Below are 57671 nucleotides of genomic sequence, written 5' to 3'. Positions count from 1 at the left end.
ACAAACGCTATGCGATGAAAGCCGCACTAGCCAATTCTGTCAATACAGTGGCCGTAAAAGTGATGGAAGATGGCGGCATTGAAAATGTAATCGATTTGGCGCATAGGATGGGCATAGCATCGGAAATACCTCAGGTACCTTCTATCGCTTTGGGCACTGCAGGTTTATCGATTATGGAATTGGCAAAGGCTTACACTAGTTTCTTAAATAAGGGAAGACCCTCCACTCCATTTTTTATTAAAAGAATTGAAAACAGTAATGGGGATGTCTTGGCTGAATTTGACCCTGAAGTAGCAGAAGAAGCAGTCTTTTCGGAGAAAACAAGGTTGGCCGTGTTGGAAATGATGAAGGGCGTAGTAGATGAAGGAACTGCCACGCGTTTACGCTGGAAGTATGGTTTAAAAAATGACATTGCTGGAAAAACAGGAACTACACAAGACAATAAAGACGGCTGGTTCGTTGGCATTACCCCTCGTCTAATTACAATTTCATGGGTTGGTGCTGATGATTACCGAGTAGGTTTTAAAACAACAGCTATGGGACAAGGTGCTAATTCTGCGCTTCCAATTTTCGGATTATTACAGCAAAAAATGATCGCTCAGGGTGGTTTTGAGCGCTATACAGATGCACAATTCCCTCCTCCATCCATTGCCATTCAAAATATGATGGGTTGTGCCACTGAAAAGAAAACGGGTGTACTCAATCGCGTATTCGTGGACAACAGTAAACCAAAGGTCACGGAGTTTAATTATACTCCTGAAACGGCCGAACCAAAAAAGAAAGAAGGCATACTTAAGAAGATTGGAAACATCTTTAAACGCAAAGACAAGAAAAAGAAGAAGAAAAGAGGTAGCTAAAGTTGATTTCAGTCTAGTTCCACCTCTTCTTCTACAAAATCGAAGCCCAAAGTCTCAAGCTCAGCTAAAATTGGGTTATAGAATTCTGGCGTAATTGGAATTTGCACACCACGAGCTTCTATCTTTCCTTCCATTAAAAGTTTTGTAGCTATTCCAAGTGGCAGGCCTACGGTTTTAGACATAGCGGTATCAATAGCATTTTCGCCATTGGCAACCATAGCCGATCTTATTCTTTTTGTCTTTCCGTTCTCTTCATAATCGAATAAATGCCACATCACAATTTGATCTTTCTGATCGGGACCAATTGTCCATTTTTTCTTTAAAATGTGCTCTAAAATTTGTGCAGGCGTGCCTTTCATTAAACCGACGGACTCCTCATCGAAAATACCTAGCCAATTCAATTTGTGCATTTCGGCACCGTCCTTATCTAAACCTAAATAATGGGCGAGTTTTAGTTCAACAGAATCATCAGGATTGAAAGATAAAAAAGAGTTAATAAACTGACGATGCGTCATTTCGGCTACTGATTCCATTTCATATGAATCATCAGTGGCGCCTAGCTGTACAAAGATATCCCATGCCTTACAAAAACCAGGTCTTCTTAATGTGCCTCTATAAAGTGTCTTGATACCCTCAAGTTCATACACTTCCAAATACTTCAAAGAATCTCTATTGGCATACCCTTCAAAGTAGCCATGTCCTGGTATGTGGATCATCTCAATTCGTCTGAAAAGTTTCGGGTATGGAATATATTTAAAACGTCCTTCCTGGATGAATTTAACGGTGCCTTGACCTGCCAAAACAACATTTCTTGGATTCCAAGTAAAGCCATACGCCCAAGGGTTATCATCTTTCGGATCCGGAGCTAGAAGTCCGCCGGTAAATGATTCAAATGCTCTTAGCTCCTGCCCCTTTTCATTCCTGACAAAGTCGATTACTTTTTTAGCGGACATATGATCTATTCCCGGATCGAGTCCACATTCATTTAAAAATAAAAGACCTTGTTTTTCAGCTTGCTCGCTCAGTGCTTTCATATCTTCAGAAACATAGGAAGCCGTAATAAGGTGTTTATCAAACTTCAAACATGTTTCAGCCACTGTCGGATGAAACCTAGCCGGCAGCATAGAAATCACCACATCATTTTGAGCAATTAGCGCCTCTTTCTCATCGTCTTTGTTAATATTGAAAGCAATGGCCTTCCCATTGGGGTGATTATTAACTTTTTCTTCAGCCAGTTGAAGTGCATAATCGGCTACGCTCACCGTCCAGCCCTTAGTAGCCGCCGTTTCGAGTAAATAAGAAATGAGTGAAGTTGCGGAACGACCAGCTCCTAAAACGAGGATGTTATTCATACTAAAAAAATCTTTGAACCCGAATTAGGGGAAAACTCATTTAAGTTCAAATGAATACTTCGAAATGCTTTTCGACAACCTTGCTTACGAAACATTCGTATCTTCCTATCCGCTTGAAATTAAGCTATGCCAAAAGAAATCAAGAAAGAACTTTCACTATACGTTTATCAAAAAAACGAACTGAGTACCGAAGTACAATCCCTTCTTCAAAATGCCCATGCTGCTGCTGAGAACGCCAGAGCACCTTATTCAGAATTTAAAGTTGGTGCCGCTTTAATGCTAGAAGATGGAACGGTTGTATTGGGCAATAACCAGGAAAATGCCGCCTATCCGTCGGGGCTTTGCGCCGAACGTGTAGCTTTTTTCTCTGCTAAAGCGAATAACCCGAAAGCAAGGGTGCTGAAAGTGGCTATTGTTGCGTTGAAAATGGACGCTGATGAAAACAACATTCCTGCACCTTGTGGCAGTTGTAGGCAGGTAATGAGTGAGTACGAAGTGGAGCAAGAAAGCGACATAGCAGTATACCTTACTGGCGGAAAAGGCAAAGTACTCATGTCAAAATCAATTGATAACTTATTACCTTTCAAGTTCTCTGTGGAGCAACTTTCTTAATTAATGGAAAACAGAATTACAATTCCTTTTCAAGCACGTTATGAAATATTAGGCATCCCTAGTTCAGCAATTGACCAAATATGGTTTGTATGTCATGGGCATGGACAGCTCGCTAAATATTTCATTCGGAAATTTGAAGAGATCGATAACGGTAAGACTTTAATTGTGGCTCCAGAGGGATTATTCAAGTATTACTTACAAGGTTTTACCGGAAGGGTTGGTGCTACTTGGATGACAAAAGAAGATCGCCTGAATGATATTGAGAATTACTTGACCTATTTATCCGCGGTAATGAATGAAGTAAAATCGAAGGTCAAAAAAGATGTCCAAGTAACCTTGCTTGGTTTTTCTCAAGGTGGTGCTACTATTTCGCGTTTTGCGACACAAACAGATGTTCATTTCGATCGATTAGTACTTTGGGCTGGTATATTCCCACCTGACTTACCTCCTTTAGAAAGCAACCGAAAACTTCGTGACAAGGAGTGCTTGCTTGTTTATGGAACGGATGATGAATATTTGACCGAAGCACGGATTGCTGAACAAAAAAGTATTGCTACAGAAATTAAAATCGTGCCCGAGACCTTGACTTTCAAAGGCGGACACGAACTCAATAAGCGTTTGCTTCAGGAAATCAACGAGAGACCTTATCGCCAGAACTGACTATCTCTGGCAAATTTTGTCACCACTTTTGATGGTACTATGGATACTGGGCCTGCATAAATCCCTCCATTGTCGCCAATATCTTCTACGCGAACGGCAATGGTATTTTTACCGGGTTTAAGCAAGTTAATTGGTATGTCGTAAAGTCGTAATTCACTAAAACTTCTCGATCTTCCAATTCTTCTACCGTCATTGGTTTCACCAATTTTGACTCCATTGATGAAGATTTCGTCAAAGTCATCGATATAGCCACCGACTAGCGTGAATTCTTTAATCTTTCCTCCTTCAGGAATATCAAACTCCTTACGGTACCAAGCAAAACCTCGGTAATCACGAATGCCTATTGTTTTCCAGTTAGAAGGAACAATAATGTCCTGCCAGTTAGTATCATCATAATTCTCCTCAGCGTATTCTTCTCTATCTCTCGTTCTGATTTTCCATACACCCTCAAGCGAATACATTTCATCATAAGCAGCATCGGCCACTAATAAACCAACTTCTCCGCTATAGATACCGCCTTCTCCGCCTTTATCGAAAACTCTTACGGCTATTGTGTTTTTTCCATTTCTATCAATGAGTTTGGTGGGAATTCTATATTCTCTTTTGGCGTTCCATGCAGTGGAATAATTAGGCGGGAAACTCCCTGAAAAACCAATTTTGACACCATTGAAGAAAACCTCATCTACATCATCGATATAGCCAAGTCTTAAATAGTGCGTTCCTTCGTCTTCAAATTCGTCGCCATCAATCTTGGTTCGGTACCAAGCGAATCCGTCATAGCCATTGAAGCCTTCGCGTTCCCATCTTCTTGGTACATAAATTTCTTCCCACCCAGAATCGTCATAGTCTTTCTCCGAGTACTCCGACTTATCTCCAATGAAAAATTTCCAATCCCCTCTTAGATTGTATACTCGATCGAGATCCTGACCTGAAACTCCGATAATGACGAGTAATAATAACGATGTGAAAATACTTTTATACATGCTTTGCGTTTCTAAAACCCAACCACTCATTAGAGTGGCTGAGCTGTTAATAGTTTAGTTGTGTTAGTTTTAACCGTTGGGCTGTTGTTGTTTCTTATTCAAACATACGAGGCATATAAAAAGCGAATGTCATATGCCCGTAAAGAGATGTCATGAAATGTCACAATCGACAAAAAACACCTTCATTTAGCCCTAATTGCATTGTATTTGTACTTTTTTAGTTTAAAATAAATTTATACCCTACCCCATGAACAGTCAAAATATGCTTGGGTTCATTAGGGTTTTCTTCTATTCTTTGTCGCAACCTTAAGATAAAGTTGTCAACCGTTCTGGTCGTCGGTTGGCTTTCATAACCCCAAACCTTATTTAATAAGTCATAACGACTCACTACTTCATTTTTGTGTTCCAAGAGGTATTGTAATATTTCATACTCCTTATGAGACATTCTTATATCGCCATCGGCATTCGAAGCAGTAAACTGTGAAAAGTCAATCGTCAGGTTACCAATAGTCACTGGTCCCGAAACATCATTCGATTCTGCGGGTTTGAACCTTCTCAGAATTGCTTTTACACGAGCAATTAACTCCCTTAAACTGAATGGTTTCGTTAGATAATCATCTGCACCTAGTTCCAACCCTAAAACCTTATCAATTTCTTCACTCTTAGCCGTCAGGAATATAATTGGTGTTAAAACCCCTTGTTTACGGATGGCTTTGCAAACATCGAACCCAGACATCTTGGGCATCATTACATCTAATATGATTAAGTCATACAAGCCGTTCTGAGCTTTTTCCAAGCCTTCCTGACCGTCAATAGCTACTTCTACTTCGTAAGACTCAAACTCTAGATTATCCTTTAAACCTAAGCGCATTGCCGGCTCATCCTCTACTATTAGAATTCTAGGCATTTTCGTTTTTATGTAATGGAAAAAATAATTTAAAAGTACTGCCCTTGCCAACTGTACTGGTTACTTCAACCTTGCCTTGATGGGCATCCATGATATGCTGTACAATCGTTAATCCCAAACCGGACCCTTTTGTGTCATGCACATCGCCAGTCGGAACACGATAGAATTTCTCGAACAGTTTATCCAATTGATTCTTCGGTATACCCATGCCATGATCCGTTACTGAAACAAAGGCCATGTCGTTTTTCAGTCCGGAGGCAATTACTAAGTCCTTTTCGTCCTGGCTGTATTTCATGCCATTATCTAAAAGGTTTACCAAGACTTCAATTAAGGCTTCATGGTCGGCCTCCACGTGAAGCGATTCGCTGTGAAGATTGATGGCATGTTTAAAGCCATTATTCTCTAAATGATAGGAATAAGTATTGAACACCTCTTCTATCACTTTATTCAAGTCAACAACTCTTTTGTCGTAAGTTCTTTTGCTAGCCTCTATTTTAGAAAAACTCAGAATGCGATTTACCATATTGGTGAGGCGACTGACTTCCTTAGTAATAATACCGTAGTATTCTTTCTTTTTCTCCTCGGTTCTTACACGATCCATCAGCAAGGTTTCAGCAAACATGTTAATTAACGCGAGTGGCGTTCTTATTTCATGAGAAACGTTCGAAACAAAATCGGCTTTCTTTTGAGCCAATTTCATTTCTTGTTGAATACTTCTGAAGACGAGAATAATTCCAATGATCATCACAACCATCAGTAAGCCGAGCGCAATCATACTCTGTGTTTTCCGTCGATCCACCGCTTCTCGTACAGTACCCCCTGCCCTATCAATACCGATTTCGTACTTCGGTAGCAAATCGATCGGTTCGCTTTCATAACTGCCGAATATATTTTCAACGGTGGAGTAAACGATGTAGCCATCGGATATTCTACGGCAAGTTAGAATAAAATCATCCCGAGCTATTTCTTGAAATTTCGGTACCAAATACTGCTCTATCATGAGCACAGCATCGAAGAAATAGATACCAAACTTGGCAGATTCACCTGAACCCAAAACAAAGAAGAAGAAATCGAGCTCTTTGCCTTTATTAAAAAACTGCTTATCGCTTTTTTCAATTTTCATGAAATCACCAGCTTCTTTATACTGTAGAAGTCGGTCGAAAACACTTTCATTCTGTGAGTAAATGCTATCCGCTACTTGTTTGAGCCCTCTCCCTTCATATTGACTCAAAGTGTAAAGCTGATCGCTTGCATCTGTAGCATCTTTCAAATATAGTCCCCAGAAAAAGTTATAAATACTCAACTCATTAAGCCATTCTTCGTCGGTTACAACGCCTAAATCCCGATCCATCATGGTGGTAATATCTGAGACTTTATCTTGCACACTTTGGTTTATGGAAAAGAGTACAGATTCCAATTGACGCTGATAAATCTTTTCTAATTCGCGTTCGTCGGCTGTGAGAGAGTTTAATTCGAAAACGCCATAAACTATGACCGGAATGATCAGAATGAATAGAATGGCGATAAGAGGTTTGTTTGCGCGTTTTTTCAACCTAAATCTTATTAGAATATGCTCGAAAATACAAAAAGGATGGCCCTACAATTAATTCTGTGACAATCTTTTACAAGCGATGGATTTTTAAAGAGTAATTCCTATCTTTGCAGGCCGAAAAACAAATACATTAAAAATGTTAAACAATTACGAGACAGTATTCATTTTAAATCCCGTTTTGTCTGATGAGCAGATGAAGGATGCTGTCGGCAACTACGAGAAACTCCTGAAAGACAACGGAGCGGAAATCGTGAATTTAGAAAGATGGGGACTTAAGAAGTTGGCTTACCCAATTCAGCACAAGTCTACAGGTTTCTATAATTTGATTGAATTCAAAGCCGACCCAGCAACAATTGCAACCCTTGAGATCGAATTCAAAAGGGATGAAAAAATTATGCGATTCTTAACCATAGCTTTAGATAAGCACGCGGTTGAGTACAACACCAGAAGAAAAGGTGGCGCTTTTAACAAGAAAAAGAAAGAGGAGGCAGCAGCATGACTTTAGTAAACGAACCAATCAATAGAGAGCAGCAAAGAAAAAAATATTGCCGCTTTAAGAAGAACGGAATCAAATACGTAGACTACAAGAACCCAGATTTCTTGATGGCCTTTATTAATGAGCAAGGTAAGATACTTCCAAGAAGACTTACTGGAACTAGCTTGAAATACCAGAAAAAGGTAACACAAGCAGTGAAAAGAGCAAGACACATTGCTTTATTGCCATACGTAGCTGACGGATTGAAGTAAACCCTAAACTGAAAAGACAATGGAAGTTATATTAAAGACTGATATTAAAGGTTTGGGCTACAAAAACGATACAGTTGATGTAAAACCAGGCTATGGTAGAAATTACCTTATTCCTCAAGGATTTGCTATTCTAGCGAGCAGTTCTAACAAGAAAATGATCGCAGAGAATATTAAGCAAGCCGCTCACAAAGCAGATAAAATCAAAGGCGATGCGCAAGCAATTGCTGATGCAATTGGCGATGCAGCACTTGAAATCAAAGCGAAAGCTGGCGATAGCGGTAAAATCTTTGGCGCTGTGACTACTTTACAAATCTCTGATGCTTTAAAAGCGAGAGGTGTTGAAGTAGACAGAAAGAAAATCTCTTTCAAAGGTGATGTGAAGATGTTAGGCGAATACGAGCTTGAGATTGATCTACACAAAGAAGTAAAGAAAGATTTGAAATTTAGCGTGATCGCTGAATAAGCAATAAATATTCAAACAGAAAGCCTGTTCATGCAAATGGACAGGCTTTTTTTATGCTACATTCTAAACAGCACCCCCTTCGTTCGTCGTCCTGAGCAAAGCGAAGGATCTGAACTAACTGATTCCATTAATAACGAGTGATTTCCTTACCTTATAGATGCGTTCCTCACTCTAGTTAGGGTAAGTTGGTATTTAAGGGTTCAATTAGCAAAACCAATGAGTGTTAAGATTAAAAAAGAGAAGTTGTACCTTCTAGTAATTGTACTGTTTCTGATTGGGTACCCATTATGGAAAATTTTTTTGAAGACTCAAAAGAAAGATTATACCATAGGGAGAATTACTGGATACTTTACTCCAGTTAGGTTAGGCACGTCTGCTGTATTTTTATATTCGGTTAACGATATGGAATACGAGGGATCACTTAGCTTAAAACGATTTGAATCCAAACCAGAAGTTGGCATGATGTACATTGTAGAGTACGCAGAAAAGTACAACGGTAAGCATGGTGAGATTCGGCCTGACCTAAGAATAATAGAAACCGTAGATGAAGCACCTAAAAATGGGTGGGATGAAATACCTGATAACATTGAATTTTACCCCTAATAGAGAATAATGTCCCAAAGTATCTGATTTACTTTTTTCGATCGCTAAGTAATTGATAATCAATAAATATTTATAAAAGCCTTTTCTCTAAGTTTCGGGAATAAGGCTTTTTCTACCATAAAAACACACTCAAATGAAGACAAGAATAACTTTCCTAACAGTTTTATTCGTATATTTTTTTGCCAAAAACCAAGCCATGCCCAATCTCTATTTACTCCTTCTGGTACCGTAGGAGTATCTTCATCAGGAGCTTTTAATTCGATTCTTCAGTCAATTCAAGGCGCTAATTTTGAAGTAATGCCAAATGTAGTTGATCGTTTTGGCGGTCACGATGTGCATACATATACAACGGAAGAGCTAATAGAACAAAATCCTGAACTCTTTCAATATTTTGTAGATCAAGGAATTTTGAATGACGATGGTAGTTTAAAAGAAGATAAAAAGGACAATGAGAATTAAGAAGTATATATCAAAACGGGAATTGAGGCAATATTTTTCATTGTCATTGATATTGGTTTTGATCTTAAGTCTAACAAACTCATGCTTCAAATCAAGTACTTACTTGACATCAGAAGAAACAGACTGGAATCCTTATAAGGAAAGGCAAGTCTTAGTCTTTAAGTCTTCGAAAGATGAGATAGATTCTATTTACATTAAAGAGATTGGACTTGTCTTTCCTGATGGTATAGGAGTACCAGACTATTATCAAAGTCAAAGGGTTTCAGCTAAACATACTAATCCAAAAAATAGTCTTCAGCACAGGGAAACCTATATATTCAAAATATCGGCAGAGGCAAAGAAGCTTGGAAAGCCTAGTCATATTGACTTTGATGTTAGACTAAAAAACACTTGGTTTTTTAAAGAGAAATATGACCTTGAATGGCTTGAAAATCAACCTGAAAGAACAGTAATCCTGCCTTATGGAGAGTTTTCAGATGTTATTGAAATCAATGATAAAGGTAGAGATGATCCGGATATAGAAATTGACGTCAAGACTATTTATTGGAGTAAGAGCAAAGGGTATTTGATGTTAATAAAGTATGATGGTACAGTTTGGGAATTGACTGATATAATAGGGTAGTTCAATCAATTGTTAGGTATAGCATACACAAAACATATTAAGCTAAATAAGCCCTCTCCCGAAGTTTCGGGAAGAGGGCTTTTTGTTGCTGGTAAGAGAGTAAGAGTGCTTAAATTGATGCTAGAAACTATTGAGCTATGAAAGAGTAAATTATGTCAGGTTTACCAGAATATGGATCTACGTTTTTTTGGATATATATATATGCAACTATGTAGGTGGGATTATTAGATGGCAATTTGTAAATGATAAAGAGGAAATGTCTTTTGAAGATTTTCTGAAGGATAAACAACAAAAGAAACGGAATCTCATTCTTGGTAACTTTGTACTCATGCCACTCCTTCTGATACCAACTATTTTGACCTACTTAAAGTATAATTGAATGGAGTATTGAATCAATTAGCTGATATAGAATACACAAAACATATCATATTAAAAGCCCTCTTCGGAGGTTTTTTTGTTGAAAATCAAAGGAGTTAATTAGGGTTGAGTTTCTATATTGACTTTGTTGTTGAATACCTTGAAAGAAATAGAGGTTAAAGGAACTGATAATGGAGAGGACAATTAGTAATGGAAAAGAGATTTTTTAAATACTTATTGATAATTCTGGTTTTAAACGTTTTGTTGACTTTTATCATTTTGGTCAATGGATTTAATGATGGTAATTCTGAGCTAGATGATTCCGTTAATAACTTATTAATGATTGTACTTAAGTATATTCTAGGGTTTCCGTTTGGACTACTTTTCTCGGTAGGTTTTGACTACGGAATATTTATTTTGGTCCCATTTAACGCAGCAAGTCAATTTTATGGCTTTATTTATTTGAAAAGACTATTGACAAAACTCAATAAGAAAGGGCATGACACAGACTTAATACTATAAACGTAAACCAAGTTCAGATCTCGAGAACTCTGAACAAACTCAAAAGTTAATGTAGTTTTTAATAAATTAAGATCTTATATCAATCAATCTTAAAATAATCAATGGAGTCGAAGGTCAACTTAGACAAGCAATTAAAGCTTATTGAATTATTAATTACCACAGCAACAGGTTGGTCTGCAAAGCAGAATTGGAAAGAAGGCTTAAAGTTTGAACGGATGGCAGATGGCGGTATGGGTAGTTTAAGATTGACCCCAAAAGGCATAGCGTCAAAAGAAAGAAAATTTGGCAAAAGAATTGAGATTAATTTGAGTTTTTATTCCAAAATAGTATTGCCATTTAGCTTTGTTTTTATAGTTGCTTGTACAGCTACACCTTTCCCAAAAGATATTAAGCGAAATGGTTTAATGAGTGGGGCCTGTATTTATACCCATTCTAAAGAGCCTTGTGAAGAGGTGAATATAGAAATCCGAATTCACCGAAAACTTTTTATAGAATCACAAGTGGATTTAAAAGGAGGATTTAGGTTAGAGAAATTACCGAGGACTGAATTAATAGCTACTTTTTCAAAAGAAGGATATTTGGATAAAAATATCACATTAGACTACTCTGTTTTAGATACTGTTGATCTTCAAATCACAATGGATCTTATAGGAATCGAAATTTACCTCCTCCAATCCTGTGGCATTCTTGAATTGGCTAAAAAGGACAAATAACTAATTTTGCCAACTATGAGCAATAAATTGGGAATGAGAAGAATTCTAGAATATACATGGCCCTCGATATTGTTGCTAGTATTGGTTGCACTCTGTGGTCCAGTTTTTGGCTTAAATGATCCAAAGGTTTGGTTGTCCATAGTCCTCATTGGCAATACCATACCCGTTACTTTCTTGATAGTTGATTATTTAGTCAATGATTGGGATAAGGAGCTTAAATTTACCGTAAATGGTGGGCTAGTATATGTCAAGGGTAATGAAAAGATATCGATATCTAGCAAGGATATAGACTTTGTAATTAGAAAGCATAGTTATTTACCTAAACTTCTCATTGTTGAGTTCTATTACTTTCAAATAAAATTAAAGAGCAACCAGATTATTCAGGTTTCCTGTTTGTCTTTGTCCCATTTAGAGCTAGACAGAGTAGAAATGAGAAGCGAATGGGTGTTATTACCGTTAACAAGTTTATAATTTAACTCCTTTTCCAAGTAATGCATCAAAGTATCTGATTTGCTTTTTATGAGATGTAACTAATTGATAATCAATATGATGATTTTTAGATTAAATGATGAATTGGATTAGTTATTTAAATTATGTGATATATCAGTTTTACTCACAGAGAGATGCTGACCCTGGTATATACTCTTTTTGTATATCAACTTTGCTTTTAGCAACAAATATTACGTCGTTATTTTTCTTGATAGATCAGTTTTATTCTGTTTTGTCAAGAACCAACAATTCAAGCGTTTTGATCCTATTCATTTTTGTTGGCCTGCTCAACTATTTATTGGTCTACATGGGGAATAAACATGAAGATACTTTTGCACTTTATCGTAGTTATAAAGATTTCAGCTATAATGGATTTTGGGTTTATGTATCAGTTTCAATTGTCATGCTTGTAATAACTACGTATCTGGCCAATCAAAAATATACTGTTTAGAGGATGGCAGTCCAATCAATTATCAGGTAACATTCTCCGCCTAATCCTCACTTGCAGTGAGTACTGGACTTATACTACACTTGAAGTGTAGGTTCTAATTCACTAAATTATTGTAATTAAGAGAAGTACAAGGTTAATAACCTAAACCCGGTCTATTTTATAACTTACAGAGTTATCAGTTGGATGGATTTATATACTGGTTTAGGTCAAGGAGAGAAAGCTCAAAAAGATTTGGCTCATGCAAAAGAACTTGGTATTGATGATTTTTGACAAATTATGGATGGAATAAGCATTGAAATTGTAGTATGCTCAATTGGAGCTTTTGTTAGGTACCTGATTTTTTATCCTATACATAAAAAGCCTTTTGTGAATTATATAGATTATGACACTGCCGAAAGCAAAAAAAGGAATAAAACGTTTAATTGGGTTGCAGGCTCACTTATGATTGTTTCCTTGTTGTTTATGATAAGGCTAATTGTATGGGCATGGGGAGGCAATGAGTAACTGGATAGTTCGATAAATTATCAGGTTTAGAACCCACAAAACATATTAAGCTAAATAAGCCCTCTCCGGAAGTTTCGGGAAGAGGTTTTTTGGTGCTTTAGGATACCTACCATCCTTTTGGGATAAACATTAATGCACTCTCTAGTACAGCACCACTAAGTAAGCCTAAAAAGTTGAGATGAGACTTTTTAAAAAAATAGAGTAACAACTGATAAACAAAATAATGTGACTCATAGAAAGAATTGGAGAGGATTTTTCGACGTCTGTTGGAAGGGGTTTAGGACTTAAACGTTCTATTTTTGGTAACCGGGAATCTTTTATGAAAAAAAATTACTTGAGAGATAACTAAGAATGAACGCTCTGGAATTAATGATACTTCTCTTACTGGCTATTTCGCTTTGGTATAAAATGATATATCATTGGAAGTACTATAAACTTGTTAACCCTCAAATACAATACGAAGATGTTTCAGACTACTTTACTGAAATAGTTAGAGGTGATTATTCAAGCAGTTACGTTATATGTCAAATATTAAAATTTATTTTTCCCTTTTTTAAGAAAGAACTTTTGGATATCGATGAAAAGAACTATTTGATCTATAGAAAGCGCATAAATTTAATATTAACTATCTGGTGGTTGGTGGCTATCATTTGGGCATCTTACTCTTTGCTTTAGGGTACTCCGGTAATTCCATCAATTATCAGGTATAGCATACACAAAACATATTAAGATAGAGAAGCCTTCGAGAGAAGGTTTTTTTGTTGGTAAATTGACACATTGGAAGCAAAGATTTAAATCCCAGATTTTAATAGGCAAAAGGACTTGTATTTAACTGGGAAGGAAGAGTGATGGAAAACATAATACTAGAGCAAAAGCGAATTTGTAGAAGATATGGAGTAGAATTTATGGCAAGTCCTGATAACATGAAAGTTGGGATAGCTTTAAATGTAAAGGAAGGTGAAATACCAATAAATGCTATGAGAGACCCTCAAGAAGCGGATACAACAGGTTGGTATATTTGGTCAGGAGACCTTTCTGATGATCCTGATTTTTTCAAACCTTTAGACATTGTTCATTTAAGAGAATGGTGTCCATGGATTGAAAAATACTTGGGTTTGGCTTCTGGAATGAGGTTTTTAGTAACACCAGATTACGAGGATGTTTGGCAGGATTTGACTCTATTGGACATTTAGTAATGTATCACGTATCTGATGAATTGTAAACACTGTTCCAAATCATGTAATAGATGTGGTAAGCATAAGAACGGCAGTCAAAAATACCGTTGTAAAAACTGCTAAAAGTAACACCCAAGAAGATTGCTAATGGATTTTTATAAATTTTTAATAGGAATGGGGCTAATCCTATTGTCTTCACTCTTGACTATTTATCAGAATAAAAATGGTGTTTTTAGAAAGAAAGAAAAGTATACACAGAATGATGTAAGACTGTTTTTTGCCATAGGGATTGGAGTGCTTTTTGGTATCTACTATTTGGTAATTGCTTTTTGATAGTGATTTTGAATATGGATAGTTCGATCAATTATCAAGTATAGAATACTGAATATAAAAAGCCCTCTCCCGAAGTTTCTGGAGGAGGTTTTTTTGTTGCTTAAAACATACACGAAACTTTTCGTCATCCTGAGCGAAACGAAGGATTTCAATGGCTTGGCGCTCTCAAGAACCCTCCTCCTCAGACTATTTCGCTCCTCCTCGCTTGACATTATAGACACATTGAACTTACATTAGAGAATGGTCAATCAACCGTTTGCATAACAATTCAACATGCAAGGCTTGAATAGACCACCAATTTTGCCTTATTTCCCAGTAAATCAGAAGCTTAATTCAACCGATTTAACCCAAAAAACAAGCTAAAACCCCCTCCAATACCATACAACCATGAAATCCGGACAAAGAAGAGTTGTAATAGAAAACGTAAGCCCTGAAATCAACAGTGGATTACATGCTGCTAAAAGAACAATTGGACAAAAATTTGAAGTATCGGCCGATATTCTCGCCGATGGTCATGATGTGCTCAGCGCCCATATCAAATACAAATTTGGCAAAGCTAAAACATGGCAATATGCGCCAATGCATCTCGCTGAAAATGATGAATTCGTTGGTGAGTTTATAGCCCAAAAACAAGGCACTTACACCTACACTGTAGAAGCATGGGTGGACTACCCTTTGACTTGGCAGCACAATATTGAGCGCAAAATCGCCGACAAACAGCATGTTAATGTAGAGCTTTTAGATGGTGTGCAATACCTCGAGACTGTCGCTAAGAAAAGCCCAGCGGACAAAGAGTATGCATCTAGCCTGATCGAAGCTTTTAAAGATGAAAAGGCTTACAACTTTGCCATCGACGAGGCACAATCTAAAAAGCTTCACGATCTCTTTCTTGCTAACCCCACCAAAGAATTCGCCACTACTTACGACAAAGAGCTAACCTTATCTGTGGATAGGAAGAAAGCACTCTTTAGTTCTTGGTACGAGTTCTTCCCAAGGTCGACCGCTAAGAAAGATGGTGAACACGGTACTTTCAAAGATTGCCTAGAAGTTTTGCCTTACGTTTCAAAAATGGGCTTTGATGTGATCTACTTCCCTCCGATTCATCCGATAGGAACAGCACACAGAAAAGGCAAAAACAATACAACTACCCCGCTTCCAGATGATGTTGGTGTGCCATGGGCCATTGGCAACAAGGAAGGCGGACATAAAGACATCCTTCCTGAATTAGGTTCGCTCGCCGACTTTAAAAAAGTGGTGAAAGCCGCGGCCGATGAAGGCATTGAAATCGCATTAGATTTTGCCCTTCAATGTTCACCAGATCACCCTTATGTGAAAGAGAATCCATCTTGGTTCAAATGGCGACCAGATGGAACCGTTCAGTATGCAGAAAACCCACCTAAAAAATACCAAGACATCTACCCTATTTACTTCGAATCGGAAGATTGGGAGAACATGTGGAACGAATTCGTTTCTATTGTCTTGTACTGGAATGAGTTGGGCATTAAAATATTTAGAGTTGATAACCCGCATACCAAACCATTTGGTTTCTGGGAATTCCTGATCGCTGAAGTCAAAAAGGTCGATCCGGATGTACTTTTCTTGGCTGAAGCTTTTACTAAGCCGAAAACCATGCAACGATTGGCTAAAATCGGTTTCTCACAAGGCTATACTTATTACACGTGGCGAAACAATAAAGCCGAGCTCATTGAATACATGACCGAGCTTACTAAGAGCCCGATGAAAGACTATTTCAGACCGAACTTCTGGCCAAACACGCCAGATATTAACCCATGGATTCTGCAAGGAGGCAATGAAAACCTTTATGTAGTTCGCCACATGATGGCAGCCACTCTGTCTTCAAACTACGGCATGTACGGACCGGTTTACGAGCAAGTTGACAATGCAGCCTACATCGGTAAAGAAGAATATTTAAACTCTGAAAAGTACGAGGTCAGATTATGGGATTGGACAAAGACCAATAAACTCACTCAGCTGATCACTAGAATTAATCAAATTAGAAAAGAGCAACCAGCTTTTCAGTTTACCAACAACATTGATTTCTGCTCTATAGATAACGATCAAGTATTGGCTTACTTCAAACAAAGCGAAGATGGCAAAAACAATATTCTTTGTGTCGTAAACTTGGACCCTTACAACAAACAAGGCGGCTGGGTAGAAATACCACGTCATAAAATGGGCGTTTCAGGAGACACCCCTATGCGAATGACAGACCTTGTTACTGGTAATAGCTACATCTGGAACCAAGATTGGAACTATGTAGAACTAGACCCATATCAAGTGCCATATCATATTTTCTCTATTCACTATTAAGATAACATTGCCTATGTCGTCGAAAGCAAATCAAAAAGCAATGCCATGGAATGAGCTCTTCACAGATGAAGCCTATCGTTCTGAGTTATGCGACAAGATTTTACCCGAATATATGATGACGACGCGCTGGTATGCTGCCAAAACGCAGCAGGCCAAGAGTTATCGTATAGAGCAGTATATGCCTTTTTTAATGGAAGATGGTGAAACAGCTTTCCTCATAACCATTGAAATCAACTTTCAGGCAGGGTTTACAGAATACTATCTGATGACGCTTTTCTTTGTAGAAGACGTTACGGAGATAGACGAAAAAGGTAGAATTCACCAGACGAATATCGGGGGTAAAAAAGGATGGATTATCGATGCCTTGTATTCCGAAATGTTCAGGAAAGCCCTCTACGAGCAAATTATATTGCAAAAGACAATTTCCGATGGAAATACCAAGCTTGTTTTCGAAAGAGGAAAAGTATTAAGGTCGAGACCAGACTATGAGTCATCTCAAGTGATGAATTTCGACCAGAGTAATACCTCAATTGAATACAATGGCAAGTTCTTCTTTAAAATGTACCGAAGGCTTTTTCAAGACGCCAACCCTGATCTTGAACTCACAAAATTCTTATCGGACGAGAGTGAATTCAAAAACAGCCCTGCCTATGGTGGAAGCGTCAGCTGGATAAAAAATCAATACGCTACTCTATCTCTTGGTATCATGCAGGAGAAAGTAGAAAATAAAGGTGAAGCGTGGAATCATACGTTAGATATGATGAAAGGCTATTTCGAAAGAATTGAAGCCACAGACATTGAAATATCAGACATCCAATCGGTAAAAAGCTTTGACTTTAAATCGCCGGAAGAATTAAAATCAGATTTCAGGCTACTCATTAGCGATGATGTGCTTAGTAAAGTGGAGCAAATTGCCCTGAGAATTGCCGAAATGCATGTATCACTTTTCAGCAATAAAGTAGATACCAAATTCAACCCAATCGCTTTTAATGGTGACTACACCGTTTGGCTCAAGAATAGAATTATCTATCAGCTCAATGCAAGGTTTATCCTTGTAGACGAAAACGTCGATAAACTCGATGGTCTAGCGAAGGAATATGCGCAAGAGTTTGTAGAGCAAAGAGAAGAAATAACCAACAGGTTCCTCGACTTCCAAGAAGTAGAACTGAACAGTAGTCGAATCAGAATTCATGGTGACTTACACCTAGGTCAGATTTTAATGACCGAATCAGATGACTTCTACGTGATTGATTACGAAGGCGAACCAGAAAGTACCATTAGAGATAGAAAAGTAAAGCAAACCCCTTTGAAAGATGTAGCAGGAATGCTTAGGTCGTTCCACTACGCTGTCTATGCCACAATTTTCAGCTCAAAAAACAATTTTAAATTATCTCAAGAACAACTGTTCGAAGCAGGAGAAAAATACTACCAGGCCATTTCAGCTGTATTTTTAAATAAATACGTTCAAACCGCCATGTCAAACAATTTAGACATTGGCTATGAATCTGAAATACGCTATCTGCTTAAATATCACTTACTGGAAAAGGCAGTATACGAAATCGGATACGAACTAAAAGCCAGACCAGATTGGGTAATTATTCCGCTTACAGGAATACGACAAATTTTAGAAGACTAACTATGGAACAGCATCAATTTATCACTGCGCATTCTTTATTGACCGACTTTGATGGAGAGCTATTCAAATCAGGAAAGCATTTCAAACTCCATGAAAAATTAGGTTCAAAACTAATTGAAGTAGACGGCAAAAAAGGAACGCAATTTTCAGTTTGGGCACCCAATGCTGAAAAGGTTCAAGTTATTGGTGATTTCAATTACTGGAATGGCGAAGGACACGAATTATATCCTCGTTGGGATGGTTCCGGCATTTGGGAAGGCTTTATAGAAGGTATCGAAAAAGGTACGGTCTATAAGTATAAGATACACTCCAATAACTTTGGCCAAATTCTGGAAAAAGGAGACCCCTTTGCTATGTATTGGGAAGTTCCACCTAAGACAGCTTCCATAGTTTGGGAAACAGACTATAAGTGGAAAGACAGTAAATGGATGAAGTCTAGAAAAGAGAAAAATGGACTTAACCAACCTTACTCCGTCTATGAAGTACACTTAGGCTCTTGGAAAAGAGATAAAGACGGCAACTCATTGTCTTACAAGCAGCTAAGCAAAGAGTTAGTCGCTTACACGAAAGACATGGGATATACCCATATAGAATTCATGCCCGTCATGGAGCATCCATTCTTCGGGTCGTGGGGATATCAATGTACAGGCTATTTCGCCCCTTCCTCTCGCTTTGGAACGCCGGATGAATTTATGTCCATGATTGACGCTTTTCATAAAGCCGAAATTGGCGTGATCTTAGACTGGGTACCATCTCATTTTCCAAGTGACGCACATGGGCTCTTTAACTTTGATGGTACGCACTTATTCGAACATGCCGATCCCAGGCAAGGATATCACCCAGATTGGAGTTCTTACATCTTCAACTATGGTAGAAACGAGGTGAGAGCCTTCCTTATCAGTAGTGCCATGTATTGGCTCGAAACCTTCCACACCGATGGTTTGCGCGTAGATGCCGTTGCTTCTATGCTGTACTTAGACTACTCCAGAAAAGAAGGAGAATGGGTACCTAATGAACATGGCGGTCGTGAGAACCTCGAAGCAGTTAGCTTCTTAAAAGAATTAAACGAAACAGTTTATGGACAGCTAGAAGGTGTTCAGACTATTGCTGAAGAATCGACGTCGTGGCCATCAGTTTCAAGACCTACCTATGTTGGTGGACTTGGTTTTGGCATGAAATGGATGATGGGTTGGATGAACGATACCCTTGAATATTTCAAAAAGGACTCGTATTACCGTCAATACCATCAAAACAATATTACGTTCAGTTTAAACTATGCCTTTACCGAAAACTTTATGCTACCACTTTCACATGATGAGGTGGTACATGGAAAAGGTCCATTATTAGACAGAATGCCTGGCGATGAATGGCAGCGATTTGCCAACCTTCGGCTTTTATACGCTTATATGTATACGCACCCGGGTACCAAATTAGTATTTATGGGTGGTGAAATAGGCCAAACTACCGAATGGCAGCATGATTATTCTATCCCTTGGGATTTATTAGATCATGCACCACATAAAGGCATGCAAGCCTTAACAAGAAAGCTCAACAACCTCCTGAAAGACGAAAAAGCGCTATATGAAAACAGTTTTAGTGCTGAGGGGTTTGAGTGGATTGAACTCAACGACAACCAAAATTCCGCACTGAGTTATATACGAAAAGGTAAAAACACAGAAGACAACCTTGTAGTGGTATGTAACTTCACACCGGTTGTGCGCGAAAGCTATCGTATAGGAATAGATGGTGGAGATTGGGAAGAAATTTTCAATTCAGACGACAAAGAATTTTGGGGAAGTGGCGTTCAAAATGAAGGAGTAATAAAATCTGAAGACACACCGCAACATGGCAGAGTCAAATCACTCGACCTCAAACTTCCGCCCTTGGGAGTTGTTATGTTAAAACAAAAGGCAAAACCAGCCAAAACAACAAAGAAGAAAAAGTAGAGTCAGCATAAATGGATAGATACTTATGTATACATGGGCACTTTTATCAGCCCCCGAGAGAGAATGCCTGGTTAGAAAAGATAGAAATTCAACCAAGTGCCTTCCCTTATCACGATTGGAATGAACGAATCACAAGAGAAAGTTATTACCCAAATGCCTTTTCACGTGTATTGAATGACGATGGAAAGATCATTGACATTGTAAATAACTATTCTAAAATCAGCTTCAACTTTGGGCCGACCGTGCTTTCATGGATGGAGCAGCATGCACCAACTACCTATCAAGCAATACTTGATTCTGATAAAGAAAGCATGCTCAATTTCGATGGGCATGGATCTGCCGTGGCGCAGGTATACAATCACTTGATAATGCCTTTGGCAAATCGGAAGGATAAAGAAACCCAAATCATTTGGGGTATTGAAGACTTTAAAAAGCGTTTTGGCAGAATGCCGGAAGGCATGTGGCTGGGAGAAGCGGCAGTAGATACAGAAACACTTGAAATCATGGCCGACCATGGTATTAAGTATTCTCTGCTCGCACCAAGACAAGCAGCACGCTTTAGAAAAAAAGGAGCAAAAGACTGGGTTGAAGGGATTGACTCGAACAAGCACTACAACTACACTTTACCCAATGGTAAAACGATAGCGCTTTTCTTTTATGACGGACAGCGATCACAGAATGTAGCCTTTAAAGGTATACTTCAGGACGGAAAGCGTTTTGCTGAAGACTTAATGGAAGGATTTCGACAGGAATCTGACAGGCAATTCGTACACATTGCTACTGATGGCGAAAGTTATGGTCACCATCATAAAAATGGCGACATGGCATTGGCCTACTGTCTCCGGTATATAGAAGAGAACAACCTCACTAAAATCACCAACTACGGACAGTATTTAGCACTATTCGAGCCCGAACACGAAGTACAGATACATGAAAACAGCTCTTGGAGTTGCGTTCACGGGGTAGAAAGATGGCGAAGCAATTGTGGTTGTCATACTGGAGGTGAAGGACATTGGCATCAAAAGTGGCGCGAACCACTAAGAACCGCCCTAGACAATGCACGCGATCGCATGATCAACATCTACGAAGAAGGTCTCGCCCAATACTCAGATGATCCTTGGGGAATGCGCAACGACTACATTCGCATAGTCCTCGATCGATCCAAAGCCAACCTGAATCGGTTTCTTAAGAAGCACATCAAAAAGCAATTAAGCGACGATGAGAGAACTCATATCATGAGAATGCTCGAAATGCAGCGAAATGCCATGCTGATGTATACGAGTTGTGGCTGGTTCTTCAATGATATTTCTGGAATCGAAACGCTACAAATTCTTCAGTACGCTTGCCGTGCTATTCAATTAGCTGAAAGTGAATCCGATCATCGTTTTGAAAAAGATTTTATAGAAGACCTCGATAAAGCCGAGAGTAATGTAAAGGAAGAAGGCACTGGTAAGGATATCTATTTGAAACATATTCTACCCTATCAACTTTCTCTCACACAAGTGGGAATGCATTATGCCGTCGCATCACTCTTTGCTGATAACCCACAAAGCCTTACCGTATTAAACTATGACTGTAAGAGTCTTTTCTTCGAACGAAAAAGCGCGGGTTTACAAAAACTAGCCTATGGAACCACGGTAGTAAACTCAAAAGTGACCACCTCTAAGAAGGAGTTCAGTTTTGTGGTGCTCTATCTAGGGCAGCATCATATTATAGGTGGAACTTCTAAACGTTTAACAACGAAAGAATTCAGTCCTATCTCAAATGCGTTGACCGATGCATTTGAAAAGAGTAATGCAGCCCTTGTTGTTGACATTATCAAGGAAAAGTTTAGAGCACATACCTTTTCGTTCTTTGGCATGTTCAAGGATGAGCAAATGAAGCTGGTGAACCAATACCTTGCTGTAAGCGAAGATTTGGCTTATGATTCTTACCGTAAAATCTATGACAGGAATTATGGTATTCTGAATGTAATGAAAGGGCAAAAACTACAAATACCGCCAACCTTAAAGCAAAACATCGACGATGTGATCAATATCGAGTTCAAAGATTTGTTTACCAATGGACATTTCGCCATTGCACGAATGGAAGAACTCGTTGAAGAAACTATTAAGTGGGATGTAAATCTCAATGCCGAATTAATTAGCGCCAAGCTAAATGATCGGTTAGATGATATGTTCGATCAATTCTTAAAGGATTTGACCAATTACGGTCTATTGGAGGAAATGCTAAGTACAATCAAGCTATATAAGCGAGTAGACTTAAGCCCTTTATTAGTCAACCTACAAAACAATGTCTTTGAATTGAGCAAGTCGTTAATAACTAGGAATGGCAGTCCTACAGATGCCAATCAAGTTGTAGTTGAATTATTAGAACAAGTCGCTCAGGAAATCAACATTGACTTAAGCTTTATCAAGAACAATGCAGTGAGCGTTTAATGTGCTTACTCATTTTTAAACTGAAGACTTAGCTACACATTCGTTCAAATGTGTACCAATACCAATCAAGAGGTGTACGAATATCGTACACCTTTTTTCGTTCAAAAATGTACAGTCAATTTTATCTTATTGATTTACAGTTACTTACGATTTGTGGCACAGGCATTGCAAATTAATTGGCAGGTCAGTTAATAATTAAAAAATAAAATCATGAATAGCCCAATAGTCAAAAACAACAGAAGCCCAAAAGTCAAAAACGTAAGTGCACTAATCGCTGTATTACTTGCAGCTGTTACTTTATTCCAAGCTGGTAACTTAAAGTCTAACGACTTAAGTAATACTAAAATGTCAATCCTTGAAGCTGAGCTTATTGCTGAAGTAGAGCAGTTCTACGCTGAAGAGGAGCTTGCTCTTGAAGAAGAAATTTACTTAGAAATGGAAGAAGAAGTTGAAGAGGTAAACATCTTCGATAACGAAAACAACCTTATCGCAACAGGTAACCCTTCTGATGATAACGAATTAAGAAAGCTAGTTAACAAAGCAGATTACTTAAGTGAATTTGCTAACAAAAAATACTACAGACTTTCTAAATAAGAAAACAACTATCTAGTCAATAGTTATTAGGGTTAAATCTTGGTTTAAAAGCCGGTCGCTAGATCGGCTTTTTTTATGCCTTATAAAAAGGAAAAGCGGCCATCAATCGACAACCGCTTTAAGCTCTCAATGAGAACTACCTATGGATCTTTATAGCCTTAAAGTGCTACTACAGAGTTATCTTCGAAAGAGAAGTTATTAGGAACGTACTTATCAGCTTCCCAATCATTTTCCCAAACTTTACCGTCGATTAAATATCTGAATTGATATTCTTTTCCAGTTTCAAGCTTCACTGTTGCCTTAAATGCTCCAGATTTTAATTTCTTCATTTCAGTAGCACTTTCATTCCAGTTATTGAAATCTCCTACTAAAGTTACCTGACTTGCTTCAGGAGCAGTCTCCGCTCCAAGTTGGAATGTTACATTCGCTTGAGGCTTAGTCTTTAAAAATTGTTTCTTAATGCTCATTGCTATAAAATTTACACTTCAAAGGTTTCAAGATATCCTCGCCACAACAAAAAATATCTCGAAAAAAAAGTGAAACGTTTGCACTAGCAAATCAAGTTAACCACCTCTATTTCAGCTCATTCTAAATAACAACCGTTTGTTTTCTACTTAAACAAACGTAATCGTTTCCATAAACCGAAGCATTCCAATACTGATAGACTAAAAACTAATATCGCAAGCCAAAAAGTTGCTCTATCTTTAGGTATGTTTCGGACAGTAATTGAAGATATAAAGCATCCTATTTCACTTACCCATCAAGACAAAATCATCACCTTGGGTTCTTGTTTTGCTAATGAAATTGGCCTCAAGCTCGCAGACAACAAATTCAATGTCTCTGCCAACCCATTTGGGACAGTTTTTAATCCACTTTCCTTATTTGAACTTATCGAAGGGTCAATTAGGCCTCTTGAGGGGCTTTCTGATGCCTATTTAAAGAGAGATGGCGTCTATTACAATTACAAATTTCATTCGTCCATCAACCACAAGTCAAAAGCCAAACTCGTTTCTAGTATAGAAGCTAAGTTTAGAGAAGTTGAAAAAGACTTAAAACAAGCAAAAGTGTTGTTCCTCACTTTCGGTACAGCGTGGATTCATGAAATTGCCAAACGAAAACTGCTAGTGGCCAACTGTCATAAGATGCCCAAGAAGGAATTCGAAAAACGCTTAATAGATGTTCAAGAGATTATTTCAGCTTTTTTCGCCATGAAGGAGCATTTGGAAGCCATTAACCCGGAGCTACAAATAGTACTCACAGTAAGCCCAATCCGACATACCAAAGAAACCTTGGCACTAAACAGTGTGAGTAAATCTGTACTGAGGCTAGCATGCCATTACTTATCAGATATGGCTCCTGATGTTTACTACTTCCCTTCTTATGAGATGATGATGGATGACCTCAGAGATTATCGGTTCTATGAAAAAGACATGATTCATGTAAACGAGCAAGGCGTAGACTATTTGTGGGAAACTTTCTCGAATACGTACTTTTCAAATAGCACAAAAGAACTCCTAAAAGAATGGCAAGGGCTATCTCGTGCCTTAGCACACACACCATTTAACCTTGAAAGCTGGAAACACCAACAATTTTTGAAAAACACCCTTCAAAAGCTTCAAAAAATACAGCGCAAATTACCTGTTGCTAAAGAAATAGCTTACGTTAAATCACAACTTACAATCAATGACTGATCATCGATTTACGAATAGGCTTTCGGAAGCAAGTTCCCCTTACCTTTTACAGCATGCCCATAATCCAGTTAATTGGTATCCATGGTCAGAAGAAGCACTAGCATTAGCCAAAGCGCAAGACAAACCGATAATTGTCAGTGTCGGTTATTCAGCATGTCACTGGTGCCATGTAATGGAAAGAGAAAGCTTCGAAAATGAAGACATCGCTGCCATCATGAATGAGCATTTTATATGCATAAAAGTAGACCGTGAAGAACGCCCCGATGTTGACCAAGTCTATATGGATGCGGTACATGCTATGGGGCTTCAAGGTGGATGGCCTTTAAACGTATTCCTACTCCCAGATCAGCGTCCTTTTTACGGAGGGACCTATTTTCCGGCGCAGGGTTGGGTTAAACTATGTAACCAAATCGGAGGTGTATTTAAAAACCAACGGACCGAATTAGAAAAGTCAGCCGAAGGTTTTATGCAGACTTTAGGCAAAAGTGAAGTAGAAAAATATGGGCTAACGGTGCAAGAGAATGGCTTTTCAAAAGATAAGCTACGTGATATGGCTTCGAAGTTTGCCGAAAACTTTGATCTAAATAAAGGAGGAAACAATCGCGCACCAAAATTTCCAATGCCAGTAATTTATAGTTTCCTACTTAGAGAAGGTTCTATTAACAACAATCAAGCATCGCTTAACCATGTAGAACGAACCTTGAACAATATGGCTTGGGGTGGCTTGTACGACCAAGTCGGCGGTGGCTTTACCAGGTACTCTACCGATATGGACTGGTTTGTACCTCACTTTGAAAAAATGCTTTACGACAATGGCCAACTCGTTAGTTTGTATTCTGAGGCATATCAGAAATTCAAAACGCCATTGTATAAGGATATCGTCTATCAAACCATTGATTGGTTGGAGCGCGAAATGACCAGTCCAGAAAATGGGTTTTATTCAGCCTTAGATGCCGATAGTGAAGGAGAAGAAGGGAAGTTTTATGTTTGGACACTAGAAGAAATAGAGGAAATTCTTGGTGCAGACGCTGCCGTCTTGATTGACTATTATAACATCACTGGTGGTAATTGGGAGCAAAACAAAAACATTCCTTTTAGATCGGGAGAAGACCAATTAATTGCCGAAAAGCACGATATCAATATCGAAGAACTCCAAGACATTGTAGTGTCAGCCAATCACAAACTGCTTCAAGCGAGAGCATCTCGAATTCGCCCCGGCTTGGACGATAAGATATTGACTGGTTGGAATGGCCTCATGCTAAAAGGACTCTGTCAAGCCTTCGGCGTTTTTAAAGAAGACAAATTCTTAGAAATGGCCCTGAAAAATGCGCAGTTCCTTGTTGAAAACATACATTCTGATGGTAAACTTAAAAGGAACTTTAAAAACGGCGTAGCGAGTATAGATGCTTATCTAGAAGATTATACGGCAACAATTGAAGCATTTATCGCATTATACGAAGTTACTTTCGACGAGATTTGGCTCCAATATGCTAGAAGCCTTACTGAAACCACCTTAGAAAACTTTTTCGACAAGGAAGAAGATCTTTTCTTTTTTACATCCGATCAATCTGAAAAGCTTATCGCCAGAAAAAAGGAAATCTTCGACAACGTTATACCCTCATCAAATGCTAGCATGGCACATAACCTGCATAAACTAGGCATTCTTCTTGAAGAACAGTCTTATGCTGATATTTCGCTTCGGATGATTCAACGTATAGACAGAATTGTGAATATGGCGCCTCAAGACTTGGCCTATTGGGCATCTTTGTATAGCAATTTGACCTACCCTACTGCCGAAATTGCCATGGTAAGTAGCAATCCGCAGGTTGCTATGCATGCTTTAAACCAAAACTTTATTCCAAATAAGGTTATCGTCGCTAAGAAGCCTAATATGATGTCTAATTTGGCGCTTTTGCAAAACAGGGATCAGATCAACGACCAGACAACATTTTACTTATGCTATAATAAAGCCTGTCAGCTACCGGTGAATTCTGTAGATGAAGTGCAAGCACAAATTAAAAGTTGACCTAAGAGCATAAAAAGAATTATTTCAATCACTAAATTCCAACTTATTCCTGCCAAGAGATTCTAACTCATTGAGTGAATTACAATTAAATATCGATGCACCTGAAAGTGGAGCGGTTTACTTTGCCGATATCGCATTGCCGATTCCCATACCACAGTTATTCACTTATCGTGTGCCAACAGAATTTTTAGAGTTAATGCAGCCTGGAATTAGGGTGATTGTTCAATTTGGAAGACAAAAAGTAGTCACAGGAGTAGTTGACAACATCCATCAAAAAGCGCCAGAAGTTTATGTAGCCAAACCCATTCTAGATGTAATGGATGGCGAGCCAATCCTAAGTCCAGAACAGACTAAACTGATGAAATGGATGGCGGGCTATTATATGTGCACCTATGGAGAAGTCCTAAATGCCGCTTTACCTTCTGGGTTAAAATTAAGTAGTGAATCGAAAATTCAGCTTCATCCTGAAAAAGATTGGAACGACACGCACTATCCCTTGGATGACAGGGAACTGCTGCTCCTTAACACGCTGGACAAAAACGAAGCGCTCACTTATCGGGAAGCGGCTGATGCTATTGGACTCAAAAGCGCCTACAAATACATAAAATCTTTAGTTCAGAAAGAACTTATCATCATTTACGAAGAGGTAAAAGAACGATATAAGCCTAAAAAAGTAAAAAGAGTTAGACTTAGTTCAGCATATGCTCAAGCTGAGGAGTTATTAGAAGGCCTCTTTCAACAATTAGAAAAGAAACCAAAGCAAAGCAATATTCTACTCAGGTATTTACAAGAAATACCGGTTTACCAAGAACCAGAGAAGAATAAAAATGGCCTAGAAAAAAGCATCTTCACAAATGAAGGGTTTTCCATTTCTTCATTAAATACACTAATCAAAAACGGCGTTTTTGAAGTATATGAAGAAATAGTTTCTCGGTTTGGTGCATCTTCCGTTCAAACATTGAAAGAGATAAACCTAACTTCTATTCAAGAAACTGCAAGGAATGAAGTTTTGGATCATTTTAGCGACAAATCTACCGTGCTCCTTCACGGAATTACGGGAAGTGGCAAAACAGAGGTCTATATTAACCTAATTCAAGAGGGGCTAGAGGCTGGAAATCAAATTCTTTATTTGCTTCCAGAGATTGCGCTCACTGCACAAATTGTGAACCGATTGAGTTTAGTCTTTGGAGATCGAATGGGTGTTTATCATTCTAAATTCTCAGATAACGAGCGCGTTGAAGTTTGGCAGGGACTTCTCAGCGGACGCTTTGATTTTATCGTGGGAGTTCGAAGTGCCATTTTCCTTCCTTTTTCAAGGCTCGGTCTTATCATTGTAGATGAAAGTCATGAAAGTTCTTACAAGCAATTCGATCCTGCTCCACGCTATCACGCCAGAGATGTTGCCATATATTTATCGCACATTCACCAAGGTAAAACGCTTCTTGGTTCAGCTACTCCATCGCTAGAATCTTATACTAATGCTTTGCAAGGAAAGTATGGCTTAGTTGAGCTTAATAAGAGGTTTCACGAGGCTAAACTTCCGGAAATAGCCATTGCGGACATTAGGTCTGAAAAGAAAAGAAAAACCGCTGTAGGTGAATTCACTTCTACATTAATTGATGCATTAAAAGATGTACTAGCCAAAAAAGAACAGGCAATCATCTTCCAAAACAGACGTGGATTCTCAAATTACATTACTTGCGAAGATTGTGGCTATATACCTGACTGTCCGCGATGTGCGGTGAGTTTGACGTACCATCAGTACAAAAATCAGTTGAACTGCCACTATTGTGGTCATAAGGAGGCCGTCCCTCTTGTTTGCCCAGCTTGTGGCGGAAGCAGAATTCATACGGTGGGTATCGGTACGGAAAAGATTGAAGAAGAACTAAAATTGATTCTTCCCGAGGCTAGAATTCAACGGATGGATTTGGAGACCACAAGGGCTAAGAATGCGTACCAGAACATTATCCATGACTTTGAACAGGGAAGCATAGATATTTTAGTCGGCACGCAAATGGTAAGTAAAGGACTCGATTTTGACCGAGTCAGTTTAGTCGGGGTTTTTGACATAGATCGCATGATTCACTTTCCAGATTTTAGATCGCTGGAACGAGCCTTTCAATTAACGACTCAGGTAAGTGGTAGAGCTGGACGTAGAGATGTAGAGGGCAAAGTAATTATTCAAACTAGAGACCCTGAACAAGGCATATTAAAACTTATTCAGAACAACGATTTTCTGAGGTTTTATCAAGGAGAAATGTTTGAGCGTGAGCAATACAACTACCCTCCTTTTACTAGAATGATCCACCTATTGGTAAGAAGTAGAGATAAGAAACTCACTAACGAAACAGCACGATATTTAGCCAATATTTTAGTGGAAGATTTGGGTAGCAAACGAGTTCTTGGTCCTCAGGAGCCTTTAATTAATAAGATTAGAGACAAATACTTGATGGATGTTTACTTGAAGGTTGAAAAGAAGTACAAGATTGAGGCTGTCAAAGATGTTATCAGAAAAGCGCAGCTCGAGCTACTGAAAAAGAAAGAGTTCGGTCCTGCAGAGGTTATAATTAACGTTGACCCCTACTAGTCTTTAGGCTCATTTTCAGAGTCCCCTTGCCCTTCGATTTCCTCTTCAGGCTTGGTTTTAGTCTCCTTTTCCGACTGTTTTTCCGCTTCGTCGCTCATTCTGGAAACAAAGTAGGAAACTTCCTCAGCCGACTGGTTATTCTTTTCCAAAGCTTCAGCAATCACTTCCTCTGGTTCTAGTTCAGGCTCAGTTTCGCTAAATCGAATAAGTCCCCAAGTCATAATGATACTCGTGGTTAAGATGGTTATTAATATGATATCGGAGTTAAATGTGTCAGATTCTAAATGGGCAGGTATCGAAAAGAACAATAGAACCGTTATCAACCCTCTAGGCGTAATAAAGAGCTCTGGAAGAATGGACTTCTTCAAGAAAAATGCTTTTAACAACAAGAACCTTGAAATGTAGAAAACAGCAACGATTATTAAACTCACTCCTACTATTTCTAGATTTAAGAGCGCCCGGAAATCGATGGTTGTACCAAATACCACAAAGAAAAAAGTTCTCACTACAAAGGCTGATTCCCTTGTGACTAAATGAAGATCTTTGAGTATGCCGCTGATCATTTTCGAATCGATCCAAGACTTAATTTTTCCAAAGAAAAAGAGGTTGGTATTATTCAGCAATAGTCCGAATACAAGAATAATGACCAGCGATGAAAGGTGTAATTGCTTACCAATGGCATAGAGCAGGATTAATACCGCGATCAGCATAAAGAGCTTTACATCCCCTACTAAACGCTGAAAAAGCAACACTAAGGCATAGCTTATGGCAATTGAAATAACAATTGTGATAACTATATTTCCAATGATACTATAGACAACCGTTCCTGTATTCTCAGTACCCACATTTTCAATAAGGAAATAGAAAAACATAATCCCCAGAATATCCGAGAAAGTACTTTCGTATATCATAAACTCCTTCTTGTCCTCGAACAAGCCATTTACACTTGGTATAACAATGGCGCTACTCATAATGGATAGCGGTATAGCATAAACCAGAGATATGATCGGGTCTTCATGAAATACTTGATTAATTATAAATGAAATGGAAAAGGCGCAGACCATTAATGATAACAAAGCCACCACGAACGACTTCCATATGATGGGCCATTTCTCCTTAGAAAGCTCCAAATCAATAGCAGCTTCCAATACAATCATGATTAGACCAACAATTCCTAACACCTCCAAAGTGCTAAAAATCAAAGCATCTTGACTGTATTCATAAAAGTCCATCACCAACTTAATTCCAACCCCAAGTAAGATCAATAGAATAACACTAGGCACCTTGGTTCGCTTAGAAACAAAGTTGAAAATGTGCGAAAAGATGATCACACAAGATAATGCTATTATCAAGTTGTAAGCGTTCATAGTCAAGTATAGAGAAAAGTCTTTATTAAAACTCATACTTATTTAAAATAAGTATCTGAACCAAAGAAAGCCGCCCATCAAAACCCTTCTTATTACATCAGTAGAATACTTCCAGTTTCTGATAGCCTTTACTAACTTTTATTCTTTAAAACACAGTAAAGATGAAATCCAGATATAGCCTAATCTTTCTATTAGCCCTCCTTTTGGGCTGTCAACTTGAACAAGAAGACACAACTTCAGAGCTTATGTCAACCGTACTGAAAGCGGAAAAATACTTGCAAAACGGAATAGTCGAAGAAACATCAAGCAAAATATCGTGGAAAGTAATGCCCGATAGCACATCTAATTACCCAGATCACTCCCTTTATTCGGGTAATCCCGGGGTCATATTGTTCTATTTAGAGCTCTATAACACCACCAACAACACCGAGTATTTGAGAACTGCTCAAAAAGGAGCTGACGCCATTTTAACACACCTAAATAGCACCACTCCGAATGACGGTACTGTTGGCCTTTATACAGGTGTGGCCGGTATTGGTTATACCTTGGCAGAAGTTTATTCAGTAACCAAAGAAGAGAAATATAAAAATGCGGTAATCAAATCAATCGATCTTTTGGCGGAATCAGCGACCAAAACACCTCGCGGAATTCAATGGGGAATGACAACCGATATAGTTTATGGAGCGGCAGGTATCGGTTTATACCTGAATGAAATGTCAGATCAATTCAAGTTACCTAAAGCAGACAGCCTTTCCATTTTAATTGCAAATCAACTGCTAGCACAAACTACAGTTTCAGATGATGGGATGCGTTGGAAAATGAGTCCGGAAGACGACTACCATATGGACAATTTCTCACATGGCACGGCAGGAGTCGCCTATTATCTGGCGAAAATGTATCAGAGAACACAGTCCGAAGACTACTACAAAGCCGCTATAGCAGCAGGAAATTGGTTAGCTAAGGCTACAAATGAAGAAGGCTTAGTCGCTCATCATTATCCAGGTGGAGAAGACCTATATTATCTCAGTTGGTGTCATGGCCCATCAGGCACCAGTCGCTTATACTACACACTTTATGAAATAACCGGAGAAAACCGATGGATTGCGCTCATGGATAGCGGCGCAGAAGGAATAATGGCCTTAAACATTGATAAACAACAAACGCCAGGTTTTTGGAACAACGTAGGCAAATGCTGTGGAAATAGCGGGGTCGCTGAGCATTTCCTTTGGCTTTATGAAATTACGGGAAACGACGATTACCTATTCTTTGCTAAGAAAATGACAAAGGACATTCTTTGGCGTGCAAACGAAAATGAAGGTGTTTTGAAGTGGATTCATGCGGAAAACAGGCGAAGTCCTGATGAAATTGCAGCACAAACTGGCCTTATGCAGGGAACTGCCGGAATTGGACTTTGGCTATTACAACTAAACGCATTCGAAGAAGGAAAACCAGCATTAATTCAGTTACCTGATAAACCAGAAGCCAAACGAATTAACTCCAATACGAACTGATTACATTTAAGCGGTTATTTCTTGCGTATTGTGATTTTATGGTACATCAATTAATAGTACCTTTGCCAAACTTTTCTACCTCCTAAGAGTAGAAGAACAATACAAAACAATACCGCATAAATGTGTAACAAAAACCATAAAACATCGGAAGAGTCAATTCAAGAAATGGGCGATGCCCACATTATGACTTCAATCGCTACGCCACTGCGTCCTGATGCTTTCGATATTTCTGATGACGAGAAGATTAAACAAATTCAAGGTCATTTTGAAAAGATCATGCACACCTTGGGCTTAGACCTTACTGATGACAGTTTAAAAGGAACCCCAAAACGTGTGGCAAAACTTTATGTTAACGATCTATTCAAAGGGTTAAACGAAAAAAACAAACCCTCCATGTCGACTTTCGAAAACAAGTATCAGTACTCTGAAATGCTTGTTGAAAAAGACATTACGCTCTACTCAAATTGCGAACATCACTTCTTACCCATAGTCGGAAAAGCTCACGTGGCCTATATTCCTACTGATAAAGTGATTGGACTTTCTAAGATCAATAGAATTGTAGATTACTTCTCAAGAAGACCTCAAGTGCAAGAAAGACTAGCCCTTCAAATATTGAACGAGCTAAAAAATGTTCTTGATACCGAAGATGTAGCGGTTTACATCGATGCTGAGCATATGTGTGTGAGTTCTCGAGGAGCATCCGATCAATCTTCTTCCACAGTTACTGTAGAGTACAGTGGCAAATTCAGAGAAGAGCAAACAAGAAATGAATTCATAGCCTATTTCAACAATAAACTCAAATGAGTCTGTATAAGCAGTACCCCCTAAAGGTTCAGAATACACTTTCTAAACAAAAAGAGCTTTTTACCCCTCTTTCAGAAGGTAAAGTGGGCATGTATGTATGTGGGCCAACTGTTTATAGCGATGTGCACTTAGGAAATGTAAGAACATTCCTATCCTTTGATATAGTATTTAGATACCTAAGCTTTTTAGGCTATAAAGTAAGATATGTAAGAAACATTACTGACGTTGGTCACCTAGTAGGTGATGCCGATGAAGGTGAAGATAAAATCGCGAAAAAGGCTAGGCTAGATCAGTTAGAGCCGATGGAAGTTGTACAGAAATATACCAATGGCTTTCATGATGTCATGCAGCTTTTCAATATTCTCCCTCCTTCAATTGAACCAACTGCCACAGGACATATTGTTGAGCAAATCACTTTCATCGAACAAATCATCGCCAATGGTTATGGCTATGAAGTGGATGGCTCAGTATATTTCGATGTTAAAAAATATAATCAAGATCACCCCTATGGTGAACTTTCCGGGAGAAACGTAGAAGAAATGATTTCTAATACGCGTGAGCTTGCCGGTCAAGAACAAAAAAGAAATTCATTAGACTTTGCCCTTTGGAAAAAAGCCGAGGGCGGTCATTTAATGAAATGGCCTTCCCCTTGGGGAGAAGGATTCCCAGGTTGGCATTTAGAATGTTCTGCCATGAGCACGAAATACCTCGGGCAAGACTTTGATATTCACGGTGGTGGAATGGATTTAAAATTCCCACATCATGAGGCCGAAATTGCTCAAAACAAAGGCTGTAATAACCATGGCGGTGCGAAATATTGGATTCATGGTAACATGTTGACCGTTAATGGCCGTAAAATGGCCAAAAGCGAAGGCAATGGCTTTACCCCTGAAGAACTTCTGACGGGCAATCATAAGCTATTAGAAAGAGGGTATAGTGCTATGACAGTACGTTTCTTTATGCTGATGAGTCATTATGCCAGCACTTTAGACTTTTCGAACGAAGCGCTTCAGGCCGCTGAAAAGGGATATAAAAGATTGATGGCCAGTGTTAGCTTAATTGAAAAGCTTGCAGCACCCGGAACAGGAACTATTGACAAGGCAAAAAGTGACGCTTTAAAAGAAAGTGTGGAGAAAGCGCTGATCGACTTGAGCGATGACTTCAATACTGCCAAAGCAATTGCATCCTTGTTCGATGTAAGTTCTAAAATCAACACATTTTACCAGAACCCTAAAGAACTAGCCCAAATTGATAAAACTACGTTCGATGCGGCCATAGCACTCTTTCAAGCAATAATTTCGGAAGTATTAGGGCTTAAAAACGAAAATGACGACGCACAAGATGGTCAAGTACTGAAAGGAGTTATTGATGTTCTAATTGAATTAAGAAAGCAAGCTAAGTTCACAAAGAATTATGCCCTTTCAGATAAAATTCGGGATGATTTAAAAGCCGTTGGCGTTCAAATTAAAGATGAAAAAGGAGGAGAAATGTCCTTCACAATAGATTAATTATATGATCCTATCTGGAAAAGAAATTAAGCGTGAAATGGGTAAAGGCATCAATATTGAGCCTTACAACGAATCACAACTTAATCCGAATAGCTACAATTTAAAGCTTCATCATGAGCTCATGGTTTATTCGAATCCGGTGTTGGATATGAAGACGCCTAACCCGGTAGAACCTTTAACCATTCCAGAGGAAGGCCTCTTACTTGAAACTGGTAAATTATACCTAGGAAGAACTGTCGAAAAGACTGAAACTTCAAAGTTTGTACCTATGCTCGAAGGAAGGTCCTCCATCGGTAGATTAGGCTTATTCATTCACGTAACCGCAGGTTTTGGTGATGTAGGTTTTAATGGCTTCTGGACGTTAGAAATTTTCTGTGTGCAGCCGATTAGAATTTACGCTGGCGTTGATATATGCCAGATATTTTACCATACCATTGAAGGCGATTTTGATACCTACAAAAATGGAAAGTATCAAAACAACGAAGGCATTCAAGCCAGCATGCTTTATAAAGACTTTAAATGAAACAGGTCTTAAAGACCATATTCATTTTTCCCATTCGCGTATACCAATACGCCATTTCACCTTTACTTGGGGCAAACTGTCGCTTTAATCCCACTTGTTCCGCATACACTGTAGAAGCTATACAAGAATGGGGGCCTCTAAAAGGCATATGGTTAGGAATCAAAAGATTCAGCAAATGCCACCCCTGGGGAGGCCATGGATACGATCCAGTACCAAAAAAAGATCAGCCAGAATAACGTTTTCAAATGCGCAATATACTATTAACACTCTTTCTTTTGTTGTTCTGCTCTAATTTGAACGCCCAAAAGAGGGTTTGTATCACTATTGATGATTTACCAGTCGTTAGCTATGGCATGGATTCCAAAGAAGCCCTGCTAGAGGTCACTGAAAAACTGATTAATAATTTTCAAAAGCACAATATCCCTGCTATTGGCTATGTTAATGAGAACAAGCTATATACTAAAGGTGAACTGAATGACTTTAGCGTTTCGCTACTAGAAAAATGGCTTGCAAGTGGCTATGAATTGGGTAATCATACTTTTTCGCATATGGACTACCATGCCAATTCATTCGCTACCTTCTCTGAAGACTTCTTAAAAGGTGAAAAGGTGATTAAACCTTTGGCATTAAAATACAATAGTAGTGTTAAGTACTTCAGGCACCCTTTTCTGAGATCTGGCGAAACAAAGGAGAAATCTGAAGAACTAGAAGCTTTTTTAAAGGAAAAAAACTATCTGGCGGCACCAGTTACACTTGATAGTGATGATTACCTTTTTGCACAGGCATATGCCAAAGCATACAAAAAGAAAGATGAAGGCCTGATGAAGAAAATCGGAGAAGCCTATATTGATCACACGGAAAAGAAACTCAAGTTCTATGAGAAAATGTCTGAAGGACTTTTCAAAAGAGACATAGCACAAATCTATCTGATGCATGCCAGCTTATTAAATGCCGATTATAGTGACGAATTGTATGAAATGTTTGAAAAGAACGGCTACAGCTTTATTTCTCAAACGGAAGCTTTGGCAGACAAAGCATACCAGGAACCAATAACAAAGTTTGGTAAATGGGGGATTTCTTGGCTATACCGCTGGGCGATGACAAAAGGAAGGCAAGACCTAATGAAAAACGAAGTTGAACTTCCAGGCATTCTCAAATAATTATTTGTACGGAGGCATCTCTTTTAACCGAATAACATAACTTCCATCCGCACTTACTACACACACTTCGATATGAAACGCATTCTAATACTATTTTCCGTAATTATTATTTCTCACACAGTTCATGCGCAAGACTGGCTCGATGGTTTCGTCATTACTAAAAATGCAGATACCTTAAAAGGGAACATCAAATACCAAACAAGCGATATACAATTCCAGAAAGTCTACTTTTTACAAAATGGAGAGCGAAAAGAATATTCACCAAGCGAAATTTTAGGCTATGGGATATACGGCATTAAATCTTACTCATCTCAAGCCGTAGAAAATGAGTTTGTCGAAGTTATTGCGATTGGAAATGTTAGCTTATTTAGAAAAAGAAAAACGCTTCTAATCCAAAATGAAATTGGAGAAACTTACCCTTTGGTTTCCAAAACTAAAACTGTTGTAAAAGATGGCGAAACTTACATTTCAGAAGGGAAGAAATGGAAAAGTGTTGTCTATGGAATGTTATCTTCTTGTGATATTAAGCCTCAAGATTTAAAGGACTTAAATTTTAACACCAAGAACGTCCTGAGCTTAGTCACAAGGTACAATAGCTGTAAAAACGGATCTACTAGCACCTATCAAAACAACGGATTAAAGACTATATTATTTGATTTTGGCATTCATTTAGGGGTTCGAAATGGCGAATTAAATGTATCTAGTGCAAATGGTGTGGACAGACCAATAGACACGAACCACAAATCGAACAATACTATCCTTGGAGGGTTTGTCAATGTAAGATTTCCAAATCTATCGGAAAAAATATCACTTCAGGTAGGTCTTAATTATCAGCAAATAAGTCTTACTGGTAATACAATTTTTGATAACTCAGAAAACCCTTTCCGAACCAATCTAGTGGTTGACGAATATGAGATTAAAAGTGATTTTACAGCAATAGGAATTCCTGTATCATTCAAAGGTTTACTAGTTGATGGTCCACTTTCAGTGTTTGTTCAAGCAGGAATGCTATTCAATCAGATCTCAAGTCCTTCAAGTTCGTTGACAAGAGAGCGAAGAATTAATAATGGAACCCCAACCATTAGTCAAGAAGAGGGCTTTTTTGACTTCAAAAATAGCTCTTCTCATGCCTGGGGAAGATTCGGGATATCGAAAAGTATCAATGGAAAGTTTAAAATTGGTTTATCCTTTGACGTCATCTTTGCCAATGATCAATTTTTAGGAAATGAAGACAAATTCTCACCATTTAATCAAACGGGGTTCTCTCTTCTACTTAGCTATTAAATTCCTCTAGAAACTTATTAGAAATCCCACTCTTCGTTAATACGGGCAATGGTATGATGTGCTGTCAAATCGTATTGACAAGGTACAACAGCCACATAATTGTGGTCTACTGCCCACACGTCTGAATCTTCACCTTTGTCATTATTGACAAAATTGCCTGCCAACCAGAAATACGGTCGGCCGTAGGGGTCTTTGCGTTGATCAAACTCCTCTTCCCAATGCGCATTGGCTTGTCTACAGATCTTAATTCCTTTGATTTTTTCATTTTGTTTGGGTGGAAAATTCACATTCAAAGCAATCCCCTTCCCTAGACCATTCTTTAAGACCTGTTGAGATACATGTTTGATGTATTCCTTTGTATGCGAAAAGTCAGCATCTTGAGCAAAATCTGATAAAGAAAATCCAATGGCCGGAAAACCTTCGATAGCCCCTTCAATGGCCGCCGACATGGTGCCTGAATACAGTACACTTACCGCTAGGTTACTACCATGATTAACACCACTAACAACCAAATCTGGTGTACGGTCTTTTAATACATGGTGCTTTGCTAGCTTAACACAATCAGCTGGCGTTCCGGAACATTTGTAAGAAGTGACGCCAAGATCGTCGAACAACCTTGTTTTATAAAGCCTCAAAGGTTCGCCAATAGTAATGGCATGCCCCATTCCTGATTGTGGGCTATCTGGTGCCACTACAACCACTTCACCGAGCTCGGCCATTACTTCTACAAGAACTCGAATACCATTAGAAGTAATACCATCATCATTTGAAACAAGAATTAGGGGCTTTGACATAGTGCTTATATTGAGTTCCCTAAGATCGAAACAATAATGTTCACTACTAGAACTGTTGAAGAAAATTTAAAAGAAAAATGCTACTAAATTAAGATCCCTGTAGCTGATTATAGTAGCGGACAATTTCAATTATATCCTCCACTTGGTCCACTTTTAGTTTTTTGGACTTTATATACTTACGAATCTCGTTTTGATTCTTATTGAATGCATTGATAACATCCTTTTTGGAAGAACCTAACAAATCCATCCTACCATTACTACTATCAACGATGTAGAATTTGTAGTCTAAATATCGAACCTGAACACTCCTTCCTCCAATTGGACTGAATCTCCTTGTGCCCCACCGATAATAAGGATTGTCTATTGTCCTTGTTGACAATGCGATGAATTCACGCGCGACTAAACTCGTTCTAGCATCTAGCAACACCTCGAAAAGTTTTGGCCTTCTGTATCCAGTTTCTGTGACAAATGGAATAGAAAAAAACACCCTTTTCAATTCAATGTCTGCCTGAAATATATCGAATTGCCTAATCTGACTAGCACTATAGGTCAATGTCTTCTGATCAACAATTACTTGAATTAAGTCTGCTGCTAAATCGTACTTTATGTTGCCATTTAACCTATTTCCATCGACCAGAGTAACACTCCCTTCATGCCAAATTTCACTAGGAAACTGAAACTGGTTTCTTTGCGCATGACTTGAATAAAGGCATGTCATCAACAGTAAACTGGCAATTAATATCCTCATGGTAATTATCTAACGATATCTCTCTGGATTGTTTTAAAGATAGCATCAATAATACTTAAAAAGTAGGGAGAACGACCAAATTCCTCTGTATTGGTGGTACTTGAGTGGTGACGTTAATCTAGAGTATTATAATACTCTACTAAACTTACCATACCCCAGGTTTCTTTCACATTAAGCTTTTTGCTTTTTATAAAAGTCCTCAACTTCTTATGGTGACCGTGGAAAGATCTGACTACTCCTTTTACGCCATTCCCCACTTTTCTTAGCTCACCATCTTGACCAGCCAAAAAGTAGTCATAACCATAATTTCTACCTGCACGTCTAATACGAGATAACCCATCAACACTTTGAGGATCCTTAATTGTCCAATTCGAAAGTATTTCTTCTTCTCTAGCCAACAAACTTGTGCCATTTGAATAGAAAATCTCGAATAGTTTAGGGCGCTTGTAGTTTCCCCTTTCGGCAAAAGGAATTGTTACAAAATATCTTTTGCCCTTGATACTTTCTTGAAAAAAAACAAACTGCTTGATTTGGTTGGCTACAAATGTTCTAATAGCACCATCCAAATCGAAGTGAACAGCATCGGCTGCCAAGTCATATTTAATCTTCCCATTGATTGCTTTTCCATCATTCAAGACTATTTCACCCTCATGCCAGAGTTGACTCGGGTGTCCGTATAATTTCTGAGAACCTTTGGGAATAGATCGTTCCAACATTTGTTCTACTACATCCGTCGAAAGTTGTGCATTTACCTCCAGAAACGAGGCTGTGAAGAAGAGAACAATAGCTAACCTTTTCATGCCGTTTGATTTTAAGTTAGAACTAATAATGAACAAGAAGGTTCACTCAATCAAACGATTACTAGTCAAATAGTTACAATAAAATTAATTTAAAGCCAATTTCTGGGAAGAAGTGCTATTTATCTCTTTTGAGTGGTACGTATTCAGTTATCTCTAAACCGTAGCCAATTATACCAACACGTTTTTGTGGATTGTTAGAGATTAGCTTCAATTTCGAAACCCCTAAATCTCTTAAGATTTGTGCCCCAACGCCATAATCCTTTTCATCCATCTTAACACCAAACTTTCTATTCAAAGGCTGATCAGTAACCCCAACCTGTTCTAGGGTTTTCATTTCGTGTAAAAGACGTTGACCTCGTGCATTTTGATTCATGTATAGAACCACTCCTTTGCCTTCTTCTTCAATCATTTGCATGGCATACTTTATAGGGTTGCCAGCATCGAATTTAAAACCGAAAATATCACCTAATGTACTCGAAGAGTGAACGCGTACTAATATCGGCTCGCCAGGTTCCCATGTTCCTTTTACAACTGCTAAGTGAACTTCGCCCGTATTGATCTGCTTGTATGATTGTAAATGAAAATCACCATAATCTGTCGGCAAATCTATTCCTAGATTCTTTTCAACTAAACTCTCATGCTCTAGTCTATAAGAGATCAGATCTTCTATAGAAACAAGTTTCAAGTTAAAGCGCTCGGCTACCAATTTTAAGTCCGGAAGCCTAGCCATCGTTCCATCCTCATTCATAATCTCTACGAGTACTCCACCCGTTTTTAGGCCCGCAAGTCTCGCAAAATCTACAGCAGCTTCAGTATGACCTGTTCTTCTTAAAACACCACCTCTTTTTGCTCTCAAGGGGAAAATATGACCTGGTTTGCCCAACTCTTCTGGACGTGTAGCCGGATCGATCAAGGCCTGAATCGTTTTTGATCTATCGGAAGCTGAAATACCTGTAGTACAACCATGACCAATTAAATCTACCGAAACTGTAAAAGGTGTTTCGTAAGCAGCAGAATTGTTTCTCACCATTAATTCTAGACCAAGATCATTACATCGATCTTCCATGATAGAAGCACAAATAAGCCCTCGACCATGAGTAGCCATGAAGTTGATTATTTCAGGTGTCACTTTTTCAGCAGCACAAATGAAATCACCTTCATTCTCTCTATTCTCGTCGTCTACTACTATAATTACTTCACCATTTTTAATGGCTTCGATAGCATCTTCTATTGAATCTAACTGAATATTTTCGGACATATCTGGGATTTTGCGTTGCAAAGGTAACAAGTAAATGAGTGTCTCAAAACTAGCGCGGAATTACCGTTCCTAACTCTGAATCTACCTCCATTAGCAGGGTTTTTAAATGCATATACATTTTGATCAATTCCTCTTGCTCTTGTTCACTGGTGGGTTTTTTAAGTGATTCGTCGGTTTGACTTATCAGCTTCTCTAATTTCTTCTTTTTTAGGCGGAGCACCATTTTGTAAGCTGCTTCGGGCAAGTCTTCAGACTCATGGACAATCCCGATTCGATGCCTCTTTTCCCAACCTTCACTCACGAAATATTTCATTTCCAAGAGGTCGATCACCATCTTACTCATCGTTGGATCATCTGGACCTATAAACTTATCTGGTGCCAGCTTCTCTCCTTTTGTCACGATATCCGCAGCAAAGTTGAAAGTCTTTTCTATCAATTGGTCTTCAAAAGAAATGGATTCTGTCTCTTGAAGAATAAACTCGGCCACCGACATATCGTCGTCATATGGCTCGTTTCCATAATTCACTAGCAACCTTAAGCACTCTCTTTCTACGTGATAAGATGTATGTTTTAGCTCTTGCTTTTTGGGTTCAACATTAGGATGCGGTTCTTGTACTTGAATCTGCGCTTCATTCCGATCTCTGGTCTGACGATCTTTCCGTTGCTTCTGAATTAGAATCTTATTCAGCTCACTGATCAGCACTTGCTCTTCTATATCCAACTGGTTGGCACAGCTCTGGATGTAAACGGAACGCTTGATACCATCAGGAATCAAAGAAATGCTTTCAATCACTTCTCTAATAATCTGAACTTTTTTTACTGGATCTACCTGTTGACCACCATCAGTAAGAATATTGGTTTTGAAGGTGATAAAGTCTTGAGCGTTGTCTTCGAGATACTTTTGAAAGACCTCTGAACTCATACTACGTGAATAGCTATCTGGATCTTCACCCTCTGGAAAAACAACGGCCTTTACATCCAAGTCATGCTCCAGAATCATGTCAATTCCTCTGAAAGACGCCTTTATACCAGCACTATCTCCATCATAGAGAACCGTAATGTTTTTTGTGTAGCGATTTACAAGCTGAATCTGCTCCTTGGTCAAAGAAGTTCCGCTTGACGATACCACATTTTCAATACCTGACTGATGCATGGAGATTACATCAGTATAGCCTTCCACTAAATAGCAAGAATCTGCATTACGGATGGCCTGTCTGGCCTGGAAGAGACCATAAAGTATATTACTCTTGTGGTAAACTTCCGTTTCCGGAGAGTTAATGTATTTAGGCTGCTTCTTGTCCTTTCGAAGCGTACGCGCGCCAAAGGCAATCACTTTACCCGCTACATTATGAATAGGAAAAACCACTCTACCCCTAAACCGATCGTAAATCTTATGCTCTTCAGGCCTTAAAACTAAACCTGCCTTTTCTAGCATGGCCTCAGTATGCCCTTTAGCCGTTGCTGCTTTCAGAAGACCATCCCATGCATCGAGTGTGTATCCAAGATCAAATTTTTGGATAGTCGACTCCGTGAATCCTCGCTCTTTGAAGTAGCTCAGACCGATAGACTTCCCTTCGTCGTGGTTGTGAAGAATATCTTTGAAGTACTCGTTGGCAAAGTTTAAAACAATGAATAGACTATCCCGTTCATTTTGCGCTTCAATCTGTTCATCCGTTAATTCTTCCTCCTGAATCTCAATACCGTATTTTTGAGCAAGGTATTTTAAGGCTTCTATATAATTGATGCCCTCCACCTCCATAATAAAGGCAATTGCATCTCCGCCTTTACCTGTGGAGAAACACTTGAATATCTCTTTGGACGGCGAAACATAAAAAGAAGGCGTTTTCTCATTGGTAAATGGACTTAGCGCTCGATAGTTACCTCCAACTTTTTTTAAGCTGACAAAATCACCAATCACATCAACAATATCGATGCGATTCTTAATGTCTTGTATGGTAGCGTCGTTTATGGCCATTTAGAATTTCAAATATAGCGATTGGAATCACTTTTCTTGAACTATAATCTTACTAGACTGTTAATGAAAAGTAAATCGAATGCACTTTATTTGCATCAGAAATTGAATTAGAGATGGAGTTGACCAAAACCAGTGTTTTAAATGCTTTAAGGCATGTAGATGATCCAGACATAAAAAAGGACTTAGTGACTTTAAATATGATTCAGGACATTGAAATTGAAGGCAATAAATTGTCTTTCACCGTCATGCTGACCACACCGGCATGTCCACTGAAAGAAGTCATAAAAAATGATTGTTTAAAAGCGATTGACGAACACATTGGAAGCGATGTTGAAGTTGATATCTTGATGAGCTCTCATGTTACCACTACAAGAGATAATACACCTTTACTCCCTGGTGTTAAAAATATTATAGCTGTAGCCTCTGGAAAAGGAGGAGTCGGTAAATCTACTGTAACTGCCAATTTAGCCGTTGCCTTGGCACGTCAGGGTGCGAAAGTTGGAATTATAGATGCTGATATATTCGGCCCTTCTATGCCTACCATGTTTAATTGTGAGCATGAACAGCCAAGCATTAGAAAAGAAGGCGAGAAAAACCTAATTGTACCAATAGAACAATACGGAATCAAATTAATATCCATTGGCTTTTTAACTCCTGCTGAAAATGCTGTGGTTTGGAGAGGCCCAATGGCCAGTAGTGCCCTAAAACAATTTATAGCAGATACTGAATGGGGTGAACTTGATTACTTATTTATAGACTTACCCCCGGGCACTAGTGATATTCACTTGACTTTAGTACAAACTGTGCCGGTAACAGGTGTAGTTTTAGTAACCACTCCTCAAAAGGTAGCTTTGGCTGATGCGCAAAAAGGATTGAATATGTTTATGCAAGAGCAGATCAATGTTCCTATTCTTGGCGTGGTAGAAAATATGGCGTACTTTACACCTGAGGAACTACCTGATAATAAGTATCATATCTTTGGTAAAGACGGTGGCAAAAAACTAGCTGAAAAACACAGTGTACCTTTCTTAGGTGAAATTCCCTTAGTACAAGGAATACGTGAAGGTGGTGATATTGGCTACCCTGCCATAATGCAGGAAGGCCCCACTTCTGATGCTTTTATGGGTGTAGCGGAAGCAACTGCTCAGCGAATTGCTATTAGAAATGCTGAAAAAGCGCAAACGAAGAAGGTTGAGTTAAAAGTTTAAGATTATGTTGGACAAAGTAGAAGCAGCACTAGATAAGATTAGACCTTTCCTAATTGCAGACGGAGGTAATGTGAAGGTATTAGAAATTACCGATGACTTGGTAGTACGTTTAGAGCTAGAAGGAGCTTGCGGTACATGCCCAATGTCGCCCATGACCATGAAAGCTGGTGTAGAAGAGGCACTTAAAAGAGATATTCCTGAAATTACTGGAGTTGAAGCGGTAAACGTGGCTGAAGTATAGTTTTTAAGCATAAACCTCATTAACCCTTTCTTTTTTTATTGACTAATCCGTCAATGTATTTATCTATCTATTCGATTAACTATCTTTGCTAAATATCTTATCGCGTTGCATAAAATGAAAAGCATTTGCAACCGTTACATTTACTGAAGATGAGCAACAAGCCTTTTACCATTTTTCGTTTCCTAAAGAACATAGGTATTATGGCAGGTATTTTCACAGTGCTACTACTGTTCTTTTTTTACATCTACCTGCCTGCCACTACAAATCACAACGAAACTATTACGGTGCCCGATTTAATTGGCACATCATTCGATAACATTGATGAACTTTTAACAAATCGCGACCTTAGGTACGAAGTTGTAGTAGATTCTGGTTATTCCGAACGATTCGATCCAGAGACAATTCTAAGCCAAAACCCAAAAGGTGGTTCAAAAGTCAAAGAGAATAGAAAAATTTACCTAACACTCAACGCGAATGTGCCTCCTCAGATAAGAATGCCAAACCTGATCAATACGGACTTGTTAAATGCTGAAGATATCCTGATTAGTAATGGACTAAAAAGAGGAGAAATTACTTACGTTCCGGATTTAAGAGAAAATGCGGTCATCAAACAGCAACTTGAAGGCGAAGAAATTGAGCCAGGCAACCTGATTTATAAAGGTTCAACCATAGACTTGATTATCGGGAATGGTGTGGGCATTGAGACTTTCCCTATTCCTGACTTTCTAAGCAAAACGCTAGAAGAATTAAAGTTCCAGATGGATGGATTTGGCTTCTCTAATTTCGAAATAAACTATATTCCTAATGACACCGTTCCAGACCCTGTAGTTTATAAGCAGCTACCTCCTATGGGTGAAGTGGTAAGAAAGAATCAGTTAGTTGAGGTTTGGATCAGTATGGAAGAACCACCTACGGAGGAAGAAGATAAAGGAGATAACTAAATTGATCAAAAAGGTCTTCATATTAATCTTAATCCTAACAACAAGCCATCTCAGGGCTCAAATTGTTGAACGACCTTTACCGAATAAAATCAAAGACCAGGCCGCGATTACCTTCTCAGTGAATGAAAGCAATCAAACCTTAAACACTTTAGTACTTCCAATATGGGATGATTTTTCGACTAGTTTTCAAATTCCCTCTACTGATAAGTGGCTCAACTCCGAAAACGTAAGAGTCAGCAATGGGATAGGCATTAATCCACCGAGCTTAAACGTGGCCGTTTTCGATGGTGTAGATACTAACGGAAGTCCTTATAATGCCAATAGTCTCATCAATGGGGCTACAGACAGTTTGACCTCTCAATTGATCGATTTGTCGGTACTTAATCCTGATCAAGCAGATTCAGTATACCTAAGTTTTTTTTGGCAGCTCAATGGAAATGGAGAATTACCCGATAGCGAAGATTCCCTTGTCGTTCAGTTTAAAAATCCGCTAGGAGAATGGGTCAATATGTGGTCTCAGATCGGTGGAACAGATAACGAGTCGGCAGAATTTACCCAAGCATTAGTACAAGTGCCCGAAAGCTTTTTCGATGAAGCCTTCCAATTCCGATTTCAGTCCTACTCTCGCCTAGCAGGTGCCTTCGACACTTGGTTAGTTGATTATATCTACTTAAATAGTAGCAGACACCCGAATGACATAGCGTATGTAGATAGAGCCTTAACAAAAAAACCTTCATTTCTGATTGGGCCATATACAGCCATGCCGACAGAACAGTTCTTTTCCAACCCCAATCGTTATTTAGAAGAAACCAATAGCGAAGTATATAACTTTAATTCCTTCTTTCAACCCATACAATACAATACGGTGGTTCGAGAATTGACCGAAGATGTGCTTGTCGCCACTTTAAACGATGAAACAGTTGTAAATCCACTTACAGGCCCCTTTGAAAGAAGAATTATTGATGCTCCTATTCTTGATCAATCATTACTTAATTCCAGTGCGGATTCCCTTTTATTAGAAACCACTTACTTTATTCGATCGGGCGATAATTTTTTCATAGAAGACCTTAACCCCGGAATAGATACTACTTTCAATCAGCAAATAGACTACCGCGTAAACGACACTGTGCGAGTTACTACCGTGATAGATGATTATTTCGCATATGATGATAGTGATCCGGATTTTGCAGCAGGCATTAACCAAAGGGGTGGTCAACTCGCCTATGCTTACTTTGCCGAAGAAAGAGCCCTTCTGACGCATGTAGATATCAACTTCCCGTTTGTTCAACAGGCAGGCGAACCAATAGAAGTAATTGTCTGGGATAAACTAGACAATGACCCCACATCAATCCTTTTTCAAGACCCGTTTAGTGTACTCAGACCGGGTGACATTGGTGAGCTAAGAGCATTTCAATTAGACACACCTATTTTCGTTCAAGACACTTTCTACATTGGCTTTCAGCAGGCCACCAATGAGTTTTTAGCAGTAGGCTTAGACAAAAACAACGATACTGGCAATCTCATGTATTTCAATACAAGTGGAGAGTGGGAACAAAACGAATCTGTAACCGGAAGCTTTCTTATGCGCCCAAGATTTGACAAAACTATTGCTGAGAACTTTTCTCCAGCCGGAGAGGCTAGACCTGAAGCACCTAACATTTACCCCAACCCCAGCCAAGGAGAAGTATTTATTGAAGGAGATGCCGAAGAAATTAAGGTTTACGACAACTGGGGACAGGAAAGTGTTTTTTCATTGCGTTCTGCCGTAAATGGCGTTTGGATAGACTTAAGCAAAAACAAAAAAGGAATATATTTGCTAAAGTTTGTAAAAGGAGGAGCCGTTTTCACCAAGAGAATCATCCTCAACAATTGATATGAAGGAAATAACAGTTGAAGAATTAAAGGCTAGAATGGCCGCTAGCGAAAGCATTAACCTCATTGATGTAAGAGAAGAATGGGAGTTCGATGAAGATAATATCGGTGCCCAACTTATTCCATTAGGAGATATTCCTGTTCGTATTTCTGAAATCGAGCACTTAAAAAATCAAGAAGTAATTGTTCACTGCAGAAGTGGTGCTAGATCGGCAAAAGCGCTAAAATATTTAACTTCTCAAGGTTTTGATAATGTCATCAACTTGAAGGGCGGAATAATGGCCTATAGAGAGGCTTAATTCAATCTTGAAAAACTTCTAGGAAAGGCTTTGCTGCTTCGGCATGCGATTCACCAAAACTGATCAATCCGCCTTGGTGTCCAGCCATAGCAATTACACTCATTTCATCCTTTGGCGTTTCGCGAAACAGTCTATGAATTTCTAAAGCCATTTCTGGAGTTCCATAGGGCACACGCTTATCCGTAGTTGGCACCTTGTCTAACCATTTGTTCCACTGAGTATCGTGATGAATATGAATAATAGCCTTAATCGATGGGTCAACTTCATAAATAGCCGCATGGGTGAGCGATTCTGAAGAAGCCTTAACTGGTCCTAAACACTTTAGTGAATTTTTCTGAATATCATAATCGACCACAGTGGTATAATGTTCAATGCTGAGTTTTTCGATATGACCAGTTTGCGTTCCAGAAATCACAAACTGATTCTTCCGCACTCTTTGACTAATATTTCCAAAACCAACATTATGTTGATCATCATGCCCTATTAAATTCAAGTCATACATCTTGTTTCTCCAGAAGAGCAAATCCTCTAAACCAGCCAAAAGAGGTTCATCATCTTGCTTCCAGTCAAGCTCAAATTTTATATATCCATCATCCATTTGACGCTGCTTTCTCGGGGAATAAACCTATTAATCCTTCTGTGCTTGCCGAGCAAATACCCCTTTCAGTAATTAGGCCTGTGACCAACCTAGCTGGTGTTACATCAAAACCATAATTAGCAGCAGGCGTCCCTTCGGGACTCAACTGTACCTTTTGGATCTTCTCTCCTGTCCACCCCCAAATAGAGGTTACCTCTTCACCACTTCTTTGCTCTATTGGAATCTCTTTAACGCCATCCTTTAAATCCCAATCAATGGTGGACGATGGTAATGCTACATAAAAAGGAACTTCATTATCCTTCGCAGCAAGCGCTTTAAGATACGTTCCAATCTTATTAGCCACATCACCTTGAGCCGTGGTTCTATCTGTGCCAACAATTACCATATCGACCATACCATGTTGCATAAGATGACCGCCCGCGTTATCAACAATTAAGGTATGTGGAACGCCTTGTTGCAGAAGCTCATATGCTGTAAGACTAGCACCTTGATTTCTTGGTCTCGTTTCATCTACCCAAACATGAATCGGAATCCCCTCTTCTACCGCCTGATAAATTGGTGAAGTTGCGGTACCCCAATCGACGGTGGCTAACCAGCCAGCATTACAGTGGGTCAGTATATTGATCGTTCGTTGATTCTTCTTGTATAAATCTCTAATTATTTGCAACCCATGAGCCCCTATATTTCGACATATTTCGATATCATCAGCCTTTATCTTATGGGCCATATTTAGTGCCCTTTCTACCCTGTTATTCAAGGTAGAACCTAACAATTCTTGCATAACTGTATCTACAGCCCAAGCTAAATTGACAGCAGTTGGTCGAGTAGCTTTTAAAAGTCTTGCTGCTGTATGTAGCGATTCATCTGAGGCATCGTGCAAACAAGCTAAATACAATCCATATGCAGCCGTCACCCCAATTAAAGGTGCACCACGCACTACCATGTCCTTAATAGCACTTGCAGCTTCCTCGGGAGTAGTCATATTATGAACCTCCATTTTATGTGGCAACAAGCGTTGATCGATAACTTGAACCACATTAGGATCATCTGCTTTGAGCCAAATTGTATGATAATGATTCCCTTCTATTTTCATATCCTTATTTAAAAAGGTCGATTATGCTTTCCCCATCTTTAAGGTGATGCGTCTGTAAACCACAAGACTTAGCAGTTTCAATATGCTGCATGGAGTCATCTATAAAAAGTGTTTCTTCAGCGGAAATATTGGCATCTTCCATTACAAACTTAAATATGTCTTGATTCGGTTTTCTCATACCCAGTTCGTGCGAGTAATATGTTTTTTCTAACAAACCATTAAGTCCAGTATAACCAAAATGCTCATGAAGACGGTTAATGATAACTTCTAAATGAATGATATTGGTATTGCTTAATAAAAAGGTTCGTTTTTCAGATTTTAGCTTTTCTAGTAATCTGATATGCGCTTCGGGAAAATCTAAGATGATAGAATTCCAAGCCTCATTTAGTTTTGTGTCACTAAGCTCAACTGGAAGATATGCCCTAAGGCTATCTCGAAATTCGGCTGGTGTAATCTTACCAGTTTCAAGATCAGCGAATAAGGCACTTTGACTTGCCTTAGAATAAAGCTCATCGAAATTGGGAATACCTAATTGACTAAATGCGCGAATAGGGGCTTCATGATCGATATTCAAGATCACACCACCTAAATCAAAAATGATGTTGTTAATTTTAGAAAGATCTAGGGGCATTTCAGGTTGTTTAATTAACAACAAATATGTAACATTGCAATCCAATTTTCAAGGGGATAAAATCCTTTTGAAAAGGGCCTATAACTCAGTTGGTTAGAGTATCTGACTCATAATCAGAAAGTCCATGGTTCGAGCCCATGTGGGCCCACATTAAAATCAGCCAGTTACGAAAGTAGCTGGCTTTTTTTATGCCTGACCTGCACGTTTTCTGCACGTTTAAAAAAAACAAAAACTACCTATATGTTCAAGACAGAGGGGTTTTAAAAATCACCTTATATCTCTGATATCTACTAACACTGAATAACTATGATGATGGGCAAGAGTAAACAATGGCTTCCGTAATATAAGTACTCACCAATCTAATTCGTCAAAATGAATAGTCAGAGAGGTAGTAAGATGGTTGTGAGAATTCGCAGAGCCCTATTCATTTTTACCAGAACATATTGTTGATTAACTTAAACCGAACTATCAACCTTATGCGACACTCTATCTTCACCCTTGGACTGTTCTGTTCATTCTTCTCACTTCCTCAAGAAGAGGTTGAAAACAACTGAAAATTCTCCTCTTTCCGATTAAGGCAACCCTAAGCTTAATTCTAAAACCTCAGTTGACAGATGTTTTGAAGAGGCTTAGGAATAAACTCTATTTTAGCAACAGCCCAAAAGAATCCAGGAAGTCTACAAATCGGCCATCGGCTTTGATTTCTTCTTGAAAGCGTGGGTCTTTAATCAAGTTAGGAAAAGTCCATGGATCAGTACAGATACTCTCAAAACTCACAAAGGAGATCGTATTGTCTGTTACTTGCTTGTAAAGGCTATAGGCTTTTTCTGGGGCAATCATATCTGCAGCCTGTACTAAAACGGCTCTTTCTACTGCACCAGTTGGGAAACTCTTATTCTGGATGACGGTTAAAGCAACTTCATCTAGCTTTTGCTTGGCCTTGGCCTCATCGCCTCTTAAGTAATCAAGTTTAGGTAGATATACATCGGGATTAAAAGTACAAACAGAATAAAGGTTAATGGGTCTGAGCACAATGTCTTCTACTTGCTGTAGTATTTGTTGTCCCATTTGCTTACTACCCATGGTCAACACCAATCTAGCCTCATTGAGGTTATCGTTGGCTACTAGTGGGCAGACCCAGCCATTGTGGTCTACGGTATGCGCTGCCATATGACCATGCCACTTATTGTGATAATCTTCAAACTTATTATCGAACATGGCCACCACCATGGCTTTGTTTTTCACGGCCCTTTCGTCCCAAGGAAACTCTGTAGTGGTATTCTCAATAGTAGCTTTAAAGTCATTGAAAGAAGAGATCTTGCCATCGCTTAGGAACTGATAGTATTTAGCTTCTACAGCATAATGCTTTTCTTCAGGATAATACTTAGCAAGCTTTTCTAAAACAGGTACCATCTTATCGTAATCGCCCATAATCTCATAGGCAAAGGTGAGCTGGAAGCTGATGTATCCATTGTCCTGTGTCAGCGCAAAGGCCTTTTCTAAAGCAGCTTTAGATTTTAAGGGTTGATCAAACATAGTATAGAGGAAAGCGGCTTCTTTTAAAGAGTTGTAATCACTTGGGTTTTGCTCTATTGTTTTCTCAAATGCGGATAGGGCCCCTAAGGGGTCTTGTTCAATATTCTTTAGGATAAAAGCTTTGGATGCCAGTACGGCCGGATCATTTGGGGCTAAAGCATTCGCTTTTTCAAAAGCATCGTAGGTTGCTTTTTTGGCTTCTTCGGCAGCTTCTTTATTGTTGGGATCGTTCTTAAGTAAGTCATAGCGTACGCTTTGAATTTCAACAATCAAATTCCAAGCTGATGCGAATTTTGGGTCGGCCGCTACTGCTCGCTCAAGAATTCGTACACCTTCATTGTACTCTTCAAAACCTGCATTGGGTCGTGTAACCACATGTCTACCGAGTAGGTAATCTTCATAGGCCTTTAGATTATCTGTTGGTTTCGCGTTTAACTCGTCTTTCTCTTCCTGGCTTAGATTGGCCTGAAGTTGTTGCGCAATTTTAGTCGCCATATCGGTTTGTAGGTCGAAGACATCGGCCAACTCACCGTCATATATATTTGACCATTCGGTTTGGTTATTCTTGGCATTCACCAGAGAAGCCGTGAGTCGTACTTTGTCTTGATTTCGCCTTACCGAGGCTTGCAGGATATAATTAGCATCAAATCTTTTACCAATTGTGCTGAGGTCTCCCTCGTAGCCTTTGTAAGTCTGCATAGCCGAACGGGCAATGATGCGGAAATCCTTGACATTTGACAATCGCGAAACGATCTCCTTGTAGATACCGGTACTGAAAAAATCATCTTCCTCTGATTCACTTTCATCAGAAAATGGCAAGACGGCAATGACTTGAGTTTTAGCTGAGGTTTTGATCATGTCACCCGTAAAATCATAAACTCGATCGACTACCAACAATAAAATCAACAATACGAGTCCACCAATGATATAATGGTTTAACTTTTTACTGGTCACCTCATGGATACTATTGTCTTCGGAGATATTATCGGTTTTTTTAAATCCCGTGGGTGTCCATTCGTAGATATAGGCGAAGACAATCCAAAAGGGTAAGGCAATAATCAGGACAATCAAGGCAACTTTAGAAACACCATTGCCTAGTTCCAAAATCGTAACCAGTAATGCAATGATTTGGAGCAAAGCATATGCGAAAACTACGTAAGAGATGGTCGCTTTAATTACATTACGCCGTTTTAACTCTCCTATAAACTTGTTCATGCTTTGGTTGATCCGAATTAGCTAAACATAACACATTCAGCCTCAGCAAAAAAATATATTACGAGTGTATGTTAAGCTGTTATGAGTTATATGTCAGGTTTAACACTTTACGTTTGCAAAACAAATAGCACAGAAATTATGGTTTGCATTCAGGGTTTTATTGGCTAGTATATGCTGACCACTTTCTCAGTAAGTTTGATTACACAAATTCCAAGTTAAAAGCCCAACTCATCCCCCGAAACTTCGGGGCAGAAAGTCCATGGTTCGAGCCCAGGTGGGCCCACATTGATAATCAGCCACTTACGAATTTGTTTCGTGAGTGGCTTTTTCATTAGGAAACTATTAATAAACAGAAACCGCTTTTAAATAGGTTCAAATAACCATAGAGAACCATGAACACCTTCTCATATAATATTGAATCTATCAATTATCTTGGTTTGAAATTCTCATTCTAATCCGAGAAAGCCTTATGATCAAAGTCGAGAATTGATAATAGCTATTCAAGTTCTCAAAAATGACCAAATTGAGAAGATAAAAAAGAAAACTAATTTTAAATGCTTCCCTCATCAGCAAGACTTGTATAGCTATCACAGGTTACAATGATGTGATCAAGCACACAGACATCAATAAGATTCAGAACATCTTTAATCTTATGTGTGAGCTTAATATCTGCGTGGCTTGGTTTTAAATTTCCAGAGGGATGATTGTGACTAAGAATAGCACCGGAAGCATTAGTACGGCTTGCGACTAATACAATGAATTTAATGTCTATCAAAGCCCCTGATGTTGTACCGCTGGAAATATTCATTTGACCTAATACCTTATTCTCTCTATTGATTAAAAGAATCTTGAATTCTTCTTTGAGTTCAATGGTATTCTCGTCAGAGCAGTTTCTTAAGATTTGATGAGCTTCTTGACTGGAGTTAATTTGAGGGCGGTCAGAGGCCTTTGTCCTTGTTTTATAGAACAGTTGGATCTCAGAGACTTCGAATTTTAATTGTGAAGAAGAAAGTTTTGAATGTCTAATCATGACGATATAGATTTTAATTGAATAAAATATTATACCGCCACTCACCGCCTAACGGAGTGGTTTTCAACAGAACAAAGGCCAAAAGGAAACGGAATAAATTTAGCTGTCGGCTATTATCGTGAGTTGGCTTTATGCCGTAGTCTTTTGCGCTTGCCTTCTGGAAAAAGGAGAACTTGTGGTTTTATTTAGAAGTGTCACAAAGCCACTTTAGATTATTTAGGATAGGCCTACTTTATACCAGAGTCCTTTTCATTTCAATTCCGGAAAGACTTTATTGAAAGCATTGGAGGTCATGAAAATACCAACGTCACTTACTTAAGCTGCAGAGTAAAAAAATAAATATACCTCAAGCCGCTTCAACCTTTCTTTTTTCTCTCTTAATAGAATTTAGTAACCTATAAGAAATTAATTAATAGGGTATTCTAATTAATACGAGTCATTCTAGAAAATAATTAAGGTTGACTTTCTCAAAGGTCTAGTTATTTATTCTCTTAAATAAATAATCTCTGCTTTCAAAATTTATCAGTCCATATTTTTGTATATTTCAATTATATACATTACTATTACATGATTTATGTATTTAAATTATCTAATTAACACATTGTTTAACTCTTAAATTTTATGAAAATGAAGAATTCTCGAATACAAAAAGCTCTCTTTTCGGTTTTTGCTATTGCTTTTTTAGTAGTTAATGGGATGTTTATCTTTCCTCAAAAAGCCAATGCTTTCGAATTACCGAAAGACGATTGCTACTATACTTGGGACCTGACTGGGTTTACTGAGAAAAGCTTTATTAAATGCGATGGCTGTACAAGAATTGAGGCATATGCTCCTACTGATAAACGTAAATGTACCCCTATTCCTGAATAGGATTTTTTTGATGACTCCAGGTTCGATCTGGATTCATTAAGACAGTCTTACAAAAAGATAAAATAGCTTGATTTCCTTAAATATTTCAGGCTATTTTTTTCTTTAACAGATATATAAAATCATACTACTATACGCCTCTTTTTCAGATAGTTCACATTGACAACATTAGACTCAGCTAGGAATATAGACTTTCTAATCCTAATGAATAAATTCAAATTTACCTTCTTAGTAATCATTTTCTGTGCCTGTTCCGATAGAAATGATTTTTTATTGAGTGAATATCAAAAATCATTCAGCGGCATGATTGGTAGTAAAATTGACATTGAAGAACTAAATTCGATACAGGAATACAATTTTAAAGTTCTGGTACTCTTGAACACCCAATGTGCCAGTTGTGTTTTAACCGCGAAAAGATGGTCCGAATCTGTTAATCATAGTATTTTTAATAATAAGGATATTATATTCTTGACATACGGACCACCAAATGAATACTTTCAAACCAATTTTAACGAATCAATGAAGTCGTTTAAGGATTTGAATCATATTCATTATCCTTCCGAAGAATTCATCTATAAGAACAATCTTGAATTATATAACCTCGATGTTTTTTTATTGAATCAGTCAGATGAAATACTCCTTATCGGAGATCCGACAAAAGACCCTTTGCTCAGGAAACTTTACAAAAACTTTTAACTGATATGATTAAAAAATCGGCTTATAAAATGTTACTTATCCTAATCATCGGACAGTTACTTCAAGGGTGCGATATCAGTCAATCTAGTGACAATACAATTTATGAGATATTCCCCAAGAATGAGAGTTTGAAGCACTCCAAAGTCAGGATTTCAGAAGCTTTAACACCTTCATCAATCCATCTAGTCAATGATATTGTCGTTCTTATTGATAAAAACCTAGATTATTCTATTCGTTTTTATGAAATCTCCAATTGGTCTCTCAAAGGAAAATATGGACGAAGAGGAGATGGTCCTGCTGAAATGCAACGACCGAAGTTTCACGGTCAATACATTCTGAGTAAAAATGAAACTAATTTATGGTTTTCAGACATAAGAAGCTACAAACTTAAAAAGATTAGCTTGGAAAAAATGATCGGAGATATCAATACAGAACCCGAACTCACGCACACATTACCCCCTGAACTCGCTCTAGCCTACAAGGATGTTTTCTCAATTTCAGATGACGAATTTGTTGGTACTATTGAAGGAGATATCATTGGCCTATCCGGTGATCCCAATGCAGGGCGCTTCTTCCAATTTAGTGGCAAAGACATTAAATGGACACCCAATTTCCCAAAACAAGATTTGGAAGTACCTCAAGAAAAGGTAGGATATCTTTACTCATCCAGGTCGGCATTTAACAACAACACCCAACAACTTGCCTCAGCCATGTTATACTATGATAGAATAGACATAATGGATTTCAGGAGTCATGAAGTGTTAACCGTTATGTCCAATGACAAAAGTAAACTTAAAGAAGTAGATCTTAGAGATGACCATTCCCTTATTCCACCAGACACAAAACACTATTACATTGGCGCATACGGTACAGAAAACTATTTTTACTGTTTGTATGCCGGTACGACAACGCAACAAGCTAGAGATTTTATAGACGGCAACAACTCTGAATATCCCAACCTGCAGCTTCATGTTTTTGATTGGAAGGGAAACCCTATATATAAAGCACATCTCGATAAATGGACATTACCTTCCTTTTTTATCGATGAGAAGTCTTGGAAACTATATGCCATTGATGGCATGCCTGAAGAAGAAGAAGAAGTCATTATATCTTACGATCTCCCAAATTTACTAGATGAAAAAAATCAATAAACCCTTAGTTGCGATTATCTTATTAGTGTCACTAAATGCTATTTTAATTATTCGCTTGAACTCTAATGGCAAATACATTAATGAACTTCAACAAGGAATAGTAACAATAAACAACAACCACCTCTTTGCAAAAGAAAAGAATGACAAATTCATTTCGAATTCAGAATTACGCTTTACTGATGCCAATAAAAAGATTCATGATTTTGATTCGCTGCTTTTAATCAAGAAGAAGCCCCTTCTTGTCTTAAGAATTCACGAAAATAATTGTAATGATTGTGTACATCAAAGCCTAATTCATATTAATGAATTATTAACAAATAACGACCTTCCATTTGATGTAGTAGTTTCTAGTAGTTACACTAATCTAGACCTATTAAGACAAGATTTTGATTTGAAATTTCTGTCAGTACAAAAAGATAAGAGAATTAACCTAGAACTTGATTTAACTTCTCAGCCTTATATTTTTTACATCGCTATGGATGGAAGAGTGTCAAACCTATTCGTGCCAGAATATGATTTAATGGAATTGTTTCTGGCCTATTTAAAATCAGTTGTTAACTCAACTGTGGTTTCATCCTGAATTAGCACGGAAATTCCGTTCTATTGATCTATATTTTTTTATCTCCGGATGCACAACAACTCAGTCTAAAGCCAAGATAACATCTGAATCTTTTCATTCATTTCTTTACTTTTTATTTTCGGCTTGGTTATCTGAGCATTTATTTCATCCAATATTTTTTCTTGGATCATTTGGCGGTAATGCTTCTGGAATAATTGAAAAAAATGTGTTGATAAAGAATATCACTTATCTCTTAATCATCACTTTCTTCTTTAATACCCCTTGGCCTGTATCTACTGCTACTAAGTAAATACCACTACCTCTGTTTGATAGGTCTATTTCTATAACCTTATTGCCTGATTCACTATTGAAGAACACCATACGGCCAGTAA

The 57671-nt window shown here is 38.4% G+C and carries 55 protein-coding genes and 1 tRNA gene (1 of these 56 running past the window's edge); 39 read left to right on the top strand and 17 right to left on the bottom strand.

Annotation, left to right across the window (positions count from 1 at the left end):
• On the top strand, positions 1-857 hold the end of the coding sequence (locus JXQ92_RS16905) for a penicillin-binding protein 1A (RefSeq protein WP_421987822.1). 1492 nt of this gene lie to the left of the window's left edge; 857 of the gene's 2349 nt are visible here — the last part of the coding sequence; the start codon falls outside the window, past its left edge; it ends in the stop codon at positions 855-857.
• Positions 858-865: 8 nt separating this feature from the next.
• On the opposite strand, the gene JXQ92_RS16900 is transcribed toward JXQ92_RS16905, so the two are convergent.
• Positions 866-2209: a saccharopine dehydrogenase family protein gene (locus tag JXQ92_RS16900; RefSeq protein ID WP_421987821.1), complete on the bottom strand. Its 1344-nt coding sequence runs from the start codon at positions 2207-2209 to the stop codon at positions 866-868.
• Between the two features lie 126 nt (positions 2210-2335).
• On the opposite strand from JXQ92_RS16900, the gene JXQ92_RS16895 reads away from it, so the two are divergent.
• Positions 2336-2821: a cytidine deaminase gene (locus JXQ92_RS16895; RefSeq protein WP_421987820.1), complete on the top strand. Its 486-nt coding sequence runs from the start codon at positions 2336-2338 to the stop codon at positions 2819-2821.
• Positions 2822-2824: 3 nt separating this feature from the next.
• Positions 2825-3481 carry an alpha/beta hydrolase gene (locus JXQ92_RS16890; protein ID WP_421987819.1) on the top strand — a complete coding sequence of 219 codons (657 nt, stop codon included), beginning with the start codon at positions 2825-2827 and terminating at the stop codon, positions 3479-3481.
• On the opposite strand, the gene JXQ92_RS16885 is transcribed toward JXQ92_RS16890, so the two are convergent.
• The 3 genes from JXQ92_RS16885 to JXQ92_RS16875 form a co-directional block, all read right to left on the bottom strand.
• Complete coding sequence (locus JXQ92_RS16885; RefSeq protein ID WP_421987818.1) at positions 3466-4464, bottom strand: sugar-binding domain-containing protein; 999 nt, start codon at positions 4462-4464, stop codon at positions 3466-3468. The two genes, JXQ92_RS16890 and JXQ92_RS16885, sit on opposite strands and share 16 nt — an antisense overlap.
• Before the next feature lie 217 nt (positions 4465-4681).
• Positions 4682-5371: a response regulator transcription factor gene (locus JXQ92_RS16880; RefSeq protein ID WP_421987817.1), complete on the bottom strand. Its 690-nt coding sequence runs from the start codon at positions 5369-5371 to the stop codon at positions 4682-4684.
• Positions 5364-6923 (bottom strand): sensor histidine kinase, encoded by a 1560-nt coding sequence (locus tag JXQ92_RS16875; protein ID WP_421987816.1) that lies wholly within the window; start codon positions 6921-6923, stop codon positions 5364-5366. The genes JXQ92_RS16880 and JXQ92_RS16875 overlap by 8 nt, the downstream gene beginning before the upstream one ends.
• 136 nt (positions 6924-7059) lie before the next feature.
• On the opposite strand from JXQ92_RS16875, the gene rpsF reads away from it, so the two are divergent.
• The 16 genes from rpsF (at position 7060) to JXQ92_RS16795 (ending at position 23306) form a co-directional block, all read left to right on the top strand.
• Positions 7060-7422 carry a 30S ribosomal protein S6 gene (gene rpsF / locus JXQ92_RS16870; protein ID WP_421987815.1) on the top strand — a complete coding sequence of 121 codons (363 nt, stop codon included), beginning with the start codon at positions 7060-7062 and terminating at the stop codon, positions 7420-7422.
• The gene (rpsR, locus tag JXQ92_RS16865) at positions 7419-7670 is read left to right on the top strand and encodes a 30S ribosomal protein S18 (protein WP_069835582.1); all 252 of its coding nucleotides are present in this window, start codon (positions 7419-7421) and stop codon (positions 7668-7670) included. Before rpsF ends, rpsR begins: the two co-directional genes overlap by 4 nt.
• Before the next feature lie 19 nt (positions 7671-7689).
• Positions 7690-8133: a 50S ribosomal protein L9 gene (gene rplI / locus JXQ92_RS16860; protein WP_421987814.1), complete on the top strand. Its 444-nt coding sequence runs from the start codon at positions 7690-7692 to the stop codon at positions 8131-8133.
• A 216-nt stretch (positions 8134-8349) separates the two neighbouring features.
• Complete coding sequence (locus tag JXQ92_RS16855) at positions 8350-8736, top strand: hypothetical protein (RefSeq protein WP_421987813.1); 387 nt, start codon at positions 8350-8352, stop codon at positions 8734-8736.
• 297 nt (positions 8737-9033) lie between these two features.
• The gene (locus JXQ92_RS16850) at positions 9034-9195 is read left to right on the top strand and encodes a hypothetical protein (protein ID WP_421987812.1); all 162 of its coding nucleotides are present in this window, start codon (positions 9034-9036) and stop codon (positions 9193-9195) included.
• A 103-nt stretch (positions 9196-9298) separates the two neighbouring features.
• Positions 9299-9817, top strand: a complete 519-nt coding sequence (locus JXQ92_RS16845; protein WP_421987811.1) for a hypothetical protein — start codon at positions 9299-9301, stop codon at positions 9815-9817.
• A 567-nt stretch (positions 9818-10384) separates the two neighbouring features.
• On the top strand, positions 10385-10696 hold the full coding sequence (locus tag JXQ92_RS16840; RefSeq protein ID WP_421987810.1) for a hypothetical protein: 312 nt from the start codon (positions 10385-10387) through the stop codon (positions 10694-10696).
• A 101-nt stretch (positions 10697-10797) separates the two neighbouring features.
• Positions 10798-11409, top strand: coding sequence for a DUF6984 family protein (locus JXQ92_RS16835; protein ID WP_421987809.1), 612 nt, complete (start codon positions 10798-10800; stop codon positions 11407-11409).
• 15 nt (positions 11410-11424) lie between these two features.
• Complete coding sequence (locus JXQ92_RS16830; protein ID WP_421987808.1) at positions 11425-11880, top strand: hypothetical protein; 456 nt, start codon at positions 11425-11427, stop codon at positions 11878-11880.
• 1821 nt (positions 11881-13701) lie between these two features.
• Complete coding sequence (locus JXQ92_RS16825; protein ID WP_421987807.1) at positions 13702-14046, top strand: immunity protein Imm33 domain-containing protein; 345 nt, start codon at positions 13702-13704, stop codon at positions 14044-14046.
• 129 nt (positions 14047-14175) lie between these two features.
• On the top strand, positions 14176-14361 hold the full coding sequence (locus JXQ92_RS16820) for a hypothetical protein (protein WP_421987806.1): 186 nt from the start codon (positions 14176-14178) through the stop codon (positions 14359-14361).
• Positions 14362-14748: 387 nt separating this feature from the next.
• Complete coding sequence (locus JXQ92_RS16815; protein WP_421987805.1) at positions 14749-16692, top strand: alpha-1,4-glucan--maltose-1-phosphate maltosyltransferase; 1944 nt, start codon at positions 14749-14751, stop codon at positions 16690-16692.
• 13 nt (positions 16693-16705) lie between these two features.
• Positions 16706-18328 carry a hypothetical protein gene (locus tag JXQ92_RS16810; RefSeq protein WP_421987804.1) on the top strand — a complete coding sequence of 541 codons (1623 nt, stop codon included), beginning with the start codon at positions 16706-16708 and terminating at the stop codon, positions 18326-18328.
• Between the two features lie 2 nt (positions 18329-18330).
• Complete coding sequence (gene glgB, locus JXQ92_RS16805; protein ID WP_421987803.1) at positions 18331-20274, top strand: 1,4-alpha-glucan branching protein GlgB; 1944 nt, start codon at positions 18331-18333, stop codon at positions 20272-20274.
• Between the two features lie 11 nt (positions 20275-20285).
• Positions 20286-22712 (top strand): DUF3536 domain-containing protein, encoded by a 2427-nt coding sequence (locus JXQ92_RS16800; protein WP_421987802.1) that lies wholly within the window; start codon positions 20286-20288, stop codon positions 22710-22712.
• A 210-nt stretch (positions 22713-22922) separates the two neighbouring features.
• Positions 22923-23306, top strand: a complete 384-nt coding sequence (locus JXQ92_RS16795; RefSeq protein ID WP_421986826.1) for a hypothetical protein — start codon at positions 22923-22925, stop codon at positions 23304-23306.
• Between the two features lie 158 nt (positions 23307-23464).
• Here JXQ92_RS16795 and JXQ92_RS16790 read toward each other — a convergent pair whose 3' ends face one another.
• Complete coding sequence (locus tag JXQ92_RS16790) at positions 23465-23773, bottom strand: isoamylase early set domain-containing protein (RefSeq protein WP_421987801.1); 309 nt, start codon at positions 23771-23773, stop codon at positions 23465-23467.
• Between the two features lie 243 nt (positions 23774-24016).
• On the opposite strand from JXQ92_RS16790, the gene JXQ92_RS16785 reads away from it, so the two are divergent.
• The 3 genes from JXQ92_RS16785 to priA all read left to right on the top strand — a co-directional run bounded on the left by JXQ92_RS16785 (position 24017) and on the right by priA (position 29610).
• Positions 24017-24997 (top strand): GSCFA domain-containing protein, encoded by a 981-nt coding sequence (locus tag JXQ92_RS16785; protein WP_421987800.1) that lies wholly within the window; start codon positions 24017-24019, stop codon positions 24995-24997.
• Positions 24990-27023 (top strand): thioredoxin domain-containing protein, encoded by a 2034-nt coding sequence (locus JXQ92_RS16780; protein WP_421987799.1) that lies wholly within the window; start codon positions 24990-24992, stop codon positions 27021-27023. Before JXQ92_RS16785 ends, JXQ92_RS16780 begins: the two co-directional genes overlap by 8 nt.
• Positions 27024-27093: 70 nt before the next feature.
• On the top strand, positions 27094-29610 hold the full coding sequence (gene priA / locus JXQ92_RS16775) for a replication restart helicase PriA (RefSeq protein WP_421987798.1): 2517 nt from the start codon (positions 27094-27096) through the stop codon (positions 29608-29610).
• Here priA and JXQ92_RS16770 read toward each other — a convergent pair.
• Positions 29607-31013 (bottom strand): cation:proton antiporter, encoded by a 1407-nt coding sequence (locus tag JXQ92_RS16770; protein WP_421987797.1) that lies wholly within the window; start codon positions 31011-31013, stop codon positions 29607-29609. The two genes, priA and JXQ92_RS16770, sit on opposite strands and share 4 nt — an antisense overlap.
• A gap of 125 nt (positions 31014-31138) precedes the next feature.
• Between JXQ92_RS16770 and JXQ92_RS16765 the strand changes: the two genes are divergently transcribed.
• The 7 genes from JXQ92_RS16765 to JXQ92_RS16735 all read left to right on the top strand — a co-directional run bounded on the left by JXQ92_RS16765 (position 31139) and on the right by JXQ92_RS16735 (position 37767).
• On the top strand, positions 31139-32488 hold the full coding sequence (locus JXQ92_RS16765) for a lanthionine synthetase LanC family protein (RefSeq protein ID WP_421987796.1): 1350 nt from the start codon (positions 31139-31141) through the stop codon (positions 32486-32488).
• A 120-nt stretch (positions 32489-32608) separates the two neighbouring features.
• The gene (folE, locus tag JXQ92_RS16760; RefSeq protein WP_421987795.1) at positions 32609-33292 is read left to right on the top strand and encodes a GTP cyclohydrolase I FolE; all 684 of its coding nucleotides are present in this window, start codon (positions 32609-32611) and stop codon (positions 33290-33292) included.
• Positions 33289-34800: a cysteine--tRNA ligase gene (gene cysS, locus JXQ92_RS16755; protein WP_421987794.1), complete on the top strand. Its 1512-nt coding sequence runs from the start codon at positions 33289-33291 to the stop codon at positions 34798-34800. The genes folE and cysS overlap by 4 nt, the downstream gene beginning before the upstream one ends.
• A gap of 4 nt (positions 34801-34804) precedes the next feature.
• Complete coding sequence (dcd, locus tag JXQ92_RS16750) at positions 34805-35323, top strand: dCTP deaminase (RefSeq protein ID WP_421987793.1); 519 nt, start codon at positions 34805-34807, stop codon at positions 35321-35323.
• Positions 35320-35559 carry a membrane protein insertion efficiency factor YidD gene (gene yidD / locus JXQ92_RS16745; RefSeq protein WP_421987792.1) on the top strand — a complete coding sequence of 80 codons (240 nt, stop codon included), beginning with the start codon at positions 35320-35322 and terminating at the stop codon, positions 35557-35559. The genes dcd and yidD overlap by 4 nt, the downstream gene beginning before the upstream one ends.
• A gap of 9 nt (positions 35560-35568) precedes the next feature.
• On the top strand, positions 35569-36483 hold the full coding sequence (locus JXQ92_RS16740) for a polysaccharide deacetylase family protein (RefSeq protein WP_421987791.1): 915 nt from the start codon (positions 35569-35571) through the stop codon (positions 36481-36483).
• 72 nt (positions 36484-36555) lie between these two features.
• Complete coding sequence (locus JXQ92_RS16735; protein ID WP_421987790.1) at positions 36556-37767, top strand: hypothetical protein; 1212 nt, start codon at positions 36556-36558, stop codon at positions 37765-37767.
• Between the two features lie 17 nt (positions 37768-37784).
• Here the strand turns inward: JXQ92_RS16735 and surE are convergent, their stop codons facing one another.
• From surE to dnaG, 5 genes are all read right to left on the bottom strand, one after another.
• The gene (gene surE, locus JXQ92_RS16730; RefSeq protein ID WP_421987789.1) at positions 37785-38561 is read right to left on the bottom strand and encodes a 5'/3'-nucleotidase SurE; all 777 of its coding nucleotides are present in this window, start codon (positions 38559-38561) and stop codon (positions 37785-37787) included.
• 88 nt (positions 38562-38649) lie between these two features.
• A complete protein-coding gene (locus JXQ92_RS16725) occupies positions 38650-39309 on the bottom strand; it encodes a hypothetical protein (protein ID WP_421987788.1) in 660 nt (219 codons plus the stop codon).
• Positions 39310-39422: 113 nt separating this feature from the next.
• On the bottom strand, positions 39423-40109 hold the full coding sequence (locus JXQ92_RS16720; RefSeq protein WP_421987787.1) for a hypothetical protein: 687 nt from the start codon (positions 40107-40109) through the stop codon (positions 39423-39425).
• Between the two features lie 115 nt (positions 40110-40224).
• Complete coding sequence (gene ribB / locus JXQ92_RS16715) at positions 40225-41367, bottom strand: 3,4-dihydroxy-2-butanone-4-phosphate synthase (RefSeq protein WP_421987786.1); 1143 nt, start codon at positions 41365-41367, stop codon at positions 40225-40227.
• 49 nt (positions 41368-41416) lie between these two features.
• The gene (gene dnaG / locus JXQ92_RS16710; protein WP_421987785.1) at positions 41417-43342 is read right to left on the bottom strand and encodes a DNA primase; all 1926 of its coding nucleotides are present in this window, start codon (positions 43340-43342) and stop codon (positions 41417-41419) included.
• A gap of 113 nt (positions 43343-43455) precedes the next feature.
• Between dnaG and JXQ92_RS16705 the strand changes: the two genes are divergently transcribed.
• The 5 genes from JXQ92_RS16705 (at position 43456) to JXQ92_RS16685 (ending at position 47903) form a co-directional block, all read left to right on the top strand.
• On the top strand, positions 43456-44550 hold the full coding sequence (locus tag JXQ92_RS16705) for an Mrp/NBP35 family ATP-binding protein (protein ID WP_421987784.1): 1095 nt from the start codon (positions 43456-43458) through the stop codon (positions 44548-44550).
• A 4-nt stretch (positions 44551-44554) separates the two neighbouring features.
• Positions 44555-44791, top strand: a complete 237-nt coding sequence (locus JXQ92_RS16700) for a NifU family protein (RefSeq protein WP_421987783.1) — start codon at positions 44555-44557, stop codon at positions 44789-44791.
• 149 nt (positions 44792-44940) lie between these two features.
• Positions 44941-45732, top strand: a complete 792-nt coding sequence (locus JXQ92_RS16695; RefSeq protein WP_421987782.1) for a PASTA domain-containing protein — start codon at positions 44941-44943, stop codon at positions 45730-45732.
• A gap of 1 nt (position 45733) precedes the next feature.
• Entirely contained in the window at positions 45734-47605 is a 1872-nt protein-coding gene (locus JXQ92_RS16690; RefSeq protein WP_421987781.1) for a T9SS type A sorting domain-containing protein, read from the top strand.
• Between the two features lies 1 nt (position 47606).
• Positions 47607-47903, top strand: a complete 297-nt coding sequence (locus tag JXQ92_RS16685) for a rhodanese-like domain-containing protein (protein WP_421987780.1) — start codon at positions 47607-47609, stop codon at positions 47901-47903.
• A gap of 1 nt (position 47904) precedes the next feature.
• Here the strand turns inward: JXQ92_RS16685 and JXQ92_RS16680 are convergent, their stop codons facing one another.
• Genes JXQ92_RS16680 through JXQ92_RS16670 form a run of 3 tightly spaced genes read right to left on the bottom strand, consistent with a single transcriptional unit; the run spans position 47905 to position 50225 of the window.
• On the bottom strand, positions 47905-48501 hold the full coding sequence (locus tag JXQ92_RS16680; protein WP_421987779.1) for a class II aldolase/adducin family protein: 597 nt from the start codon (positions 48499-48501) through the stop codon (positions 47905-47907).
• Positions 48494-49594 (bottom strand): S-methyl-5-thioribose-1-phosphate isomerase, encoded by a 1101-nt coding sequence (gene mtnA, locus JXQ92_RS16675; RefSeq protein WP_421987778.1) that lies wholly within the window; start codon positions 49592-49594, stop codon positions 48494-48496. Before mtnA ends, JXQ92_RS16680 begins: the two co-directional genes overlap by 8 nt.
• Before the next feature lie 4 nt (positions 49595-49598).
• Positions 49599-50225 (bottom strand): HAD family hydrolase, encoded by a 627-nt coding sequence (locus JXQ92_RS16670; RefSeq protein WP_421987777.1) that lies wholly within the window; start codon positions 50223-50225, stop codon positions 49599-49601.
• Positions 50226-50299: 74 nt separating this feature from the next.
• Between JXQ92_RS16670 and JXQ92_RS16665 the strand changes: the two genes are divergently transcribed.
• Positions 50300-50373 (top strand) — tRNA-Ile (locus JXQ92_RS16665).
• 494 nt (positions 50374-50867) lie between these two features.
• Here JXQ92_RS16665 and JXQ92_RS16660 read toward each other — a convergent pair.
• Positions 50868-52976, bottom strand: coding sequence for a tetratricopeptide repeat protein (locus JXQ92_RS16660; protein WP_421987776.1), 2109 nt, complete (start codon positions 52974-52976; stop codon positions 50868-50870).
• 550 nt (positions 52977-53526) lie between these two features.
• The gene (locus tag JXQ92_RS16655; RefSeq protein ID WP_421987775.1) at positions 53527-54006 is read right to left on the bottom strand and encodes a JAB domain-containing protein; all 480 of its coding nucleotides are present in this window, start codon (positions 54004-54006) and stop codon (positions 53527-53529) included.
• A gap of 627 nt (positions 54007-54633) precedes the next feature.
• On the opposite strand from JXQ92_RS16655, the gene JXQ92_RS16650 reads away from it, so the two are divergent.
• The 4 genes from JXQ92_RS16650 to JXQ92_RS16635 all read left to right on the top strand — a co-directional run bounded on the left by JXQ92_RS16650 (position 54634) and on the right by JXQ92_RS16635 (position 57300).
• Entirely contained in the window at positions 54634-54876 is a 243-nt protein-coding gene (locus JXQ92_RS16650; protein ID WP_421987774.1) for a hypothetical protein, read from the top strand.
• Positions 54877-55077: 201 nt separating this feature from the next.
• Positions 55078-55569, top strand: coding sequence for a hypothetical protein (locus tag JXQ92_RS16645; RefSeq protein ID WP_421987773.1), 492 nt, complete (start codon positions 55078-55080; stop codon positions 55567-55569).
• Positions 55570-55574: 5 nt separating this feature from the next.
• Positions 55575-56720 (top strand): BF3164 family lipoprotein, encoded by a 1146-nt coding sequence (locus JXQ92_RS16640; RefSeq protein ID WP_421987772.1) that lies wholly within the window; start codon positions 55575-55577, stop codon positions 56718-56720.
• Positions 56704-57300 (top strand): hypothetical protein, encoded by a 597-nt coding sequence (locus tag JXQ92_RS16635; RefSeq protein ID WP_421987771.1) that lies wholly within the window; start codon positions 56704-56706, stop codon positions 57298-57300. Before JXQ92_RS16640 ends, JXQ92_RS16635 begins: the two co-directional genes overlap by 17 nt.
• A 225-nt stretch (positions 57301-57525) precedes the next feature.
• Here JXQ92_RS16635 and JXQ92_RS16630 read toward each other — a convergent pair whose 3' ends face one another.
• Positions 57526-57660: a T9SS type A sorting domain-containing protein gene (locus JXQ92_RS16630; RefSeq protein WP_421987770.1), complete on the bottom strand. Its 135-nt coding sequence runs from the start codon at positions 57658-57660 to the stop codon at positions 57526-57528.
• Positions 57661-57671: the final 11 nt, after the last annotated feature.

Origin of the sequence: Roseivirga sp., assembly GCF_049099775.1 — a bacterium.
In the GTDB taxonomy this organism is placed as follows: domain Bacteria; phylum Bacteroidota; class Bacteroidia; order Cytophagales; family Cyclobacteriaceae; genus Roseivirga.
This window is presented reverse-complemented; position numbering and strand designations above follow the sequence as displayed.

Bases quoted from the DNA above. Each gene is read 5' to 3' on its own strand.
- JXQ92_RS16900 (WP_421987821.1), bottom strand. From the start codon at position 2,209: ATGAATAACATCCTCGTTTTAGGAGCTGGTCGTTCCGCAACTTCACTC.
- JXQ92_RS16895 (WP_421987820.1), top strand. From the start codon at position 2,336: ATGCCAAAAGAAATCAAGAAAGAACTTTCACTATACGTTTATCAAAAA.
- JXQ92_RS16890 (WP_421987819.1), top strand. From the start codon at position 2,825: ATGGAAAACAGAATTACAATTCCTTTTCAAGCACGTTATGAAATATTA.
- JXQ92_RS16885 (WP_421987818.1), bottom strand. From the start codon at position 4,464: ATGTATAAAAGTATTTTCACATCGTTATTATTACTCGTCATTATCGGA.
- JXQ92_RS16880 (WP_421987817.1), bottom strand. From the start codon at position 5,371: ATGCCTAGAATTCTAATAGTAGAGGATGAGCCGGCAATGCGCTTAGGT.
- rpsF (WP_421987815.1), top strand. From the start codon at position 7,060: ATGTTAAACAATTACGAGACAGTATTCATTTTAAATCCCGTTTTGTCT.
- rpsR (WP_069835582.1), top strand. From the start codon at position 7,419: ATGACTTTAGTAAACGAACCAATCAATAGAGAGCAGCAAAGAAAAAAA.
- rplI (WP_421987814.1), top strand. From the start codon at position 7,690: ATGGAAGTTATATTAAAGACTGATATTAAAGGTTTGGGCTACAAAAAC.
- JXQ92_RS16855 (WP_421987813.1), top strand. From the start codon at position 8,350: ATGAGTGTTAAGATTAAAAAAGAGAAGTTGTACCTTCTAGTAATTGTA.
- JXQ92_RS16850 (WP_421987812.1), top strand. From the start codon at position 9,034: ATGCCAAATGTAGTTGATCGTTTTGGCGGTCACGATGTGCATACATAT.
- JXQ92_RS16840 (WP_421987810.1), top strand. From the start codon at position 10,385: ATGGAAAAGAGATTTTTTAAATACTTATTGATAATTCTGGTTTTAAAC.
- JXQ92_RS16835 (WP_421987809.1), top strand. From the start codon at position 10,798: ATGGAGTCGAAGGTCAACTTAGACAAGCAATTAAAGCTTATTGAATTA.
- JXQ92_RS16830 (WP_421987808.1), top strand. From the start codon at position 11,425: ATGAGCAATAAATTGGGAATGAGAAGAATTCTAGAATATACATGGCCC.
- JXQ92_RS16825 (WP_421987807.1), top strand. From the start codon at position 13,702: ATGGAAAACATAATACTAGAGCAAAAGCGAATTTGTAGAAGATATGGA.
- JXQ92_RS16820 (WP_421987806.1), top strand. From the start codon at position 14,176: ATGGATTTTTATAAATTTTTAATAGGAATGGGGCTAATCCTATTGTCT.
- JXQ92_RS16815 (WP_421987805.1), top strand. From the start codon at position 14,749: ATGAAATCCGGACAAAGAAGAGTTGTAATAGAAAACGTAAGCCCTGAA.
- JXQ92_RS16810 (WP_421987804.1), top strand. From the start codon at position 16,706: ATGTCGTCGAAAGCAAATCAAAAAGCAATGCCATGGAATGAGCTCTTC.
- glgB (WP_421987803.1), top strand. From the start codon at position 18,331: ATGGAACAGCATCAATTTATCACTGCGCATTCTTTATTGACCGACTTT.
- JXQ92_RS16800 (WP_421987802.1), top strand. From the start codon at position 20,286: ATGGATAGATACTTATGTATACATGGGCACTTTTATCAGCCCCCGAGA.
- JXQ92_RS16795 (WP_421986826.1), top strand. From the start codon at position 22,923: ATGAATAGCCCAATAGTCAAAAACAACAGAAGCCCAAAAGTCAAAAAC.
- JXQ92_RS16790 (WP_421987801.1), bottom strand. From the start codon at position 23,773: ATGAGCATTAAGAAACAATTTTTAAAGACTAAGCCTCAAGCGAATGTA.
- JXQ92_RS16785 (WP_421987800.1), top strand. From the start codon at position 24,017: ATGTTTCGGACAGTAATTGAAGATATAAAGCATCCTATTTCACTTACC.
- JXQ92_RS16780 (WP_421987799.1), top strand. From the start codon at position 24,990: ATGACTGATCATCGATTTACGAATAGGCTTTCGGAAGCAAGTTCCCCT.
- JXQ92_RS16770 (WP_421987797.1), bottom strand. From the start codon at position 31,013: ATGAGTTTTAATAAAGACTTTTCTCTATACTTGACTATGAACGCTTAC.
- JXQ92_RS16765 (WP_421987796.1), top strand. From the start codon at position 31,139: ATGAAATCCAGATATAGCCTAATCTTTCTATTAGCCCTCCTTTTGGGC.
- folE (WP_421987795.1), top strand. From the start codon at position 32,609: ATGTGTAACAAAAACCATAAAACATCGGAAGAGTCAATTCAAGAAATG.
- cysS (WP_421987794.1), top strand. From the start codon at position 33,289: ATGAGTCTGTATAAGCAGTACCCCCTAAAGGTTCAGAATACACTTTCT.
- dcd (WP_421987793.1), top strand. From the start codon at position 34,805: ATGATCCTATCTGGAAAAGAAATTAAGCGTGAAATGGGTAAAGGCATC.
- yidD (WP_421987792.1), top strand. From the start codon at position 35,320: ATGAAACAGGTCTTAAAGACCATATTCATTTTTCCCATTCGCGTATAC.
- JXQ92_RS16740 (WP_421987791.1), top strand. From the start codon at position 35,569: ATGCGCAATATACTATTAACACTCTTTCTTTTGTTGTTCTGCTCTAAT.
- JXQ92_RS16735 (WP_421987790.1), top strand. From the start codon at position 36,556: ATGAAACGCATTCTAATACTATTTTCCGTAATTATTATTTCTCACACA.
- surE (WP_421987789.1), bottom strand. From the start codon at position 38,561: ATGTCAAAGCCCCTAATTCTTGTTTCAAATGATGATGGTATTACTTCT.
- JXQ92_RS16725 (WP_421987788.1), bottom strand. From the start codon at position 39,309: ATGAGGATATTAATTGCCAGTTTACTGTTGATGACATGCCTTTATTCA.
- JXQ92_RS16720 (WP_421987787.1), bottom strand. From the start codon at position 40,109: ATGAAAAGGTTAGCTATTGTTCTCTTCTTCACAGCCTCGTTTCTGGAG.
- ribB (WP_421987786.1), bottom strand. From the start codon at position 41,367: ATGTCCGAAAATATTCAGTTAGATTCAATAGAAGATGCTATCGAAGCC.
- dnaG (WP_421987785.1), bottom strand. From the start codon at position 43,342: ATGGCCATAAACGACGCTACCATACAAGACATTAAGAATCGCATCGAT.
- JXQ92_RS16705 (WP_421987784.1), top strand. From the start codon at position 43,456: ATGGAGTTGACCAAAACCAGTGTTTTAAATGCTTTAAGGCATGTAGAT.
- JXQ92_RS16700 (WP_421987783.1), top strand. From the start codon at position 44,555: ATGTTGGACAAAGTAGAAGCAGCACTAGATAAGATTAGACCTTTCCTA.
- JXQ92_RS16695 (WP_421987782.1), top strand. From the start codon at position 44,941: ATGAGCAACAAGCCTTTTACCATTTTTCGTTTCCTAAAGAACATAGGT.
- JXQ92_RS16685 (WP_421987780.1), top strand. From the start codon at position 47,607: ATGAAGGAAATAACAGTTGAAGAATTAAAGGCTAGAATGGCCGCTAGC.
- JXQ92_RS16680 (WP_421987779.1), bottom strand. From the start codon at position 48,501: ATGGATGATGGATATATAAAATTTGAGCTTGACTGGAAGCAAGATGAT.
- mtnA (WP_421987778.1), bottom strand. From the start codon at position 49,594: ATGAAAATAGAAGGGAATCATTATCATACAATTTGGCTCAAAGCAGAT.
- JXQ92_RS16670 (WP_421987777.1), bottom strand. From the start codon at position 50,225: ATGCCCCTAGATCTTTCTAAAATTAACAACATCATTTTTGATTTAGGT.
- JXQ92_RS16660 (WP_421987776.1), bottom strand. From the start codon at position 52,976: ATGAACAAGTTTATAGGAGAGTTAAAACGGCGTAATGTAATTAAAGCG.
- JXQ92_RS16655 (WP_421987775.1), bottom strand. From the start codon at position 54,006: ATGATTAGACATTCAAAACTTTCTTCTTCACAATTAAAATTCGAAGTC.
- JXQ92_RS16650 (WP_421987774.1), top strand. From the start codon at position 54,634: ATGAAGAATTCTCGAATACAAAAAGCTCTCTTTTCGGTTTTTGCTATT.
- JXQ92_RS16645 (WP_421987773.1), top strand. From the start codon at position 55,078: ATGAATAAATTCAAATTTACCTTCTTAGTAATCATTTTCTGTGCCTGT.
- JXQ92_RS16640 (WP_421987772.1), top strand. From the start codon at position 55,575: ATGATTAAAAAATCGGCTTATAAAATGTTACTTATCCTAATCATCGGA.
- JXQ92_RS16635 (WP_421987771.1), top strand. From the start codon at position 56,704: ATGAAAAAAATCAATAAACCCTTAGTTGCGATTATCTTATTAGTGTCA.
- JXQ92_RS16630 (WP_421987770.1), bottom strand. From the start codon at position 57,660: ATGGTGTTCTTCAATAGTGAATCAGGCAATAAGGTTATAGAAATAGAC.